General features: G+C 72.8%; 45 protein-coding genes (2 of these 45 cut by a window edge). 25 read left to right on the top strand and 20 right to left on the bottom strand.

All coding sequences use genetic code 11. The features are described from left to right. Both guaB and NMK44_RS16620 read left to right on the top strand, forming a co-directional pair. A protein-coding gene (gene guaB / locus NMK44_RS16625; protein WP_254743750.1) for an IMP dehydrogenase crosses the window boundary here: on the top strand, positions 1 to 532 show its 3' end. 971 nt of this gene lie to the left of the window's left edge; only the last 532 of its 1,503 coding nucleotides appear in the window; the start codon falls outside the window, past its left edge; its stop codon occupies positions 530 to 532. Between the two features lie 90 nt (positions 533 to 622). Then, positions 623 to 1,750 carry a GuaB3 family IMP dehydrogenase-related protein gene (locus tag NMK44_RS16620; protein WP_254743748.1) on the top strand — a complete coding sequence of 376 codons (1,128 nt, stop codon included), beginning with the start codon at positions 623 to 625 and terminating at the stop codon, positions 1,748 to 1,750. Between the two features lie 85 nt (positions 1,751 to 1,835). Here NMK44_RS16620 and NMK44_RS16615 read toward each other — a convergent pair whose 3' ends face one another. Then, positions 1,836 to 2,519: a hypothetical protein gene (locus NMK44_RS16615; protein ID WP_254743746.1), complete on the bottom strand. Its 684-nt coding sequence runs from the start codon at positions 2,517 to 2,519 to the stop codon at positions 1,836 to 1,838. 532 nt (positions 2,520 to 3,051) lie between these two features. Between NMK44_RS16615 and NMK44_RS16610 the strand changes: the two genes are divergently transcribed. The 3 genes from NMK44_RS16610 to NMK44_RS42055 all read left to right on the top strand — a co-directional run bounded on the left by NMK44_RS16610 (position 3,052) and on the right by NMK44_RS42055 (position 7,403). Continuing rightward, on the top strand, positions 3,052 to 4,209 hold the full coding sequence (locus NMK44_RS16610) for a rod shape-determining protein (protein WP_254743744.1): 1,158 nt from the start codon (positions 3,052 to 3,054) through the stop codon (positions 4,207 to 4,209). Positions 4,210 to 4,360: 151 nt separating this feature from the next. Beyond that, on the top strand, positions 4,361 to 6,634 hold the full coding sequence (locus tag NMK44_RS16605) for a DUF6049 family protein (RefSeq protein WP_254743742.1): 2,274 nt from the start codon (positions 4,361 to 4,363) through the stop codon (positions 6,632 to 6,634). 157 nt (positions 6,635 to 6,791) lie between these two features. Next, the gene (locus NMK44_RS42055) at positions 6,792 to 7,403 is read left to right on the top strand and encodes a TetR/AcrR family transcriptional regulator (protein ID WP_302888286.1); all 612 of its coding nucleotides are present in this window, start codon (positions 6,792 to 6,794) and stop codon (positions 7,401 to 7,403) included. An 86-nt stretch (positions 7,404 to 7,489) separates the two neighbouring features. Here the strand turns inward: NMK44_RS42055 and NMK44_RS16590 are convergent, their stop codons facing one another. Next, entirely contained in the window at positions 7,490 to 8,761 is a 1,272-nt protein-coding gene (locus NMK44_RS16590) for a nucleotide sugar dehydrogenase (protein WP_254743740.1), read from the bottom strand. A 200-nt stretch (positions 8,762 to 8,961) separates the two neighbouring features. On the opposite strand from NMK44_RS16590, the gene NMK44_RS16585 reads away from it, so the two are divergent. After that, a complete protein-coding gene (locus NMK44_RS16585; RefSeq protein ID WP_254743738.1) occupies positions 8,962 to 10,668 on the top strand; it encodes a glycerol-3-phosphate dehydrogenase/oxidase in 1,707 nt (568 codons plus the stop codon). 217 nt (positions 10,669 to 10,885) lie between these two features. On the opposite strand, the gene NMK44_RS16580 is transcribed toward NMK44_RS16585, so the two are convergent. Then, complete coding sequence (locus tag NMK44_RS16580; protein ID WP_302888285.1) at positions 10,886 to 12,070, bottom strand: serine hydrolase domain-containing protein; 1,185 nt, start codon at positions 12,068 to 12,070, stop codon at positions 10,886 to 10,888. Positions 12,071 to 12,231: 161 nt separating this feature from the next. Here NMK44_RS16580 and NMK44_RS16575 point away from each other — a divergent pair, with 161 nt between their 5' ends. Together NMK44_RS16575 and NMK44_RS16570 are read left to right on the top strand one after the other, a co-directional pair. Next, entirely contained in the window at positions 12,232 to 14,337 is a 2,106-nt protein-coding gene (locus NMK44_RS16575; RefSeq protein ID WP_254743735.1) for a serine/threonine-protein kinase, read from the top strand. Between the two features lie 145 nt (positions 14,338 to 14,482). After that, complete coding sequence (locus NMK44_RS16570; protein ID WP_254743733.1) at positions 14,483 to 17,005, top strand: serine/threonine kinase C-terminal domain-containing protein; 2,523 nt, start codon at positions 14,483 to 14,485, stop codon at positions 17,003 to 17,005. An 11-nt stretch (positions 17,006 to 17,016) separates the two neighbouring features. Here the strand turns inward: NMK44_RS16570 and NMK44_RS16565 are convergent, their stop codons facing one another. Next, on the bottom strand, positions 17,017 to 18,594 hold the full coding sequence (locus tag NMK44_RS16565) for an AMP-binding protein (RefSeq protein WP_254743731.1): 1,578 nt from the start codon (positions 18,592 to 18,594) through the stop codon (positions 17,017 to 17,019). 173 nt (positions 18,595 to 18,767) lie between these two features. On the opposite strand from NMK44_RS16565, the gene NMK44_RS16560 reads away from it, so the two are divergent. From NMK44_RS16560 to NMK44_RS16550, 3 genes are all read left to right on the top strand, one after another. Then, positions 18,768 to 19,931: an acyl-CoA dehydrogenase family protein gene (locus tag NMK44_RS16560; protein WP_254743729.1), complete on the top strand. Its 1,164-nt coding sequence runs from the start codon at positions 18,768 to 18,770 to the stop codon at positions 19,929 to 19,931. A gap of 7 nt (positions 19,932 to 19,938) precedes the next feature. Next, positions 19,939 to 21,048: an acyl-CoA dehydrogenase family protein gene (locus NMK44_RS16555; protein WP_254743727.1), complete on the top strand. Its 1,110-nt coding sequence runs from the start codon at positions 19,939 to 19,941 to the stop codon at positions 21,046 to 21,048. Positions 21,049 to 21,491: 443 nt separating this feature from the next. Beyond that, positions 21,492 to 22,061 (top strand): ATP-binding protein, encoded by a 570-nt coding sequence (locus NMK44_RS16550; protein ID WP_254743726.1) that lies wholly within the window; start codon positions 21,492 to 21,494, stop codon positions 22,059 to 22,061. Between the two features lie 318 nt (positions 22,062 to 22,379). On the opposite strand, the gene NMK44_RS16545 is transcribed toward NMK44_RS16550, so the two are convergent. Next, positions 22,380 to 23,306, bottom strand: a complete 927-nt coding sequence (locus NMK44_RS16545) for a cyclase family protein (RefSeq protein ID WP_254743724.1) — start codon at positions 23,304 to 23,306, stop codon at positions 22,380 to 22,382. 97 nt (positions 23,307 to 23,403) lie between these two features. On the opposite strand from NMK44_RS16545, the gene NMK44_RS16540 reads away from it, so the two are divergent. From NMK44_RS16540 to NMK44_RS16525, 4 genes are all read left to right on the top strand, one after another. Continuing rightward, complete coding sequence (locus tag NMK44_RS16540) at positions 23,404 to 24,354, top strand: SDR family oxidoreductase (protein ID WP_254743722.1); 951 nt, start codon at positions 23,404 to 23,406, stop codon at positions 24,352 to 24,354. A gap of 87 nt (positions 24,355 to 24,441) precedes the next feature. Further along, positions 24,442 to 25,641, top strand: a complete 1,200-nt coding sequence (locus tag NMK44_RS16535) for an acyl-CoA dehydrogenase family protein (RefSeq protein WP_254743720.1) — start codon at positions 24,442 to 24,444, stop codon at positions 25,639 to 25,641. Continuing rightward, complete coding sequence (locus NMK44_RS16530; RefSeq protein WP_254743718.1) at positions 25,638 to 27,116, top strand: aldehyde dehydrogenase family protein; 1,479 nt, start codon at positions 25,638 to 25,640, stop codon at positions 27,114 to 27,116. The genes NMK44_RS16535 and NMK44_RS16530 overlap by 4 nt, the downstream gene beginning before the upstream one ends. A 26-nt stretch (positions 27,117 to 27,142) precedes the next feature. Beyond that, positions 27,143 to 28,195: a Zn-dependent alcohol dehydrogenase gene (locus tag NMK44_RS16525; RefSeq protein ID WP_254743870.1), complete on the top strand. Its 1,053-nt coding sequence runs from the start codon at positions 27,143 to 27,145 to the stop codon at positions 28,193 to 28,195. On the opposite strand, the gene NMK44_RS16520 is transcribed toward NMK44_RS16525, so the two are convergent. After that, a complete protein-coding gene (locus tag NMK44_RS16520) occupies positions 28,185 to 29,234 on the bottom strand; it encodes a GlxA family transcriptional regulator (RefSeq protein ID WP_254743716.1) in 1,050 nt (349 codons plus the stop codon). The genes NMK44_RS16525 and NMK44_RS16520 overlap by 11 nt on opposite strands. Before the next feature lie 114 nt (positions 29,235 to 29,348). Between NMK44_RS16520 and NMK44_RS16515 the strand changes: the two genes are divergently transcribed. Then, positions 29,349 to 30,707 (top strand): MFS transporter, encoded by a 1,359-nt coding sequence (locus NMK44_RS16515; RefSeq protein ID WP_254743714.1) that lies wholly within the window; start codon positions 29,349 to 29,351, stop codon positions 30,705 to 30,707. 27 nt (positions 30,708 to 30,734) lie between these two features. On the opposite strand, the gene NMK44_RS16510 is transcribed toward NMK44_RS16515, so the two are convergent. The 4 genes from NMK44_RS16510 to NMK44_RS16495 form a co-directional block, all read right to left on the bottom strand. Next, positions 30,735 to 31,379, bottom strand: coding sequence for a flavin reductase family protein (locus NMK44_RS16510; protein WP_254743712.1), 645 nt, complete (start codon positions 31,377 to 31,379; stop codon positions 30,735 to 30,737). A gap of 121 nt (positions 31,380 to 31,500) precedes the next feature. Continuing rightward, positions 31,501 to 32,325 carry an enoyl-CoA hydratase/isomerase family protein gene (locus NMK44_RS16505; protein ID WP_254743868.1) on the bottom strand — a complete coding sequence of 275 codons (825 nt, stop codon included), beginning with the start codon at positions 32,323 to 32,325 and terminating at the stop codon, positions 31,501 to 31,503. A 169-nt stretch (positions 32,326 to 32,494) separates the two neighbouring features. Then, the gene (locus NMK44_RS16500; protein WP_254743710.1) at positions 32,495 to 34,744 is read right to left on the bottom strand and encodes an acetate--CoA ligase family protein; all 2,250 of its coding nucleotides are present in this window, start codon (positions 34,742 to 34,744) and stop codon (positions 32,495 to 32,497) included. Between the two features lie 212 nt (positions 34,745 to 34,956). Beyond that, positions 34,957 to 36,114, bottom strand: a complete 1,158-nt coding sequence (locus NMK44_RS16495; protein ID WP_254743708.1) for a flavin-containing monooxygenase — start codon at positions 36,112 to 36,114, stop codon at positions 34,957 to 34,959. A 179-nt stretch (positions 36,115 to 36,293) separates the two neighbouring features. On the opposite strand from NMK44_RS16495, the gene NMK44_RS16490 reads away from it, so the two are divergent. The 3 genes from NMK44_RS16490 to NMK44_RS16480 are packed head-to-tail and all read left to right on the top strand — an operon-like array spanning position 36,294 to position 37,778. Next, a complete protein-coding gene (locus NMK44_RS16490) occupies positions 36,294 to 36,746 on the top strand; it encodes a DoxX family protein (RefSeq protein ID WP_254743706.1) in 453 nt (150 codons plus the stop codon). Beyond that, positions 36,743 to 37,222 (top strand): Zn-ribbon domain-containing OB-fold protein, encoded by a 480-nt coding sequence (locus NMK44_RS16485; protein ID WP_254743704.1) that lies wholly within the window; start codon positions 36,743 to 36,745, stop codon positions 37,220 to 37,222. Before NMK44_RS16490 ends, NMK44_RS16485 begins: the two co-directional genes overlap by 4 nt. A gap of 4 nt (positions 37,223 to 37,226) precedes the next feature. Further along, the gene (locus NMK44_RS16480; protein WP_254743702.1) at positions 37,227 to 37,778 is read left to right on the top strand and encodes a GNAT family N-acetyltransferase; all 552 of its coding nucleotides are present in this window, start codon (positions 37,227 to 37,229) and stop codon (positions 37,776 to 37,778) included. Positions 37,779 to 37,806: 28 nt separating this feature from the next. Here NMK44_RS16480 and NMK44_RS16475 read toward each other — a convergent pair whose 3' ends face one another. Together NMK44_RS16475 and NMK44_RS16470 are read right to left on the bottom strand one after the other, a co-directional pair. Then, complete coding sequence (locus tag NMK44_RS16475; protein ID WP_254743700.1) at positions 37,807 to 38,601, bottom strand: pyridoxine/pyridoxamine 5'-phosphate oxidase; 795 nt, start codon at positions 38,599 to 38,601, stop codon at positions 37,807 to 37,809. Between the two features lie 106 nt (positions 38,602 to 38,707). Next, complete coding sequence (locus NMK44_RS16470; RefSeq protein WP_254743698.1) at positions 38,708 to 39,883, bottom strand: thiolase C-terminal domain-containing protein; 1,176 nt, start codon at positions 39,881 to 39,883, stop codon at positions 38,708 to 38,710. A gap of 177 nt (positions 39,884 to 40,060) precedes the next feature. On the opposite strand from NMK44_RS16470, the gene NMK44_RS16465 reads away from it, so the two are divergent. Next, complete coding sequence (locus NMK44_RS16465; protein WP_254743696.1) at positions 40,061 to 41,389, top strand: acyl-CoA dehydrogenase family protein; 1,329 nt, start codon at positions 40,061 to 40,063, stop codon at positions 41,387 to 41,389. Next, positions 41,389 to 41,880 carry a nitroreductase family deazaflavin-dependent oxidoreductase gene (locus NMK44_RS16460; protein WP_254743694.1) on the top strand — a complete coding sequence of 164 codons (492 nt, stop codon included), beginning with the start codon at positions 41,389 to 41,391 and terminating at the stop codon, positions 41,878 to 41,880. Before NMK44_RS16465 ends, NMK44_RS16460 begins: the two co-directional genes overlap by 1 nt. Before the next feature lie 255 nt (positions 41,881 to 42,135). On the opposite strand, the gene NMK44_RS16455 is transcribed toward NMK44_RS16460, so the two are convergent. Continuing rightward, complete coding sequence (locus NMK44_RS16455) at positions 42,136 to 42,783, bottom strand: TetR family transcriptional regulator (protein WP_254743692.1); 648 nt, start codon at positions 42,781 to 42,783, stop codon at positions 42,136 to 42,138. Positions 42,784 to 43,128: 345 nt separating this feature from the next. Between NMK44_RS16455 and NMK44_RS16450 the strand changes: the two genes are divergently transcribed. From NMK44_RS16450 to NMK44_RS16440, 3 genes are all read left to right on the top strand, one after another. Continuing rightward, positions 43,129 to 44,004 (top strand): VOC family protein, encoded by an 876-nt coding sequence (locus tag NMK44_RS16450; RefSeq protein WP_254743690.1) that lies wholly within the window; start codon positions 43,129 to 43,131, stop codon positions 44,002 to 44,004. Positions 44,005 to 44,201: 197 nt separating this feature from the next. Beyond that, on the top strand, positions 44,202 to 46,820 hold the full coding sequence (gene afsK / locus NMK44_RS16445; protein WP_254743688.1) for a protein serine/threonine kinase AfsK: 2,619 nt from the start codon (positions 44,202 to 44,204) through the stop codon (positions 46,818 to 46,820). Between the two features lie 175 nt (positions 46,821 to 46,995). After that, positions 46,996 to 47,577 (top strand): hypothetical protein, encoded by a 582-nt coding sequence (locus NMK44_RS16440; RefSeq protein ID WP_254743882.1) that lies wholly within the window; start codon positions 46,996 to 46,998, stop codon positions 47,575 to 47,577. Positions 47,578 to 47,610: 33 nt separating this feature from the next. Here the strand turns inward: NMK44_RS16440 and NMK44_RS16435 are convergent, their stop codons facing one another. The 3 genes from NMK44_RS16435 to NMK44_RS16425 are packed head-to-tail and all read right to left on the bottom strand — an operon-like array spanning position 47,611 to position 49,971. Beyond that, on the bottom strand, positions 47,611 to 48,378 hold the full coding sequence (locus NMK44_RS16435) for an enoyl-CoA hydratase/isomerase family protein (RefSeq protein ID WP_254743686.1): 768 nt from the start codon (positions 48,376 to 48,378) through the stop codon (positions 47,611 to 47,613). Further along, on the bottom strand, positions 48,375 to 48,815 hold the full coding sequence (locus NMK44_RS16430) for a Zn-ribbon domain-containing OB-fold protein (protein ID WP_254743684.1): 441 nt from the start codon (positions 48,813 to 48,815) through the stop codon (positions 48,375 to 48,377). The genes NMK44_RS16435 and NMK44_RS16430 overlap by 4 nt, the downstream gene beginning before the upstream one ends. 4 nt (positions 48,816 to 48,819) lie before the next feature. After that, positions 48,820 to 49,971: a lipid-transfer protein gene (locus tag NMK44_RS16425; RefSeq protein WP_254743682.1), complete on the bottom strand. Its 1,152-nt coding sequence runs from the start codon at positions 49,969 to 49,971 to the stop codon at positions 48,820 to 48,822. A gap of 137 nt (positions 49,972 to 50,108) precedes the next feature. Here NMK44_RS16425 and NMK44_RS16420 point away from each other — a divergent pair, with 137 nt between their 5' ends. Beyond that, positions 50,109 to 51,695 (top strand): FadD3 family acyl-CoA ligase, encoded by a 1,587-nt coding sequence (locus tag NMK44_RS16420; RefSeq protein WP_254743680.1) that lies wholly within the window; start codon positions 50,109 to 50,111, stop codon positions 51,693 to 51,695. Positions 51,696 to 51,854: 159 nt separating this feature from the next. Here the strand turns inward: NMK44_RS16420 and NMK44_RS16415 are convergent, their stop codons facing one another. The 4 genes from NMK44_RS16415 to NMK44_RS16400 form a co-directional block, all read right to left on the bottom strand. Next, positions 51,855 to 52,004 (bottom strand): hypothetical protein, encoded by a 150-nt coding sequence (locus NMK44_RS16415; protein ID WP_254743678.1) that lies wholly within the window; start codon positions 52,002 to 52,004, stop codon positions 51,855 to 51,857. Between the two features lie 257 nt (positions 52,005 to 52,261). Beyond that, positions 52,262 to 52,546 (bottom strand): hypothetical protein, encoded by a 285-nt coding sequence (locus tag NMK44_RS16410; protein WP_254743676.1) that lies wholly within the window; start codon positions 52,544 to 52,546, stop codon positions 52,262 to 52,264. A 207-nt stretch (positions 52,547 to 52,753) separates the two neighbouring features. After that, complete coding sequence (gene afsR, locus NMK44_RS16405; RefSeq protein ID WP_254743673.1) at positions 52,754 to 55,678, bottom strand: SARP-family global regulator AfsR; 2,925 nt, start codon at positions 55,676 to 55,678, stop codon at positions 52,754 to 52,756. Positions 55,679 to 55,807: 129 nt separating this feature from the next. After that, on the bottom strand, positions 55,808 to 57,671 hold the 3' portion of the coding sequence (locus NMK44_RS16400; RefSeq protein WP_302888283.1) for an ATP-binding protein. It continues 758 nt past the right edge of the window; only the last 1,864 of its 2,622 coding nucleotides appear in the window; its start codon lies beyond the right edge, outside the window; it ends in the stop codon at positions 55,808 to 55,810.

The raw sequence follows: 57,671 nt of genomic DNA, 5'->3' as shown, positions 1-57,671 counted from the left end.
GACCGCGATCTACGAGGCCGCGCGGGCGTGCCACGCGGCCGGTGTGCCGCTCATCGGTGACGGCGGGCTCCAGTTCTCCGGTGACATCGCCAAGGCCATCGCCGCCGGCGCGGACACGGTGATGCTGGGCAGCCTGCTGGCCGGGTGCGAGGAGTCGCCGGGCGAGATGGTCTTCATCAACGGCAAGCAGTTCAAGTCCTACCGGGGCATGGGCTCGCTGGGCGCGATGCAGTCGCGCGGCCAGGGCCGGTCGTACTCCAAGGACCGCTACTTCCAGGACAACGTGCTCTCCGAGGACAAGCTGGTGCCCGAGGGCATCGAGGGCCAGGTGCCCTACCGCGGTCCGCTGGGCTCCGTCGCCCATCAGCTCGTGGGCGGTCTGCGGGCGTCCATGGGCTATGTCGGCTCGGCCGATGTGGCGGAGCTGAAGGACAAGGGCCGCTTCGTGCGGATCACCGCGGCCGGTCTCAAGGAGAGCCACCCGCACGACATCCAGATGACCACCGAGGCGCCGAACTACTCCGGCCGTTGATGCCCGTACCCCGCGCGACCCCGGGCCACGGGGTCCGTGCGGGGGACAGGGATACTGGTACGGCAGATTCAGGCAGCGAAAGGCACCCACGTGACTGAGATCGAGATCGGGCGCGGCAAGCGCGGCCGCAGGGCGTATGCGTTCGACGACATCGCCGTCGTGCCGAGTCGTCGTACCCGGGACCCGAAGGAGGTCTCGATCGCCTGGCAGATCGACGCCTACCGCTTCGAGCTGCCGTTCCTGGCCGCGCCGATGGATTCGGTGGTCTCCCCGCAGACCGCGATCCGCATCGGTGAGCTGGGCGGTCTGGGCGTTCTCAACCTCGAGGGGCTGTGGACCCGCTACGAGGACCCCGAGCCGCTGCTGGCGGAGATCGCCGAGCTGGACGAGGACACCGCCACCCGCCGGCTGCAGGAGGTCTACGCCGAGCCGATCAAGGAAGAGCTGATCGGCCAGCGCCTCAAGGAGGTGCGTGACGCGGGCGTGGTGACCGCCGCCGCCCTGTCGCCGCAGCGCACCGCACAGTTCTCCAAGGCCGTGGTGGACGCCGGGGTCGACATCTTCGTGATCCGCGGGACCACGGTCTCCGCCGAGCATGTCTCGGGCGCCGCCGAGCCGCTGAACCTCAAGCAGTTCATCTATGAGCTCGATGTGCCGGTGATCGTGGGCGGTTGTGCCACCTACACCGCGGCGCTGCACCTGATGCGCACCGGTGCGGCCGGTGTGCTGGTCGGCTTCGGCGGCGGTGCCGCGCACACCACCCGTAATGTGCTGGGCATCCAGGTGCCGATGGCCACCGCGGTGGCCGATGTCGCCGCCGCCCGCCGGGACTACATGGACGAGTCCGGTGGCCGCTATGTGCATGTGATCGCCGACGGCGGTGTGGGCTGGTCCGGCGATCTGCCGAAGGCCATCGCCTGTGGTGCGGACGCGGTGATGATGGGTTCGCCGCTGGCCCGTGCCACCGACGCGCCCGGCCGCGGTCACCACTGGGGCATGGAGGCCGTCCATGACGAGGTGCCGCGCGGCAAGCGGATGAACCTGGGCGCGGTGGGCACCACCGAGGAGGTCCTGCTCGGCCCCTCGCACACCCCGGACGGTTCGATGAACTTCTTCGGCGCGCTGCGCCGGGCGATGGCCACCACCGGCTACTCGGAGCTCAAGGAGTTCCAGCGGGTCGAGGTCACCGTCGCGCCCTCGCAGCACGACAACCGCTGAGCGTTCCCAGAGGTTCCACAGCATGGGGAAGGCCCCGACCGCATCGCGGTCGGGGCCTTCCTTTGTGCGTGGTGTGCCGTGGGCGTCAGCGGTTGCTGAGGCGGAAGGCGGAACCGATGGCGGCGACCGGAGCGAGCGCCATGAAGATGTAGGTCACCGCGTCCGAGTCCTCCTTCCAGGCATCGAGGATGCTGCTGTCCGGGGCGGACGGCACCAGCGGCTCGGTGATGTGGTTGAAGAAGATCTCCAGCGCGGAGGTGTGCTCGATCCCGGCCGCCTCGAGCTGCGCGGCGGGCATCTTGTCCAGCAGGTCGGCCATGATCATGGAGTAGCCGAGGAGTTCACCCATGAAGACGGCGGCCAGCGCGAGCACCGCGCCGACGACCCACAGGCCCACGTTGCGGCCGCCGAACTTGGCGACGACGAAGCCGATCAGACCACCGAGCGCGACACCGGCGTAGGCGAACTGGGTCACCTCCACCTCCGCGCCGTCCGTGTCGGCCATCGCGCTCAGCAGGAACGCGTAGAGGAAGGCGCCCACGAGCGCGGCGACCACGGCGGCACCGACGGCCAGCAGCGCGTTGCCCTGGGGGCCCTGCGGCGCCGGCGGCGGGAAGCCGCCGCCGAACTGCGGCTGCGGAGCGCCGTACTGGGGCTGCTGCGGAGCGCCACCGTACTGCGGCTGCTGCGGCTGCTGCGGGTAGCCGTACCCGGCCGGCTGCTGGGGCTGCTGCGGCGGCTGCTGAGGCTGCTGCCAGTTCTGGCTCATGGAGATCCCCCGGGGATGAAGGTGGAAATCCGCGTTCCGGGGACAGCCTTGACCTGCGGTGTGGTGGGCTGGGAACGCGGACGAATAGTTCGCGCCATTAAACTAACAGCAGGGCATGACAACGGGACAAGTTGTGTCTGGGGTCCGTGACATGGCTGGGACCGGAAGGAGACACGGCGCCCGGCATATCTGGACAACCCGGGTGCTTCCCGGTGATCCTTTTCGCTACGAGATAACTTTCCGTACCTGTAACGGCGGAGAGTTCCGTGTCGTTCCGCACCGGGGCCTCTCGTAAATCGGCCACCCGACCGAAGTGGTCGACCGGGGTATCCGCCGTAGCCCGGAAACTCTCCCCCTCATCTGCGTCGCGATGCCGATCAGTTGCGCGACGAACGCGCGGACCGCGGCGCGCGGTACGCCGATTGTTTCCCCGGAGATCCGCGCTCCCCGCGGTCCGCGCAGACGCTCCCGGTGGGTCCACGGTGGGGAGTGCCGACAGGACAGAATCCGGCATAAGCAATAATGTCAACTTATGGCGCAGAACAAGTCGTTCACAGGACGAGACATGGGCATCGACCTGGGCACCGCGAACACGCTGGTGTACGTCCGGGGCAAGGGCATCGTGCTCAACGAGCCGTCGGTCGTGGCCGTCAACACGGTCGACGGCAATGTGCTGTCGGTCGGTTCGGCGGCGAAGGAGACCATGGGTCGGACCCCGACGAACATCGTCGCCGTCCGGCCGCTGCGTGATGGCGTGATCGCCGATTTCGAGATCGCGGAGCGGATGCTCAGGTACTTCATCAAGAAGGTCGCGGGCAGCCGTCGGCTGGCCCGACCCCGTGTGGTGGTCTGTGTGCCCTCCGGTATCACCGGCGTCGAGCGGCGCGCGGTGATGGAGGCCGCGACTCAGGCCGGTGCGCGTCAAGTGCACCTGGTCGAGGAGCCGATCGCGGCGGCGATCGGCGCCGGGCTGCCGGTGAGCGAGCCGACCGGCTGCATGGTGGTGGACGTCGGCGGCGGGACCACCGAGGTCGCGGTCGTCTCCCTGGGCGGCATCGTCACCGCCCGCTCGGTCCGGGTGGCGGGTGACGCCATGGACACCGCGATCACCGCGTATGTGAAGAAGCACTACGCGCTGGCGATCGGTGAACGGACCGCGGAGGAGATCAAGGTGAGCATCGGCTCGGCGGCGCCGGGCGGTACGCTCCCGGCGCCGCGCCCCGGGGGCGCCGTCCGGCAGTCCGAGCGGAACGTGGAGGTCGTCCTCCCGGGTGACAGCGGCGATCCCGAGGACACCCAGGCGCTGTTGCCGCCGGACCGCTGCACCATCCGCGGCCGTGACCAAGTCACCGGTCTCCCCAAGGTGCTGGAACTGACCGCGGAGGAGGTACGGCACGCACTCGGCGAACCGGTGGACAGCATCGTGGCGGCGGTCCGCTCCACGCTGGACGAGACCCCACCGGAGCTCGCGGGCGACATCATGGACCGCGGCATCGTGCTGACCGGCGGCGGTGCCATGCTGCGTGGGCTGGACGTCCGGCTGAGCCGTGAGTTGGACATCCCGGTGCTGGTGGCCGACGACCCGCTGGACTGCGTGGCCATCGGCACCGGCCGCTGTGTGGAGGACTTCGCCTCTCTGCGGACCGCCATGGAGGCGCGCCCCCGCCGCCTCGACACCGTCCGGGTCTGACGGCCCGTACGGGCCCCGTGGCCCGTACACCGCCGGGCCCGGCGCCCCGTCCCCCCGGTCCGCCTCGTCGCCGTCCGGCGTCCCGCCGCGTCCCGCAGGCCCCCGGCCGGGGTGTCCGGGCGTGCGGCGGTGCGGTGGCCGTGGTGGGCTGGTGGCACCGCGTCCCGAGCGGCGCGGGCGGACGGGAGGTGCGGGCGTCGAGGTGACGGCAGTCCTGCGCGGGGCACACGGACGGGCGGTCGGCGTGGCCGTCGCCGTCCTGGCCGCGCTGGTCACCGTCCTGTCCTCCGCCGTCGCACTGTCCACCGGACCCGAACGATCCCCCGGACCCGGACGGCCCGCCGGACCTGGACGACCCGACGGACCACGGTCCGTCAGCCGGGTGTCGTATCCGACCTCCGTCGAACTGGAGTCGCTGAACCCCTCGGTGGTGCGGCAGGGCGGGGAGCTGAGGATCAGCGGAACCGTCACCAACACCTCCGGCCGCCGGATCGGCGCCGGCCGCCTCGGTGTGCGGATCGGGGCGCACGGGGCGATCGACACCCGCGGCGGGCTCGCTGCCGTGGCCGGACGCACCGTCCTGGGCCGCGCCGACGGCCCGTCCGTACCGGACCGCACGGCCGGGGTCGCCGCCCTCGCGCCCGGCGCCGCGCACCGCTTCCAGATCACCGTGCCCGTACCGGACCTGGGCCTCGACGGGCCCGGGGCGTTCGCGCTCACCGTGGACCTCTCCCATGAGGACGGCACGGTCCTCGGGCTGACACGCGATTACCTCTGCGCCTATCCCGACGGCACCGGTCTGGAGCCGCTGCACACCACCGTCCTGTGGCCGATCACCGATGTCCCGCATATGGAGGCGCTGACCCAGCGCACCTCCGACCGGGCGCTGCCGGTGTTCCGCGACGACGCGCTGAGGTCGTCCCTCGGCCCCGGCGGACGGCTGCGGCGGCTGGTCGAGGCGGGCCGGGACCAGCCGGTGACCTGGGTGATCGACCCCGATCTCATCGTCCAGGCGCAGGCCATGGCCGACGGCTACCGGGTGGCCAGGACCCCCGGCGGCACCGATCCGCAGGACGCCACCGAGGGCGAGGGCGGCGACGCGGCCGCGGACTGGCTGGCCGCGCTGCGCAAGGCGGTCCACGGCCGGGACGTCATCGCGCTGCCGTACGCGGACCCGGATCTGGCCTCCCTCGCCCGCGGCGGTGACGAGTCGCTGGCCGGGCTGTTGCGGCGGTCGTCCCGGGCGGGCCGGACGGTCGTGGACCGGGCGCTGGACACCCGTGCCCGCGCCGATGTGGCCTGGCCCGCGGGCGGCGCCGTGGACGACGCGATCGCCGCGTACACCCGGCGGCTGGGCCTGGGCACGGTGCTGGCCTCCGGCGGCACGGTCGGCCCGTCCGCCGCGCTGGTCGCCGGGGGCGCGACGGACGACGGCGGCGTGGCGCTCGGCGGCGGGACCACCGCGCTCACCTATGACACCACCATCGCCGCGCTGCTCTCACAGGGCTCACAGGGCTCACAGGGCTCCCGCGGCGAGTCCGCGTCCGGAGCGGCCGCCGGGCTGCGGCTGCGGCAGCGGCTGCTCGCCGAGACGCTGACGGCCGTACGGGAACTGCCGTACGCCCGCCGCGACCTGGTGGTGGTGCCACCGCGCCGGATGCCCGCAGCGACCGCGGACGTCCTGCTCGGGGCGCTCGCCGACGGCCAGAAGGCGGGCTGGCTGGAGCCCACCCGGTTCGAGGTGGCCCTGCGCGAACCGGAGCCGGGCGAGGTGCGGGCTTACGACGGCTATCCGGTGGGCTTGCGCGCCTCGGAGCTGCCGCCCGCCCGGCTCGCGGCCGTCGCCCGGGACCGGCGGCGGCTGCGCGCGCTGGCGAAGGTGCTGTCGGACGCCCGGGCCACCACCGCCTCCGTACGGGCCGCGATGGCCCGTTCCCTGTCGACCGCCTGGCGCGGTGACGCATCGGGCGGCGACGCCTACCAGCGGGGCGTGGCGCGCTATCTGACCGCCTCGATGGGCTCGGTGCGGCTGGTGCCCAAGGCGAAGGTGGTGGTGGCCGGGGGTACGGCGGTCATCCCGGTCACCGTCGACAACGGACTTCAGCAGGACCTCACCGGGGTCGAACTGCGGGTGCTCTCCAGCCGTCCGGAGCGGCTGAACACCCTGGACCGCTCGGTGCGGGTCCGGGCGGACCGGGCGGTGAGCCGGACGGTGCGGGTCCGGGTGAGCGCGTACGCCAACGGACCGGTGCGGCTGACCGCCCGGCTCCACACCACCGCGGACGGCAGGCCCTGGGGCGAGCCGATGACATTCACCGCGGATGTGCGGTCGGTGCCGTCGGGGGCCATCGCGTTCGTCGGCGGCGGGGTGCTGCTGATCGTGCTGGCCGCGACGGTCCGGCTGCGGCGCGCGCGCAGGACGTGAGCCGACGGCCGCGTCCGGCCCCCTGGCGGTATGGGGCCGGGGCCGTACAGTGGGGCGGTTTCCGACACGCCGCATGCCGTCATCCGCGTCGTCCGGCGTGACTGCCGTGAACAGCAGCAATGAGCCGTGAAGGCCGTGAAGCCGTGGAGGTTGCCGCATGACCATCGAGGTCCGCAAGCGCACCGGCCGGAGACCCGGCGCGACGGAGAGTCGCGACACCATCCTGGGGGTGGCCCAGCGGATGTTCGCGGAGGGCGGTTTCGACGGTGCCTCGGTGCGGTCGATCGCCAGGGCCGCGGGGGTCGACGCCGCCCTGGTCCACCACTTCTTCGCCTCCAAGGAGGGTCTGTTCGCCGCCTGTATGCGGGACGCGATGCGCCCGGAGCTGCTGCTCGGGCCGGTCCTGGACGGCGGGGTGGAGGAGCTGGGGGAACGGCTGGTCCGGGCCTTCCTGCGGTTATGGGAGGAGGAACCCACCCGGGCCAAGCTGCTGTCGATCCTGCGCTCGGCGGTCTCGCACCCGGCGTCGGCGCGGACCGTGCGCGGATTCATCGCCCGTGAGGTGCTGGGCCGGGTGGCCGAGCGGGCGGGCGGACCGCGCCCGGAGGTACGGGCCGGACTGATCGGCTCCCAGCTCGTGGGGCTCGCGCTCACCCGCTATGTCCTGGAGATACAGCCGCTGGCCTCGCTGGACCGGGAGGTGGTGGTGGACACGGTCGGGGCCACGGTCCAGCGGTATCTGACGGAGGAGCTGCCGGGCGTGGCGTAGCCGGGCCGCCACGGACCGGGGGCGGGGCGCGCACCTCGGCGGGGCGGACGGTTCCGCCGTCCGCCCCCGGCCGTGGCGCCCCGCTGTCAGAGCCGGTGTGCGGTGCCCGCCGGGCTCGCCCCCCGGGTGTCCAGCAGCAGTTGGGCCTTCACCGCGAGCCCTTGCAGGTCGTACGCCCGGTGGTGTTGCAGCAGCACGGTGAGGTCCGCGTCGGCCGCCGTCTCGTACAGCCCGTCCGCGCGCTCCACCCGCTGCCCCCGCACCCGCCACTGCGGTACGTAGGGGTCGTGGTAGCTGATCTCGGCGCCCAGGTCCATCAGCCGGGACGCGATCTCCCGGGCGGGCGAACCCTCCTCGTCGGCGATATCGGGCTTGTAGCCGACGCCCAGCAGCAGGACCCGGGCGCCGCGCGCGGACTTGCCGTACTCGTTGAGCAGGGCCGTGCAGCGCTGGGTGACATAGCGCGGCATCCGCCCGTTGACCGCCTGCGCCAGCTCGACCATCCGCAGCGGGAGCCCGAGGCCGCGCTGCTGATAGGCCATGTGGTCGTGGTCGACGGCCACCCCGTGGCCGCCGACGCCCGGCCCGGGGCGGAACGCCTGGAAGCCGAAGGGTTTGGTCTCGGCGCAGCGCACCACGTCCCACAGGTCCACGCCCAGGTCGTGGCAGTACACCGCCATCTCGTTGACCAGGGCGATGTTGACGTGGCGGTAGTTGGTCTCCAGGACCTTCACGGTCTCCGCCTCGCGGGGGCCGCGGGCGCGCACCACCTTCTCGGTGAACCGGCCGTAGAAGGCGGCGGCGGCCTCGGTGCAGGCGGGGGTGAGGCCGCCGATCACCTTGGGGGTGTTGGCCGGGCCGTGGGCGCGGTTGCCGGGGTCGAGGCGGCAGGGGGAGTAGGCCAGGTGGAAGTCGCGTCCGGCCAGCAGTCCGGACCCCCGCTCCAGAACCGGACGCAGGAATTCCTCGGTGGTGCCGGGGTACACGGTGGATTCCAGCAGGACAGTGGTGTGCGGCCGCAGCCGTGCCGCGAGCGTACGGGCCGCTTCGGCGACCGCCGTCAGGTCCAGCTTGCGGTCCTCGCCCAGCGGGGTCGGGGCGCAGATCACCGCGGTACGGACCCGGCCCAGCTCGGCGGGGTCGGCGGTGACCTGGAAGCCACCGGCGGCCATCCGGCGCAGATCGGCGGTGGACAGCCGGCCGTCCCCGGCCCCGGAGGGCAGCCGGCCGGCCCGCAGATCGGCGATCAGACGCGGATCGGGGTCGTAGCCGACGGTGCGGATGGCGGCGGCGGTGGCGGCCTGGGCGAGGGGGAGACCGAGATGGCCGAGTCCGATGACGGCGAGATCTGCGGGCATGACTGCGAGCCGTCCTTCCCGAGGTGATTCCGGATGGCGCAAAGGCAGACTAAGCGGAAATATGACTCGTATTCAGTATTGGTGGGGGGTGTTGGCCCGGTGTTGCGGCAGTGGGTGGAGCAGCGCCATGGCACGGCGAGGAGAAAGCCAGGAAAATCTCTGCACGTGCGACGTGATGTCGATCACAACGGGAGGCAGCGGTGAGGACACCGGCACTGGGACCGGCCGAGCGCGGCGAGGCGTTGGCCCGGATGGCGGACCGTGAGCTGGATGTGCTGGTCGTGGGCAGCGGGGTGGTCGGCGCGGGTACCGCGCTGGACGCCGCGACCCGCGGTCTGGAGACCGGTCTGGTCGAGGCCCGCGACTGGGCCTCGGGCACCTCCAGCCGGTCCAGCAAACTGGTCCACGGGGGCTTGCGCTATCTGGAGATGCTGGACTTCGCCCTCGTCAGAGAGGCCCTGAAGGAGCGCGGACTGCTGCTGGAGCGGATCGCCCCGCATCTGGTGAAGCCGGTGCCGTTCCTCTACCCGCTCAAGCACCGGGGCTGGGAGCGGCTGTACGCGGGGGCGGGGGTCGCGCTCTACGACGCGATGTCGGTCTCCTCCGGACACGGCCGCGGACTGCCCGTCCACCGTCATCTGACCCGGACCAAGGCGCTGCGGGTGGCTCCCTGCCTGCGTAAGGACGCCCTGGTCGGGGCGTTGCAGTACTACGACGCCCAGGTGGACGACGCCCGCTTCGTCACCGCCCTGGTGCGGACGGCCGCCCGCTACGGCGCCCACGTCGCCAACCGGGCACGGGTGGTCGGCGTGCTGAGGGAGGGAGCGCGGGTGGTCGGCGCCCGGGTGCACGATCTGGAGCAGGGCGGTGAGTTCGAGGTGCGCGCCCGTCAGGTGGTGAACGCCAGCGGGGTGTGGACGGACGAGACCCAGGCGCTGATCGGTGAGCGCGGCCAGTTCCACGTCCGCGCGTCCAAGGGGATCCACCTCGTGGTGCCCCGGGACCGGATCCACTCCACCACTGGGCTGATCCTGCGCACCGAGAAGAGCGTGCTGTTCGTGATCCCCTGGGGCCGCCACTGGATCGTCGGCACCACCGACACCGACTGGGACCTGGACAAGGCCCATCCGGCCGCCTCCAGCGCCGATATCGACTACCTGCTGGAGCATGTCAACGAGGTGCTCGCGGTACCGCTCACCCGCGATGACGTGGAGGGCGTCTACGCCGGACTGCGCCCGCTGCTGGCCGGGGAGTCCGACGCGACCAGCAAGCTCTCGCGCGAGCACACGGTGGCCCATCCCGTACCGGGCATGGTGGTGGTCGCGGGCGGCAAGTACACCACCTACCGGGTGATGGCCAAGGACGCGGTGGACGAGGCGGTGCACGGTCTCGACCGCCGGGTCGGGCCGTGCGTGACCGAGGAGGTGCCGCTCGTCGGCGCCGTGGGCTACAAGGCGCTGTGGAACGCACGGGCCCGGATCGCCCGCCGCTCCGGGCTCCATGTGGCCCGGGTGGAGCATCTGCTCAACCGCTACGGCGCGCTGGCCGACGAGGTGCTGGAGCTGATCGCCCAGGACCCCTCCCTCGGCGAACCGCTCCAGGGCGCCGACGACTATCTGCGCGCCGAGGCCGTCTACGCCGCCTCCCACGAGGGCGCCCGCCACCTCGACGACGTACTCACCCGCCGCACCCGTATCTCCATCGAGACCTTCGACCGCGGTACGCGCACCGCGCGCGAGGTGGCCGAGCTGATGGCCGGGGTCCTGGGCTGGGGCCAGGAGCAGATCGACAAGGAGGTCGAGCACTACGAGAAGCGGGTGGAGGCCGAACGCGAGTCGCAGCGGCAGCCGGACGATCTGACGGCCGACGCCGCCCGGCTGGGCGCGCCGGACATCATCCCGCTCTGAGCACGGTGGTCTCACGGCCGGGCCGGGGTGCTGCCCGGCCGCGGCCCGCCGGCTAGGTCCTGTCCTGTCGGTCTTCGTGGATCAGGCCGCGGCGTCTGGTGCCGTGCATCGCAAGGCGGAGGGTCGTCCTTGTACTGGGCGTACTCGGATGAGCCCGACAACGCGGCGAGGTGCGGTGCCAGGCGTCGCGGGCCCACGAAGATCGGCAGGACAGGACCTAGGAGCGCGGGCAGAACGCGGCCTTGAGCAGGGCCGATTCATCGGCGGACGAGGGCCGGGCGCCACTGTTGAGACGGTAGGCGAGAGCGCGGCGCCCGTCCGCGGTGGAGACGGCCAGCGCAGAGGAACCGGGGATCTCCCCGTTGTGCCCCCAGAGGGTGATCCCGCAGGGCAGCCGCACCGGGAACAGCCCCATGCCGTACCGGCCGTGGGAGGCCGAGGTGTCCCGCAGCGTGCGCAGCCCGGCGCTGCCCACCACCCGGCGGCGCTGGACCCCGGCGACCAGCCGGTTCAGATCGTCGAGGGTGGAGACCATCTCGCCCGCGGCCCCGGCCGCCGAGGGGTTGAGGTCGGTGATGTCCCGTCGGGCGCCGTCCGTCCCGGAGTATGCGCGGCCGTGCGGGGCGGGAAGCGTGGTGCGGGTGCCGGGGAAGGATGTGGCGTCCAGGCCGAGCGGCCGCAGCACCAGCCGCCGTGCCTCCTCGGCGTAGGGGCGGCCGGTGACCTGCTGGATCACCATGCCCAGCAGGATGTAGTTGGTGTTGGAGTAGCGCCAGTCGGTCCCGGGCCGGAAGGACGGGCGGTGGGAGACGGCGATGCGGACCAGCGAGGCCGGGGTACGGGTGCGGCTCCCGGCGGCGGACAGCTCCCGGGCGAACCCGGGGTCGGCGGTGTAGTCGTACAGACCGCTGGTGTGGGTGAGCAGCTGACGGAGGGTGATGCGCCGCCCGTCGTTCCCCTGACCGGTCACCAGCCCGGGCAGATGGCTCGCGACGCTGTCGTCGAGCCGCAGCCGCCCCTGGGCGGCCAGCCGCAGCGTGGTCGCCGCGATGACGGTCTTGGTGAGGCTCCCCGCGCGGAAGTGGTCATTCCGGTGGATCCGCCGTCCGGAGCGGACATCGGCCACGCCCACCGCGGTGAACCGTGTCCCCCGTCCGTCCCGGACCAGCACCGCCGCGCCCGGCGCGGCCCCGTCGGCCATCAGGGCGCGGAGCGCCGTCCGTACCGCGGCGTCCCGGGACGCCCGCGCGCTCGCCGGTGTCTCCCCGCCCGCACCGCCGTTGCCGCAGCCGGACAGCGCGGCCGAAAGGGTGACGGCGAGCGCGGCCGTCACCGCGGCCGGCCGCACGGGGACGGTCGGCACACCGCTCCGCCTGTGCCATCGTAGGGCGGAGATGGGCATGACACGGGCCTTCCTTCTCTGCGTATACAGCGATGTTCGCAGGTGTCGCGGAGGGCGGCGCGCCGCGCCGTGGACCCCGGACTTCCGCGGGTCCGCGGATGAGAGACAATGGTCGCTCTCCCAGGGTGGGTTCAGGGTGGGTTGATTTGCAGAGGGGTCGCATGTCGGAGGCGGAGAAGACGCAGGGCTCGACCGGGCGCCTCCTCGCCGGTCGGTACCGGCTCGGGGAGATCCTCGGGCAGGGCGGCATGGGAACGGTCTGGCGCGCGAGCGACGAGACCCTCGGCCGTACGGTCGCGGTCAAGGAGCTGCGCTTCCCGTCCAGCGTCGACGAGGACGAGAAGAGACGGCTCATCACCCGCACGCTGCGCGAGGCGAAGGCGATCGCCAGGATCCGCAGCAACGGGGCCGTCACCGTCTATGACGTGGTCGACGAGGACGACCGCCCCTGGATCGTCATGGAGCTCATCGAGGGCAGCTCGCTCGCCGATGTGGTCCGCGACGACGGCCCGCTCACCCCGCGCCGCGCCGCCGAGGTCGGTCTCGCCGTCCTCGATGTGCTGCGCGCCGCCCACCAGGCGGGCATCCTGCACCGTGACGTCAAGCCGTCCAACGTGCTGATCTCGGACGACGGCCGGGTGGTGCTGACCGACTTCGGTATCGCCCAGGTCGAGGGCGACCCGTCGGTCACCTCCACCGGCATGCTCGTCGGCGCGCCCTCCTACATCTCGCCCGAACGCGCCCGCGGCCACAAGCCGGGCCCGCCCGCCGACCTGTGGTCGCTGGGCGGTCTGCTGTACGCCTCGGTGGAGGGCGTCCCGCCCTACGACAAGAGCACCGCCATAGCGACGCTCACCGCCGTGATGACCGAGCCGGTGGAGCCGCCGAAGAACGCGGGCCCGCTGGAGGAGGTCATCTACGGCCTGCTCGACAAGGACCCCGACCGCCGGCTGGACGACGCCGGTGCGCGAGCGCTCCTGGAGGACGCGCTGAGCGCCCCGGAGGGCTCCGCCACCCCGCCGCCCGCCGATGCCACCCGCACGATGACCCTGCCGCCCGCCCCGTCGGCGGAGGAGGAGGCCGCGGCCAAGGCCAAGGAGTCGGCCGTATCGGAGCGCAGGCGGGGCGCGCTGCGCTCGGTGCGCAACGCGGCGGCTGCCTCGGCGGCCAAGCGGTCGGAGAGCGGGCGGAAGTCCGGTTCGGGATCGGGGTCGTCGGGCGCCGGTGCCGGGGCCGCCGCGGGGTCGGCGAAGTCCGCGGAGGCTGCGTCGGATTCCGGTTCCGCGTCGGGTGACGCGGGGGCGGCCGGGTCCGCGGCGGCCAAGAAGGCGGCCGCCGGGAAGAAGACCGCGGCGAAACAGGCCGCCGCGAAGAAGAAGGCCGCGGCCGCTTCCGCGTCGTCGGGCCGGTCCCCGGTCAACCCGGAGCCGCCCGAGCCGCCGCGCGCCTCGCTCACCGATGTGGTGCCCAGGCGCACGCTGATCATCATCGCCGTGGCCGTGGTCCTGGCGATCCTCGCCGTCGTTCTGGTCATCACCCTCAACGGCGGTGACAGCGACAACGGTGCCAAGGGCACGTCCGGTGGCGACAAGACCGCTTCGGCCGGTGCCGGGGACGAGGCGAAGAGCCAGAAGGGCGATGCCGCCCGGACCGGCGGGTCGGATCAGAAGACCCCGGGGTCGGAGGCGTCCGGCAAGGGCTCGGACGAGGACGACCACTCCGGCAAGGGCGGCGGCAAGGGCTCGGACGACGAGGCCGGCGGCAAGGGCGAGGACTCCGGCGGCAAGGGGGGCGGCAAGGAGGACGGTTCACTCCCGGACGGCTACAAGATGTTCAGGAACCCCGACTTCCACTTCACCATGGCCATGCCGGACAACTGGCAGATGCACCCCGGGAGCTACGACCTGAGCCGCCGGTACTACGGCGGTTCCACCATTCCGCGTATCCAGGTCGACTTCACCGACGCGCCCCGGGACGACGCGGCGGCGGACTGGCGCGCGAGCGAGAAGGGTGCCCCGGGCCGGATGACCAACTACAAGGGTCTGGGCATCAAGGAGATCGACTGGCACGGCTATCCGACGGTCGCGGACTGGAAGTTCGAGTACGAGACCGGCGGCAAGCGGGTCCGGGCGATCAACCGCGGGTTCAAGGTGGACAGCACCCACGGCTTCGCCATCGTGGTCACATGCGAGGCGTCCAAGTGGGACGAGAAGGAGTGCAGGACCCTGCGCGACACCGCCTTCAAGACCTTCGACGTCACGGACTGAGCACTCCTGTCGGCGAAGCGCCGCGCGGGCACGTATCGTGAGAGGCCGTGGACCGTGCGCAGCCGTATGGACCGGCAAAATGACCGTACTTGACGGTTTCCGGCTGTGCTGATGAGTGCGTGACATCCGTGCTCGGGGAGGCGTCGTGGACGAGTACGCCGGTCGGGTGCTGGCCGACCGCTATCGCCTGCCCCTGCCACCCGCGGATGAGTACGAGTTCGTCGAGACCCGCGCCTTCGACACCTACAGCGGGCAGGAAGTCCATCTGCGGCAGATACCGCTTCCGGAGGTCGTCGACGCCGAAGTGGTCGACGACGGCAACCGGGGCTGGACGGGCGGGCGCCTGGCCGACGGGACGGCCGCGGGCGCCGATCCGGCCGTACGGCGCGCGATGGCCGCCGCGACGGCGGCCGCCCAACTCCCCGACCACCCACGGCTGGGACAGGTCTTCCACGTCTTCGCCGAGTCCGGCAGCCTGTGGATCGTCAGCGAACTGGTCGCGGGGCGTCCGCTCGCCGCGCTGCTCGCCGAGGGGACGCTCTCCCCGCACCGCGCCGCCGAGATCGCCAACGACATCCTGACCGCGCTGCGCGCCCTGCACGCCCATGGCTGGACCCATCGCAACATCACCACGCGCACGGTCCTGTTGTGCGACGACGGCCGCGCGATGCTGACCGGTCTGGCGGCCGGGGCCGCCGAGGAGGCGCTGTGCGGCTATGACCCGGTGCCGCCGCCCTCCGGCGCCGACGAGGACGACGCCCCGGACGGCGAACCGCCTCCGGCGATCCCCGCTCCGGCGGCGGCGATCCCCGCTCCGGCCGCGCCGTCGGATCCGGCGGCGGCGCAGCGCGGTGCCGGACCGCGCTACCGGGACCAGGGCACGGCCGGTGGCTTCCCCGGCCCGCGTACGCCCCCTGAGCGCAGCCCGGCGGGCGGCAACGGCGCAACGGGCGCTCCGGGCGGGCCCGGTGGGCCCACCGCGGTCGAGCGCGACCCGGGCATGCCCTGGCTGCCGGGGGCGCGTGAGGGCGAGCCGGAGAGCGGAGGGGCCGATCCGCAGGGCGCGGCCGCGCGTGCGGCACGGGCCAGTGCCATCGCGGCGTACGCGGCGGGAGCGCGGGCTGCGGCCCGCGCGGGTGGCGAGTCCCCGGACGTCTACGCGGACCCGTACGACGAGGCCGAATGCGACGAGGACGCGGAGGAGAGGGACCCGGGGCAGGACCTCGTCACCGACGGCGCGCCCTGGCCCGACGAGTGGGACGACGCCGGTCCGCGCACCGGCGAGGGCTCCTGGGACACCGACGGCGCTCCGGGCGGTACCGCCTCCGGCCGGGGCCCCGGCACCGCGCTGGCCGCCGAACGGGCCCGGCAGGCGCGGATCGTCGTGGTGGGCGCGGTCACCGAACGCTGGGCGCCCGAGCAGGCGGTGGCGGTCCACGAGAACTGGCGGCTCGCGGCCCCCGTCGGCCCGTCCGCGGACCTGTGGGCGCTCGGCGTCCTGCTCTACCGCGTCGTCCAGGGCCATGCCCCGTATCCGGAGGACCACGCCGCCGAACTGGTCCAGATGGTGTGCGCGGAGGCCCCGGCGTACGCGGAGGAGTGCGGTCCGCTGCGCCCCGTCGTGGAGTCGCTGCTGCGCCAGGACCCCACCGAGCGGCCGGACTTCGAGGAGCTGCGCGGCTGGCTGCGTTCGCTGATCCGCTCCGCGCCCGAACCGGATGTGGGCAGCCGTACCGTCACCGTGCCGTCGATCGGGCCGGGCGGCACGTCCGATCCCCGTCGGCTGCCGGTCGTGCGCCGGCGCGGCTGGCTGGTGCGCAGGGGGCGGGGCCGCCCCGCCCCGTCGGCCGCCGCGCACGGCCGCCACAAGCGCGCCAAGCAGCCGAGAGAGCCGAGACCGCCGAGAGCGGCCCGGCCGCCGCGTGACGAGCGTACGGCGGCCCAGCAGCCGGTGCGGAGCGCGGCCGAGGAACCGCGCGAGCCGCGCAAACTGGGCCGGGTGCTGTTGCTGCTGATACTGCTCGCGCTGGCGGCGGCGGTGCTCTACGCGACGATGTTCATGCCGCGTGACAAGGAGACCGGCGGCCAGGACCGTACGGGGTCGGCGGGCGCGCAGAGCACCGCGCCCAGCGCTCCCCACGATCCGGCGGGATCCGCGTCGTCCGGCGCCGAAGGGGACTCCCCGGAGCCGCAGTCCACCCAGCCGGCGGGGGTGGCGAAGGGCTTCGTGGTCCGCAAGGACCCCAAGGGCTTCAAGGTCGCGGTGGACGAGGACTGGACGCGGCGCGGTGAGAACGGGCGCGGCCAGGTCCGCTATCTCGGCGGTGACTTCGAGCTGCTGGTGGTGGCCGGACGGGACCGGGCGTCGGAGTTCGGCGGCGACCCGATGGCGTACCAGCAGAACCGCGAGGCGGAGCTCGCCGCCTTCCGCGGCTCCTCCTGGGCCTCGTCCTCGGGGCTACGGCGGATCGACGTCGGCCGTACGGCCATGGCGGAGGGCGAGTTCAGCTGGCGCGACAGCAGCGGGCGCGATGTGTACGCCCGGAACCTCGCGATGCTGATCGACGGCCGGTACCACGTGGTGCTGGTGATCGGTCCGTCCGATGAACGCCGCGCGGTCGCCCGCTACTTCGAGCAGGCGACGGCGACCTACAGCACCACGGGCTAGCCCGGCACCGCCTACGGCTTCGGGGCCGGGGTGTCGCCGAACCGCTCCCGCAGCCGGTACTTGAGCACCTTCCCGAGCGTCGGGTTGCGCGGCAGCGCGTCCACCAGCTCCAGCCGTTCCGGCAGCTTGTGGACGCTGAGCCCCGCGTCCCGCAGATGTGCGGTCACGGCCTCGAGCGTCAGCGGCGGGGCGCCCGCGGGCTGTTCGACGACGGCGCACACCAGCTCCCCGCGGGCCGGGTCCGGCAGTCCGATCACGGCGGCGTCGCCCACGTCCGGGTGCCGGTACAGCAGTTGCTCGACCTCCTTGGCCGAGATGTTCTCGCCCTTGCGGATGATGATGTCCTTGGCCCGCCCGGTGAGGACGAGATGGCCGCTGTCCGTGAGGTGGCCCAGGTCGCCGGTGCGGAGGAAGCCGTCCTCGTCGAAGGCGTCCCGGGTCTGGGACTCGTCCAGGTACCCGGCGCAGACCGCCGCGCCGCGCAGCCGTACCTCCCCGTCCACCACGCGGATCTCCATGTCCGCCGGAGGGCGTCCCTCGGTGGTCGCCAGCATGTCGTCGGTGTCGTCCGGTGACCCCATGGTGATCATGGGAGCTTCGGTCATGCCGTAGCCGTGGGTGAGGACGCAGCCCAGCTCACGGGTGACTTCGTAGTACAGCTCGGGCGGTTTGGGGGCGCCGCCGCCCGCGAGCAGCCGCAGGGTGGGGATGAGCGGGTGCGCCGGGTCCTTGCGCTGTTCGGCCAGGAACATCGCGTAGAAGGCGGTGCTGCCGCCCGCGGTCGTCACCCCGTGCCGCCGGTAGGCGGCGAGCGAGCCGGGCAGCGCGAAGTGTTCGAGCAGCACGGCCGGGAAGCCGTGGAGGAGCAGCATCACGGTGTAGTCGGGTCCGGCGACATGGGCGTACGGGAAGGCCATGGAGCCGATGTCGCCGGGGCCGAGCCGCAGCGCGTGGGCGAGACAGGCCCCGGCGGCGATGAGGCTGCGGTCGGTGTGCAGGACGCCCTTGGGGTCGGAGGTGGTGCCGGAGGTCCAGTAGATCCAGCGCACCGCGGTCCCGTCGGCCGGGGGCGGCGGCAGCGTGACGGCTTCCGGGTCGGCCTCGGGCAGGGTGTCGTACGCCTCCAGGACCAGCGGTGGTTCGGGCAGCGCGATGGCGAGGCGACGGGCCAGGGCCGTGTGGTCGAAACCGCGCCAGCGCCCGGGGACGGCGAGGAAGCGCGCCCCGGACTCGCGCAGCGCGAACCCCACTTCGCGCTCGCGGTAGGAGGGGATCAGCGGGGACTGCACGGCGCCGAGACGGGCCAGCGCCATGGTCAGGACGACCGTCTCGATCCGGGTGGGAAGCTGCCAGGCGACCCGTGTACCGGGGCGTACACCCAGCTCGTGGAGACCGGCCGCGGTGCGCTCCGCGCGGTGGCGCAGGGCGCGGAAGGTGAGCCGCCGGTCCTGGCGGGGGTCGTCTCCGGCCTGGATCAGGGCGGTGGCGTCGGGGGTGAGGGCGGCGCGCCGCTCCAGCAGCTCCCACAGCGTCGCCGATCGCCCGAGCTCCTGGGCGGTGCTTCCGAGTTCACGCGCGGTGTCGGTCATCCCGGCCTCCCGTGGCACGCACTCGCCAAAGCTGACGGTTAGTCAGATCGTGCCGGAAGCGTAGGGCTCCGGGCCTTGTCGGTCCAGAGGGTGCGGACTAGCCTTCCGGAGTCACGCTGATCTGACGTTCCATCAGATTCGCTTCATCGGATGCGAAGGGCGGGCGGTGGCCGATGGATCTCTCCTGCACCGAGGACGAGGAGGACTTCCGGCACCGGCTGCGCGCCTGGCTGCGCCGGGTCCTGCCCGCGCTGCCGCCCCGTCCGGACCCCGCCGACTGGCCCGCCCGCCGCGCCTATGACTGCGGCTGGCAGCGCATGCTCCACGACGCCGGGTACGCCGGACTGCACTGGCCGCGGGAGGCCGGGGGAAAGGGCGCCACCCCCACCCAGCACCTGATCTTCCTGGAGGAGACGGAGCGTGCGGGCGCGCCCTATGTGGGAGCCAACTTCGTGGGGCTGCTGCACGCGGGCCCCACCATCGCCGCCGAGGGCACGGCCGGGCAGCGGGCGCGCTGGCTGCCGCCCATCCTGCGCGGCGACGAGGTCTGGTGCCAGGGCTTCTCCGAACCGGAGGCCGGATCCGACCTGGCGGCGCTGCGCACCCGGGCGGTGCGGGACGGAGACGACTACGTCGTCAGCGGCAGCAAGATCTGGACCTCGCACGCGGAGGTCGCCGACTGGTGCGAACTGCTGGTGCGCACCGCGCCGGTGACCCCGGACACCCCCAGGCACCGGGGCATCTCCTGGCTCGCCCTGCCGATGGACGCCCCGGGGGTGACCGTACGGCCGCTGCGCACGCTCGCCGGGACCGCGGAATTCGCCGAAGTCTTCCTGGACGAGGTGCGGGTGCCGGTGGCCAACCGGGTGGGCGCGGAGAACGACGGCTGGCGGGTGACCATGGTGACCCTCTCCTTCGAACGCGGCACCGCCTTCGTGGGCGAGGTCGTCGCCTGCCGCCGGGTGCTGGAGTCCCTGGCGCGCACGGCGCGGGCCAACGGCCGCTGGGACGACCCGGTCCTGCGGCGGAGGCTGGGGCGGCTGGCGGCGGACTGCACGGCCCTGTGGCGGCTCACCCAGTGGAACGTGAGCGAGGCGCAGCGCACGGGCGGGGTGCCGGGCGTCGGCGGCTCGGTCTTCAAACTGCGCTTCTCCCAGGTACGGCAGGAGCTCTACGACGCGGCCGCCGAGGTGCTGGGGGCGGATGCGCTGGACGCGGGGCGGGAGTGGGTCGTGGACCGGCTCTCGTCGCTGTCGTACACGATCGCGGCCGGGACCTCGCAGATCCAGCGGAACATCGTCGCCGAGCGGATCCTCGGCCTGCCGAAGGGGCGGTGACCGGACCGTGGACTTCTCGCTCACCGAGGACCAGCGGGCGCTGCGGGCGGGGATGCGCGAGCTGATGGAACGGCGCTTTCCGCGGGCGCGGCTGCGGGCGGTGGTGGACGCGGAGGGCGGCGGGGGCGCCGCGGCCGGGGAGGGCGCGGGCACGGGTGCCGGTGCGGTCGACCGGGGGCTGTGGCGGGAGCTGGGGGCGGCCGGGTTCTTCGCGCTGCGGCTGCCGGAGGCGGCGGGCGGGGTGGGACTCGGACTGCCGGAGGCGGTGCTGGCCTTCGAGGAGGCGGGCCGGGCCCTGCTGCCGGGGCCGTTGGCCGCGACGCATCTGGCGGCGGGTCTTGCGGCCACCGGTGCGCCGGTCGCGGGTGTGCCGGTCGCAGGTGCGGCGGTCGCGGGTGCGGCCGAAGGGGAGGCCGTGGTGACGGCGCTCGATACGGCGGGCGCCGGGCACGGCGGCGCGGTGCTGGTCGAGCATCTGGCCTCGGCCGACGCGGTGCTGGTGCTCGGCGACGGGGACGCCGGGATCCGCACCGCGAAGGAGATCGGTTCGTCGGCCGAGGCCGTCCGGTCCGTGGACCCGGCCACCCCGCTGCACCGGGTGCCCGGTGGTGTGGCGCCGGCGGCGGCCGGGGAACGCTCATCCGGGGAGCAGGGGGCCGGCGCGGGGCGCGGGACCGCCGCCCGGCTGCGGCGCGAGGCGGCCCTGTTGACCGCCGCCCAGCAGCTGGGCAGCGCGGTGCGGACGGTGGAGACGGCGGTCGCCCATGCCCGGGAGCGGGTCCAGTTCGGCCGGGCGATCGGCGCGTTCCAGGCGGTCCAGCATCTGTGCGCGTCCATGCTGGTCCGCGCGGAAACAGCCAGAAGTGTGGTGTACGCGGCCGCGGTCACCGAAGACCCGGGGGACATCGCCGCCGCCGTATTGCTGGCAGATGAGGCTGCTGTCCGCAATGCCCGTGATTGTCTGCAAGTCCACGGCGGGATGGGTTTCACCTGGGAGGCTGATGTCCATCTGCATCTGAAGCGGGCGTGGGTGAGGGCCGAGCAGTGGCAGACCGCCGCGGCGGCCGAGGAAGAACTCGCCGCTGGTCTGATGTCGACCGGTGCACGATGTTTGTAGCCGAGCTCAGGGGATACGCCTGAATTGTTGGGATGTCGCAATCTTCGGGGAAGTCCCCTGGGCTTAGAGGTGACCGAGCGTTGATACCGGGTTGTTTCCTAGGCGTGACTCGTCACAGGGGGGAGTCGGGCCCGAGCTCGGGTACTCTCCGTTGGGTGCGAGCGCTTATGGGGTGCGAGAAACCCGGTGTTGCCCGTGGGGCGACTCCGGGCATGGCGATGTGCCCCGGTCGCGCGGGGTGTGCGGCGCTTCGGGCTCGATGTTCGAGTCCGCGTACTGCGCGTCGCACAGTATGCCCCACGCATACTCCTTGGCGCTGGAATATGACCGAAGCGCTTGTTGGGGTGACTGTACGTCAACCATGCTGTCTCGCAAGGGAGTCACGGTCCGTGACCTCTTGGAGGTACGAGGCGATGTGTCCGCCGGTTCGGATGGTGTGAGCGGTGCAGGTGCTTCAGATGCAGATGGAGGTCAAACCAGACCCCGCGGAGGTGAGCAGGGCCCGTCGATGGGCGCGCTCGCGTCTCGCCGGTTCCGGGATCGCGGCCGATGAGGCGCTGGCCGATACGTTGGTCCTGCTGATTTCCGAGCTGGTCACCAACGCGGTGGTGCATACGGGCTGTCCCGCGGTGCTGCGGATGCTCTTCCCCGCGCAGTCCGCCGCGGGCGGAGGGGCCGGGAGCGGCGGCGCTGGGAGCGCGGCCGGTGGCGGTGGAGCGTTCACCGGCAAGGGGCCCGGCTATGAGACGGTCCGGGTCGAGGTCGCGGACGCCAGTACCCGGGCGCCGCGGCAGCGCTGCGCCGATGAGGAGGCCACCAACGGCCGTGGTCTGGAGCTGGTCGACGGACTGGCCGACCGCTGGGGCTGGCAGCCGGAGGGCGCGGGCAAGCGCATCTGGTGCGAGATCGACCGCGGTCGGCGGGACGATCCCTGCCTGGCCGCCCACGGCACCGCTCACGCCCCCTCACATATGGGGCGGACTCGACAAAGTCCAGACCAGGTGTTGACGTGACGTGGTCGGTTGATCACTCTAGGATCAGCGATTCGTCGCGAGGGGACGTCGAGGGCGTTGGTGACTCTGTGGGCTGTGTGTCCAGGGAGTCGTTCCTCGGCGAGTGCGGGTCGCGGCCCGGCGGCTGAACAGGGCTCAGCGCCGGAGCCGGGTGGCGGTGCGCGGTGCCGTGCTCGGGGTGTGCATCGGCGCACCGCCGCCCGTTGACCCGCCTGCCCCCCTCGCGCCGTTCCGGCGGTGCGCTGCACGGCCGCGGCGGCCGCAGGGTCACGGCGGTCGCGATGGCCGCAGGGCCGTGGGTCGGTGATCGCGGAGCCGTCAGAGGACCGCCACGGGGGCGACCGGGGAGCCCGTTCCGCCGGTGAACGGCTCGGGTGTGGCCGACAGCAGAAACGCGAAGCGGCCCTCGTCGGCGCAGACCGCCGACAGTTCCTCCAGATTCCAGTTCTGGCCCTGCAGCATCCCCATCTCGACGAGGTCGAGGGCGTGCACGGGCAGCCACAGCTCCTCGATCTCCGGCGGGAAGATCTCGAAGGTGAGCGTGTCATTGGCGACCGCCGCCACATCCCGTGCGTGGAACCACTCCGGGGTGCGGATCGACAGTCCGGGTGAGGGGAACGCGTACGCCTCCCTGTCACCCGCCAGACAGCGCTGGATCTGACCGGTCCTGATGAGCACGATGTCGCCGGCGCGCACCCGCACCCCGGCCAGCTCCTCGGCGGCGTCAAGGTCTTCGGGGGTGACCGGGTGCCCCTCCGGCAGCCGGTCGGTGCCGCGGGCGCGGGCGACATCGAGCAGCACACCGCGGGAGACGATGTGGCGGGCGGTGTCGATCCCGCTGAACGCGGCGCGGGCATGGGCGGTGACGGAGTCGGCGGGGCGGCCGTTGTAGATCCTGCCGGAGTGCGAGACATGGGTGAGCCCGTCCCAGTGGGTGCCCGCCTGGAGCCCCATGGTCACGGCGTCGTCGCTGGTGGCGACGGTGCCCGGGCCGAACATCTCCCGGTTGACCGCGACCATGGTGTGCAGGGGGTTGATCCGCCCGGGGATCATCCCGGTCTGTACGCCGTCCTCGCGCAACGGCACCGCGAGGGGGACGCGGTGACCGGTCCGTATCGTCGCCGCGGCATTCCGGACCACCTCGTCGGTGACCAGGTTGAGGGTGCCGATCTCGTCAGCGGCCCCCCAGCGGCCCCAGTTGTTGACGCGCTTCGCGATCTCGTGGAACTCGGCCGGCAGCGACATGGCGTCTCCTCCGTGGTTTCCGTTCGAGGGCTTGTACTCGGGCCGCCTCTGCTCAAAAATCTAACGGACCGTCAGATACTCCGGGAGGGGACGCGACGTGGGCAACTTCTTGGACGGCAAGGTGATCGCCGTCACCGGGGCCGGGCGCGGCATCGGCCGGGCCGTGGCCCTCGCCTGCGCGGCCGAGGGAGCGAAGGTCGTCGTCAACGACTACGGGGTCTCGGTCGAGGGGGCCGAGCCCAGCAGCGAGGTCGCCGAGGCCGTGGTCAAGGAGATCGAGGCGATGGCGCCGAACGGCACGGGGACGGGCAAGGGCGCCGGCACGGGCGGTGAGGCGGTCGCCGTCGCCGACGACGTCTCGACGATGGCCGGTGGTCAGCGCATCGTGGACACCGCGCTCGCCCGGTTCGGCAGGCTCGACGGAGTCGTCTGTGTCGCCGGGATCCTGCGTGAGCGGATGCTCTTCAATATGACCGAGGAGGAGTGGGACCCGGTCGTCGCCACCCACCTCAAAGGCACCTTCACCGTCTTCCGGGCCGCCGCGGCCGTGATGCGCGGGCAGCGCTCCGGCACCCTGATCGGCTTCACCAGCGGCAACCACCAGGGAAGCGTCGCCCAGGCCAACTATGCCTCCGCCAAGGGCGGGATCATCTCCCTGGTCCGCAGCGCCGCGCTGGGACTGCACAAGTACGGGGTCACCGCCAACTGCGTGGCCCCGGTCGCCCGCACCCGGATGTCCGCCAACGTCCCGATGGAGCTGACGGAGATCGGCGAACCGGAGGACGTCGCGGCGCTCGTGGTCTATCTGCTGAGCGAGCGCGCCCGCGCCGAGCGGATCACCGGGCAGGTCTATACGGTCGCGGGCCCCAAGATCGCGGTCTGGGCCCAGCCCCGGGAGCTGCGCGCCGGATACACGGAGGGTGCCTGGACCCCCGAGAAGATCGCCGATTTCCTCCCGGGCACCGTCGGCACCGATCCGATGCCGATGCTGGCGCGGCTGGAGGAGATGGCCCGGGCGGCCGCGGACAACCAGCGCCCCAACGCCTGACCCCACCGAGGAGAAACCCCACCGGGGAGGACCCCGCCGGGAACCACTCCGCCGTCGGGAACGGCCACATCGGAGAGGGGAGAGGTCGTGGACTTCGCTTTCGGGGCGGAGGACGAGCGGTTCCGCGGTGAGGCGCGGACCTGGCTCGACGAACAGGTCACCGGCCGGTTCGCGGCCCTGCGCGGACTGGCGCCCGGACAGGCGGGCCGGGCGGCCGCCCACCGGGAGTGGGAGCGCGCGCTCGGTGCGGGCGGCTGGATCGGCCTCGGCTGGGACCGTACGCACGGGACCTACGGGAACCGGGCCGCCACCCTGACCCAACAGGTGGTCTGGGCCGAGGAGTACGCCCGGGCCGGTGCGCCCGCACGGCTCGGGCACATCGGTGAGAACCTCCTCGCGCCCACCCTGCTCGCCTACGGCGACAGCGCCCAGCGCTCACGGTTCCTGCCCGCCATCGCGCACGGCGAGGAGCTGTGGTGCCAGGGCTACAGCGAACCGGACGCGGGCTCGGACCTCGCCGGAGTGCGGACCCGCGCCGTCCGCGACCCGGGCGGGGGCGGCTACCGCATCACCGGGCAGAAGATCTGGACCTCCCTCGCCCAGGAGGCGGACTGGTGCTTCGTACTGGCGCGCACCGAGCCGGACTCACAGCGCCACCATGGACTCTCCTTTCTGCTGGTGCCGATGGACCAGCCGGGACGGATCGAGGTACGGCCGATCCGGCAGCTGACCGGGACCGCGGAGTTCAACGAGGTGTTCTTCGACGGGGCCGTGGCCCGCGCCGAACACCTCGTCGGCGGCGTGGGCCACGGCTGGCAGGTGGCCATGGGCCTGCTCGCGGTGGAGCGCGGGGTCTCCACCCTCGTCCAGCAGATCGGCTTCGCCCAGGAGCTGGGCCGGGTCGTGGAACAGGCCCTGGAGACCGGGGCCGCCCGCGAACCCGTACTGCGCGACCGGCTGGTGCTGCAGTGGGCCGAGCTGAAGGTGATGCGCTGGAACGCCCTGCGCACCCTCGGCGCCGCGCGGGACCCGGGCGCGCCCAGCGTCGCCAAGCTGCTGTGGGGCGGCTGGCACCAGCGCCTCGGCGAACTGGCCGTCGAGGTCAGGGGTGCGGCGGCCGCACTGGGCCCGATGTGCTGGACCGCGGAACACCCCTATGAACTCGACGCTTCCCAGCGTCTCTTCCTCTTCTCCCGCGCCGACACCATCTACGGCGGTTCGGACGAGATCCAGCGCAACATCATCGCCGAGCGGGTACTCCACCTCCCCAAGGAAGCACGCCGATGACCACAGACCGGCAGAGCGGGTACGGACACTGGATCGACGGCGCCTGGCGGGCGCCCGGCCAGGGCCACTACCCGGTGCTCAACCCCGCCACCGAGGAGACCGTCGGCCACGCCCCCGAGGCGGCCGAGGCCGACGTGGACGCCGCGGTCCGGGCCGCCCGCGCCGCGTACGACGGCTGGTCGCGCACCGCCCCACGGGAGCGCGCCGCCGTACTCGACCGCGTGGCCGCCCTGCTGGCCGAGCGCTCCGCGGACCTGGTGCCCCTGCTCCAGGCGGAGACCGGCGCGACGCTGCGCGTCACCTCGGCGCTGCAAGTGCCCCCGGCCGTCGACCGCTTCCGCCGCTACGCGCGCGGCGCCGTCGAACCGGTCACCCTGCCGCTGGCCCCGCTGCCCGTGGCCGCCACCCCGCTGGCGCCCGGCGGGCTCATCGGGGCGGCCGCGGTCCGCCGCCCCCTGGGTGTCATCGCCTGTATCACCTCCTACAACTTCCCTCTCGCGAATCTCGCGGGCAAGGTCGCCCCGGCCCTGGCCATGGGCAATACGGTCGTGGCCAAACCGGCCCCGCAGGATCCCCTGTGCTGTCTCGAACTCGGCCCGCTGCTGAAGGAGGCCGGGCTCCCGGACGGTGCCTTCAACGTCGTCACCGGCTCGCGCCCGGTGGTGGGCGAGGCGCTGGTCGCCCACCCCGGTGTCGACATGGTCAGCTTCACCGGATCCACCACCGTGGGGAAGAAGATCGCCGAATCCGCGGGGCGGTCGATGAAGCGCACCCTGATGGAACTCGGGGGCAAGGGCGCGGCCATCGTCCTGGGGGACGCCGACGAGCGAGTGATCGCGTCGGCGGTCGGGGCGGTCGGTTCGACCTTCTCCTTCCACAGTGGGCAGATCTGCACGGCGCCGACCCGCGTGCTCGTCCATCGATCGCTGTACGAGAAGGTCATCGCCGCACTCACACATTACGCAGAGTCACTCAAGATCGGTGACCCTGTGGATAACTCCACGGTCGTCGGCCCGTTGATCTCCGCGGCCCAGCGCGACCGGGTCGAGGCCCACCTCGCCGGAGCCCGTGAACAGGGCGCCCGTATCGTCACGGGCGGTGAACGCCCCGCCCTCAAGCCCGGTTTCTACGCCGCCCCCGCCCTCGTCGCCGACGCCGACCCCGCGATGACCATCGCCCGGGAGGAGGTGTTCGGCCCGGTCGTCGTGGCCCTGCCGTTCGACGACGAGGACGAGGCGGTGCGGATCGCGAACGGCACCGCCTATGGCCTCCACGACTACGTCTTCAGCGCGGACGCGGGCCGCGCCTGGTCCCTCGCCGCCCGGCTGCGCAGCGGGAACGTCGGCGTCAACACCGCACAGCGCCACCCCGAGACCCCCTTCGGCGGGTTCAAGGAGAGCGGAGTGGGCCGCGACGGCGGCTCGTTCGGCCTGCACGCGTACAGCGAACTCCAGTCGGTCGTCTGGGCCTCATGAGAGCGATACGAGGGAGTGTGATGAGGATGCGAGGCGTCGTCTTCGACGGCACGGAGCCGCGGGTCGTCGACGATCTGGAGGTCCGCGACCCCGGCCCCGGTGAGGTGCTGGTGCGCGTCGCCGCCGCCGGGCTCTGCCACAGCGATCTGTCGGTCATCGACGGCACCATCCCCTTTCCCGTCCCGGTCGTCCTCGGCCATGAGGGGGCCGGGGTGGTGGAGGCGGTGGGGCCCGGCGTCGGCCATGTGACCCCCGGCGACCATGTCGCGCTCTCCACCCTCGCCAACTGCGGGACCTGCCCGGACTGCGACCGTGGCCGCCCCACGATGTGCCGGGCGGCGATCGGCCGGCCGACCCGGCCGTTCTCCCGCCCCGGCGGGCAGCGCCTGTTCAACTTCGCCTCGAACTCGGCCTTCGCCGAATGCACCCTGGTCAAAGCCGTTCAGGCAGTGAAGATCCCCGAACAGATCCCGCTCACCTCGGCCGCCCTCATCGGCTGTGGCGTGCTCACCGGTGTCGGCGCCGTGCTCAACCGCGCCCGGGTGGACCGCGGGGAATCCGTCGTGGTCATCGGTGCCGGGGGGATCGGTCTCAATGTGCTCCAGGGGGCCCGGATCGCCGCGGCCTCCACCGTGGTGGCCGTCGACTCCAACCCGGCCAAGGAGCCCCTGGCCCGGCACTTCGGCGCGACCCACTTCGTCCCCTCCGCCGAGGCGGCCCGGGAGGTCCTGCCGGCCGGCGCGGACCACGTCTTCGAATGCGTCGGCTCCACCCAGCTCATCCGGCAGGCCGTCGACCTGCTCGACCGCCACGGCCAGGCGGTGCTGCTCGGCGTCCCGCCCGCCGACGCCGAGGCGGCCTTCCAGGTCTCCTCGCTCTACCTGGACAAGTCCATCCTCGGCTGTCGCTACGGATCCTCCCGCCCCCAGCGCGACATCGCCCTCTACGCCGACCTCTACCGGCGGGGCAGACTGCTGCTGGACGAACTGATCACCCGCAGTTATCCGGTGGAGGACTTCGCCAAGGCCGCCGACGACGCCCACCACGGGCGGGTGGCCCGGGCCGTGCTCACCTTCTGAGCCGCCCGTCACGGGAGTCATCAGCGGTCCCGTCACCGGGGACGGGTGCCGCGCCCCCGGTGCGGAAGGTGCGCCGGTAGACCGTCGGCGAGACCCCCAGCACCGTCTGGAGGTGCTGGCGCAGCGACGAGGGCGTGCCGAAGCCCGCGTCCCGCGCGATCCGGTCCACGGACAGATCGGTGTCCTCCAGCAGCTGCCGCGCACGTTCGACCCGCTGCGCCACGAGCCACTGGCCGGGACTGACCCCGGTCTCCTCACGGAAGCGCCGGGTGAAGGTCCGTACGCTCATCGCCTCCTGGGCGGCCAGCTCGCGCAGTGTGAGCGCACGGTCCAGACGGCCCAGCGCCCAGGCGCGTGCCGCCGTCGTGGTGGCCTGCTGGGGCTCGGGGAGCGGACGGCGGATGTACTGCGCCTGGCCGCCGTCGCGGTGCGGCGGCACCAGACTGCGCCGGGCGACGTCGTTGGCCACGGCCGTACCGTGGTCGCGCCGCACGATGTGCAGGCACAGATCCACACCGGAGGCGACACCGGCCGAGGTGAGCACGTCGCTGTCGTCCACGAAGAGCACGTCCGGGTCGACCGCGACGGCCGGGAAGAGCCGCTGGAAGTGGTCGGTGTTGTGCCAGTGGGTGGTGGCCGGACGGCCGTCGAGCAGACCGGCCGCAGCGAGCACGTACGAGCCCGTGCAGATGGACACCCAGCGGACACCGGGCCGGGCATGGGTGAGCGCCTCGGCGAGCGGTGCGGGCAGCCTGCCCTCCTCCATCACCGGGCCGAGCTCGAGTGAGGCGGGCACCACGATGGTGTCGGCCCCGGCCAGGGCCTCCGGTCCGCGTTCCACGGTGATCGGGAAGTCGGCGTCGGTCTGTACCGCACCGGGCTCGGGGGTGCAGGTCAGCACGTCGTAGAGGGGGTGGCCCTCGGGGGAGCGGGCCTTGCCGAAGATCCGGTAGGGGATGCCGAGTTCGAAGGGGATCACCCCGTGCAGGGCGAGCACCACCACGCGGTGGCGCCTTTCGGTCGTCTCCGGCCGGGACATCCGCCACCTCCTGAGCGAACGGTCACCTCACGGGCCATGGCCCTGGCCCGATCCTAGCGAATGCTGTCCCACGGGCCACTCGCTCGCCGCAGCCGCCCCGCCGATCCTGTTCGGGTGACGCAGACAACCGGACTCCCCCGAGCCTCAGAGCAGCATGAGCCGCGGCCCGCGGAGGCCCCGCGGCGGGCGCCCCGCGGACGGCTCCCGTTCCGCACTCCGCACCGGGCCTGGCTGGTCGCCGCCGTCACCTTCGTGACGATCATCGGGGCGGCCGGGTTCGCCTCGCTGCCGGGTCTGCTGATCGAGCCGCTCCACGAGGAGTACGGCTGGTCGCGCGGCACCATCGGCTTCGCGGTCTCCGTCAATCTCGCCCTCTATGGGCTCACCGCGCCGTTCGCGGCGGCCCTGATGGATCGCTTCGGCGTCCGTAAGGTCGTCGCCGCCGCCCTGCTCCTGATCGCCGCGGGCGGCGGGCTGACGGTCTTCATGACCGCCCCGTGGCAGCTCATCCTCTGCTGGGGCGTGCTGGTGGGCCTCGGCAGCGGCTCCATGGCGCTCGCGTTCGCCGCGACCGTGACCAACCGGTGGTTCGTCGCCCGGCGCGGACTGGTGACCGGCATCCTCACCGCGGGCGGGGCCTCCGGTCAGCTGGTCTTCCTGCCGCTGCTCTCCTGGATCGTCGAAAACCACCGATGGCGTCCCGCCGTCGTGACCGTCGTACTCGCCGCGCTCGCCATCGTGCCGTTCGTCTGGCTGCTCCTGCGCGACTACCCCTCCGACGTGGGACTCCCGGCCTACGGCGCCCAGGGGCCGCCCGCCCCGAGGCCCGAGCCGCGGCGGGGCGCGGCCCGCCGCGCGGTCACCGCGCTCGTCTCCGCGGCCCGCGGCGGCACTTTCTGGCTGCTCGCCGGGACCTTCGCGATCTGCGGGGCCTCGACCAACGGTCTGGTCAAGACCCACTTCGTCCCGGCGGCGCACGACCACGGGATGCCGGTGCCGACCGCCGCGACCCTGCTCGCCGTCATCGGGGTCTTCGACATCCTGGGGACGGTGGCGTCCGGCTGGTTCACCGACCGTTTCGACGCCCGGCGGCTGCTGGCCGTCTACTACGCGCTGCGCGGGGTCTCCCTGATGTTCCTGCCGATCCTGCTGGCCGACGCGGTGCATCCGCCGATGATCTTCTTCATCGTCTTCTACGGCCTCGACTGGGTCGCCACCGTGCCGCCGACCATGGCCCTGTGCCGGGAGCGGTACGGCGAGGACAGCGCGATCGTCTTCGGCTGGGTGCTGGCCTCCCACCAGGTGGGGGCGGGGCTGGTCGCCTTCCTGGGCGGCGCGGCGCGGGACGCGTTCGGCTCCTACGACCTCGTCTGGTACGGATCGGGGGCGCTGTGCGCGGTGGCGGCCCTGATGGCGCTGGTGATCCGGCGGTCCGGGCCGGTCGCCGCCCAGCCGGTGCTGTCCGCCGGCTGACGAAACGGCCCAGGCGTGCCCGGGGCGCTACGACGCCGGGGTGAACGCCCCGAACCCGCCCCGGTGGAACAGCAGCGGACCCGTCCGCGCCGCCGTGTCGTCCGTGCCCAGCGCGCCCACCCGGCCGACGACGACCAGGTGGTCGCCACCGGTGTGCACGGTGTGCACCGTGCAGTCGATCCACGCCGGAACGCCGGTGAGCCGGGGCGAACCGGTGGCCGGGGACGGTTCATGGGCGACGCCCGCGAACTTGTCCGGCCGGACGGACGAGCTCACCGCGAAGCCCCGGCACAGCTCGCCCTGGTCCGCGCCCAGCACGTTGACGCAGAAGACCCCGGCGCGGGCGATCCTCGGCCAGGTGGTGGAGGTGCGCGCGACCATGAAGGCGATCAGCGGTGGGACCAGGGACAGCGAGGTGAACGACTGGCAGGCGAAGCCCGTCGGACCATCCTCGTCGGTCGTCGTGATCACGGTGACACCGCTCGCGAAGTGTCCCAGCACCCGGCGGAATTCGGCCGGACCGAACGGAAGGCGCTCGTCCGCCCCGATACAGCGCAGTTCGGGCGGAGGCAGCGGATCCACCGTGCGGGGTGCGGACGTCGGTGAGCCGACCGCGCGCAGATAGCGGACGGCGGTGGCGGCCATACCGGCATGTCCCATCATGTGTTCCATTGAATCTGATGGAGCGTCAGATCGGAAGGGATGTGAAGCCGCCGCTCACCGGGACTGCCGCTCACCGGGACCGGCGGCGCCAGGACCGGCGGCGCCAGGACCGGCGGCGCCAGGGCACGGCTCAGCGGCCCCGGTAGTCGGGGGTGCGGCGTTCGGCGAACGCCCGGATGCCCTCGTGCGCGTCGTCCGTCGTCATGTTGATCTCCTGGGCGGTTGCCTCGGCGGCGAACGCGGTGGCCCGGCACGCGTCGAGCGAGGCGTTCACCAGAGCCTTGGTGAGGGCGATGGCGCGGGTGGGTCCGGCGGCCAGCCGCTCGGCCCAGGAACGGGCGGTGGCGGCCAGCTCGGCGTCCGGGACCACCCGGTTGACCAGACCGAGCCGTTCGGCCTCCGCGGCGGGCAGCCGGTCGCCGAAGAACAGCAGCTCCTTCGCCCGCTGCGGTCCGGTCAGCCGGGGCAGCAGATAGGCGCCGCCGCCGTCGGGGACCAGGCCACGGCGGACGAACACCTCGATGAACGTGGCCGATTCGGCCGCCAGCACCAGATCGCAGGCGAGCGCCAGATGGGCGCCGAGCCCCGCCGCCGTACCGTTCACGGCGGCGATGACCGGCTTCTCGCAGTCGAGCACCGCGGCGATCAGCCGCTGTGCCCCCGACCGGATCAGCCGGGCCACATCACCCGGGATCCGCTCGCCCCCCGGGCCGTTCGCCGACGGCCCGCGCAGATCGGCGCCCGCGCAGAAGCCCTTGCCGGTGGCGGTGAGCACGACCGCCCGGACCGCCGGGTCGCCCGAGGCGCCCTCGAACAGGGAGATCAGTCGTTCGCGCTGGTCAGGAGTGATGGCGTTCAGTGCGGCCGGACGGTTCAGGGTGATCCACGAGACGCCGTTGTCAGTGGTGTGCCGTACAACGGAGTCGAGGGAGTCTTCGGGGGAGGGAGACATCATGGGGAAGCTCCGGACATCGGTGTGCTCGGCGGGGTGGACGGGCGCGGTGGGGCGGACCGGCCCCACCGGGCCGTGCGGCCCCACCGGGCCGTGCGGCCCCACCGCACCGGGCGGCCCCACCGGATCGTGCGGGCGCACCGCGCCCACCGGACCGGCGGGACCGGGGGGTTCAGCGGCAGATCGCGAGCGCGTCCAGCGCCACCGCGCCCTGGCCGCGTTCCAGCACCATCAGCGGGTTCACCTCGAGTTCGGCGAGGTCGTCGCCGAGTTCCAGGGCCATGCGCTGGACCCGCAGCACCACCTCGACCAGGGCGTCCAGATCGGAGGGGGGAGCGCCGCGCACACCGTCGAGGAGGCCGCGGCCGCGCAGTTCACCGAGCATCGCGCGGGCGTGGTCCTCGCCGAACGGGGGGACGCGTACGGCGGTGTCCTTCAGGACCTCGACGAGCACACCCCCTACACCGACGGTCACGGTGGGGCCGAAGAGCGGATCGTGGCTGAGGCCGACGACCATCTCCACCCCGCGCTCGACCATCTGGCAGACCAGGACGCCGTCGAGGTCCACGCCTTCGAAGCGGGCGATGTCGGTCAGCTCGCGATAGGTGTCACGGACCTGGCTGGCGGAGGTCAGCCCCAGCCTCACCAGGCCGAGTTCGGTCTTGTGGGCGAGTTGCGGGGCGGACGCCTTCATCACGACCGGGTAGCCGACCAGACCGGCGGCGCGGACGGCGGCCGCGGCGCTGGTCACGAGCTGCTCGCGGGGCACCCGGATGCCGTAGGCGCGCAGCAGTTGCTTGGCCGCGTGCTCGCTCAGCTGCTCACCGGGCCGCATCAGCCCGCGCACCTTGCGCACCGCGGGGGAGGGGGTGCGCGGGGCGTCGTCGAAGGGGGAGCGGTAGCCGGTGGTGAAGCGGTGGTGGTCCAGATAGGCGCGTACGGCGGTGACGCAGTTGCCGAAGGTGCGGAAGGTCGCCACCCGGGAGGAGCCGAGCAGGGTGGTGCGATAGGCGTCCTCGGTGCCCACCGGGGAGCCCCAGATCACGCACACCAGTTTGTCGGTCTGCTCGGCCGCGGCCACCAGGTCCTGGGCGAGCCGGTCGCTCATGGGCGGGAAGGGGCCGGTGATCGGGCAGATCAGCACCCCCACGGACGGATCGGCGAGGATCGCGTCGATGATCTTCCGGCCGCGCCAGTCGCCGACCGGATGGCCGCCGTTGTCCACCGGGTTGGCCACATTGAGGTCGGCGGGTATCCACTGGTGGAGTTCGGTCTGCTTCTCGGCGGAGAGGGCGGGCAGGGGCAGCCCGGCCGCGGTGGCCAGATCGGCGAAGTGGGCCCCGGTGCCCCCGGAGATCGAATACACCACCACGCCCTCGGCGCGCGGGGGCCGGGCCCGGGCCAGTAACGCGGCGGTGTCCTGGAGTTCGTCCAGACCGTCCACCCGGATGACGCCGTACTGCCGCATGGCCGCGTCCACCACCGCGTCCGTGCCGGTGAGCTTGCCGGTGTGGGAGGCGGCGGTCCGGGCGCCGGTCTCGGTCCGGCCCACCTTCACGGCGACCACGGGCACCTTGGCGCGGGCGGCCCGGTCGGCGGCCAGCAGGAAGCCGCGGCCGTCCTTGAGCCCCTCCGCGTACAGGGCGATGGCGCCGACCTCGGGCCGGGTGGCGAACCAGGAGATGAAGTCGGCCGTCTCCAGATCCGCTTCGTTGCCGGTCGGGGCCCAGTGGCTGAGCCGGATGCCGAGTTCCTGGAGGGTGAAGACGGGGCGGCCCTGGTGGCCGGACTGGGTGATCAGGGCGATGGCGGGTCCGTCCAGGTCCTCGCGGAACTCCTCGAAGGCGTTGAGGTTGGTGTTCGGCCCCAGCAGTCGCACTCCGGCGTGGCGGGCCGCGGTGGCCAGCCGCTCCTGGGCGGCGGCGCCCTCGGGCCCGGTCTCGGCGAAACCGGAGGCGAAGACGACGGCGAACTTCACCTTGGCCCCGGCCAGTTCCTCGATGACCGGGAGCGGATCGCGGACCAGCAGGACGGCGAGGTCGACCGGTTCGGACAGATCGGCCACGGACGGGACGCAGGGAATGCCGAAGACGGACGGACGGGAGGGATGGACGGGGTGCAGCCGGGCGCCGACGCGTTCGGCCCAGGCCACGAGCTGCCGGGTGATCCCGGTATTGGGGCGGCCCTCGGCGTCGGACGCGCCGATGAGCGCCATCGACTCGGGGCGGAAGAACCGGTCCAGGTCGGGGACGGCGGCGTGCAGCGGGCGGCCGCTGACGTCCCGGTCCACCGCCTCCTCGGCGCTCCCGGCCCCCGCGGCGCCGGTGTGGACGTGGACGGTGGGGCCGGGAGCCGGTCCGCAGGCGACGGCTCGGGCGTGACGGGAGTTGGTGGTGAGGGTGCCGTGAGTCGATCCAAGCATCGGTGTCCGCCACTCCTGCTCGATGGCCAATAGTCACAGATCTGACGCCCAGTCAAATTACTGCCTAGTTCAGGCTACTGAAACGAGAGCCTGTCAGGAATGCTCGATGCGCGGAGAACACGCACCGTGACGGCCCGGCGTCGGCCGGGCCGCGCGGCGCGGCGGGCGGTCGGCCCCCGGTGCGGGGTGCTCGACACGGGGAACGGAGGTGGTCAGGAGGTGGTGCGGGCTATCGTCTTCGCGATCTTGCGGGCGTCGATGGCCAGTTCCCGCAGCATGCCGCTGATCGGATTGGTGTAACCGGTGAAGTGCAGTCCCGGGGTGGTCTTCAGGGTGCGCCGGCCGTGGCTGAGGGGGCGGCCCCGGGCATCGAGCACACCCAGATGGCCGACGAGCTCCTCCAGTCCGCGCCGGTAGCCGGTCGCCGCGACGACGACCTCCGGGCTGATCCGGCTGCCGTCCGCCAGCACCACCTTGTCCTGGTCGAAGGAGTCGACCGCCGCGACCACCTCCACCCGGCCCGTCCGCACCGCCTCGACGAGTCCCACGTCCTGCACCGGGATGGCCCCCTGCCGTACCCGGGTGTAGAGCCCGGTCTCCGGCCAGGGCAGTCCGCGTTCGGTGAGATCCGGCATGCTCACCCGGCACATCACCCGGGCCGCCCGGTCCACCAGCGGCCGCGGCAGCCGCCGCACCAGGATGCCGGTGCGCTGCGCGGGCCAGCCCGCCGTCGAGCGGCGCAGGATGTGCGGCGGGGTGCGGACCGCGAGCCGCACCCGTTCCGCGCCGCCCTCGACCAGGTCGGCCGCGATCTCCGCGCCGGTGTTGCCGACCCCGACCACCAGGATGTCCTTGCCTGCGTAGGGGCGGGCGTTGCGGTAGTGCCCGGCGTGCAGCAGTTCGCCGGTGTAGGTGTCACGGCCGGGCCAGTCCGGTAGTCGCGGGGTGTGGTTGAAGCCGGTGGCGACCACGACCACCGGCGAGGTCAGTACCCGTCCGCCGGTGGCCCGCAGCAGCCATTCCGTGTTGTCCGCCGTCCGCTCGATCCGGGAGACCTCGACCCCGGTGACGACCTCCAGCCGGTGGTGTTCGGCGTAGCGCTCCAGATACCGGACCATGTTGTCCCGGGTGACCCACCGTCCGAACGAGCGCGGCATCGCGAGTCCGGGGAGCGCGGACAGCCGGCGGGTGGTGTGCAGATGCAGCCGGTCGTAGTGGTTGCGCCAGGAGGTGGCGACCGTGTCGGACTTCTCCAGGACCACCGCGTGGATCCCGCGCTCGCGCAGCGTGGCGGCGGTGGCGAGGCCGCCGGGTCCGCCGCCGATCACATACACGGGTGAGGACTTCGGAGAGGAACTGTCGACTGCCATGCGGGCGAGCGTAGTCGGGAGTATTTGACGGGTTTCGGTCAAACCGATTCCGAATCGATTGCGGAAAGGTCACGGCCCGTACCGCACCCCCTACCCCTTGCGCACATCCCGTCCGTCCCATGAAACTGACGTGCCGTCAGAAACGGATGGCGATCAGCCGGGCAGGAGGTGGGCACACCATGCGGACGATCTGGCTCAGCGGCCCCGAATGGCTGGCCGTGCTGCGCATCGGACTCGGGCTGTGGTGGCTGGAGAGCTGGCGGCACAAGGACAAGGCGAGCTGGTTCCGGCGCGGCAGCGGAATCGCCTGGGCGAAGGGGGTCGCGGACGAGCATCGCTGGGCGTTCGTCCGGCGCGGGTTCGACACCGTCGTCGCGCCGCGGCCCAGGACCATGGCGTATGTGGTGGTCCACGCCGAACTGGCCCTCGGGCTCGGGCTGGTCCTCGGTCTGCTGACCCCGGTCGCCCTGATCGGCGGGCTGCTCCTCAACCTCCTCTACTTCCTGCTCATGATCCACGACTGGGCGGAACAGGGGCAGAACGCCATGATGATGCTGATCTCCCTGGTCGCGCTGGCCGCGATGAGCTGGCAGACCTGGTCGCTGGACGAGACCTGGGGGCTGTTCCGGTGAGCGCCGGGGCATCCACCGGATCCGGCGCCGGGCACACCGGCGGGGCCGCGCGCTTCGATGTGCCCGAGCCCGACGCCTTCACCCGCCCCTACTGGGACGCCGCGGCCGGGGGCCGGTTGCTGATCCGCCGCTGCGCGGCCTGCGGACGCGCCCACCACTACCCCCGCGAGTTCTGCCCGCACTGCTGGAGCGAGAACGTCGCCTGGGAGGAGGCGAGCGGTGCCGCGACCCTCTACACCTGGTCCGTGGTGCACCGGAACGACCTGCCCCCGTTCGGCGGGCGCGTCCCGTACACCGCCGCCGTCGTCGATCTCGCCGAAGGACCGCGGATGATGACCGAAGTGGTCGCCGGTCCCGCCTGCGCACCGCACCACGGGGCCGGGCTGCGCGTCGGGATGCCGCTGCGCGCCGCCTTCCGCGTCCCGCAGGACGGCTCGACACCGGCTGTTCCCGTCTTCCGCCCGCTGCTTGAATGACCGGGTGCTGAGACCGGTCGAGCTCCAGGCCCCCGGGCTGCGGCTGCGCCCGTGGGAGGACACCCCGGGGGACCGCCGTGCCGCCCTGCGCGGGCTGACCGACCCCGACTTCCGCCGCTGGAACACCCCGGTGGCCCTCGTCGACGACGAGGAGGACGTCCACCTCTGGACCCACGGCCGGGCCGACGGCTGGCGCCGCGGTGACATGGCGTCCTTCGCCGTCCTGGAGGGCGCCGAGATCCGCGGCCATGTCTCCGTCGGGCTGATCGACTACGGAGACCGCAGCGGCCGCGTCGGCTACTGGGTGCTGCCCGAGGCCCGCGACCGGGGGATCGCCTCCCATGCCCTCCGGGCCGTCACCGGCTGGGCCTTCCGGGAGCTCGGACTGCACCGGCTGGAACTCCGGCACGACATCGGCAACGAGGCGTCCTGCCGGGTCGGCCTCCGCTGCGGATACGCGGCCGAGGGCGTGATGCGCCAGGCGCGCTTCGACCGCGGCGGAACGCCCCGCGATGTCCATCTGCACGCCCGGCTGGCCGTCGACGAGCGGCGGTGACCCGGGGGGCGTGAGCGCCGGACGGGGCTCAGGGCCAGAGCAGCTCCCGGCGCCAGCCGCCGGACGCCTCCGGTGCGCGCCGGTAGCGCAGCCGTACGTGCCGCCGCCGCGCCTCCTCCTGGTAGAACTCCATCTCGTCCGGCTCCAGGGCGTACAGGGTCCAGCTCGGCGCCGGGGCGTCCGGCTCCCGTTCCGCCCGCTCGTACGCCGCCTCGAAGGCGCGCACCAGCTCCTCGCGCGCTGCCAGCACCTCGCTCTGGCGCCCGGCACCGGCCAGTGCGGCCGCGAGCGCGGCAGGGGACCGGCCGCGCAGATCCGCCGCGCTCTCCTCGGCCCCGGCCTCCTGTACCCGGCCGCCGATCCGCACCTGACGGCCGGTGTGCGGCCAGTGGAACGCGAGCGACGCGTACGGGCGCTCGGCCAGCTCCCGGCCCTTGCGGCTGGTGCGGTGGGTGCCGAAGTGCCAGCCGCGGGCGTCGGCGCCGCGCAGCATCACCACACGCTGGGACGGGCGACCGTCCGCACCGGCGGTGGCCAGCACCATGGTGTGCGGGGCCGGTTCGCCCGACGCCGCGGCCTCGCGCAGCCAGCGCCGGAACAGCGGGAGCGGGGTGTCCGGAGCCCGCTCCGGGGCGAAGACGGGCAGTTCGCCGCCGTGGCGTACGCGGAGCCCGCCCAGCAGCTCCCGGAACGAGGCATCGGTCTCACCCGGCTCCTCGGTCTCACCCGGCTCCTCGGGCACACCGGCTTCCTCCGGCAGACCGGGCTCACCGGCCGTACCCGCCCCGGGCGCCCCGGGGCGCCGCTCCTCGGCTCCGCTCATCGGACGTTCTCCGCCTCCCGCGCCCGCGCCTGCGCGCACGCTCGCTCGCCCCGCGATCCCGGCCATCCGATCATCCGGATCCGGCCGGGGCAAGCGCGGCGGGCCGTCAGCCGCGGCCGAGCACCACCGTGCCCGACGAGCAGAACCAGCCGCCCGTCCCGGACGCCACGGCCAGTTCCGGCAGCCGTCCGCCCGCTCCGCGGACCTGGCGGTCGCCCGCCTCACCGCGCAACTGCCGTACCGCCTCGACCAGCAGGAACAGCCCTCGCATCCCGGGGTGACAGGCCGAGAGGCCACCGCCGTCGGTGTTGGCGGGCAGCTCACCGCCGAGGGTCAGCCGCCCCTTGGCCGCGAACGCGCCGCCCTCGCCCTTGGCGCAGAAGCCGAGGTCCTCCAGGGTCACCAGGGTCATATAGGTGAACGCGTCGTAGAGCTGCGCCACATCGATCTCCGACGGCCGCACCCCCGCCCGCCGGAAGGCCGCGCGCCCCGAGACGGCCGCGGGGGAGACCGTGAAGTCGTCCCACTCCGACATCGTGGTGTGCGAGAGGGCGGTGCCGGAGCCGAGGACCCACACCGGCGGCGGCACGGTGTCCGGTACGTACTCCTCGCCCACCAGCAGTACCGCGCAGCCGCCGTCCGAGCGGATGCAGCAGTGCAGTTTGGTGAACGGGTCCGCGATCATCGGCCCGCTCAGGACGTCGTCGACGGTGATCGGATCACGGAACATCGCATCCGGATTGTGCGCGGCGTTGGCACGCGCCTGAACGGCGATGTCCGCGAGCTGCTCAAGAGTGGTTCCGTACTCATGCATATGGCGACGGGCGGCCATCGCGTACTTGGCGATGAGCGTATGGCCGTAGGGCACCTCGAACTGGAGGGGGCCCCGGGCGCCGAAGGAGAGGTTGGCGGTGCGGCGTCCCGCGCGGATGTCGGCGCGCGCGGTGGAGCCGTAGACCAGCAGGACGGCGCGGGCGTGCCCGGCGGCGATGGCGTCCGCCGCGTGGGCCGCCATCACCTCCCAGGTGGCGCCGCCGACGGCGGTCGAGTCGGTCCAGGTGGGACGGAGCCCCAGGTACTCGGCGACCTCCAGCGGGGCGAGCGTGCCAAGGCCGGCCGAGGCGAAGCCGTCCACGACCGAGCGGTCGAGCCCGGAGTCGGCGAGCGCCCGGCGCGCGGCCTGGGCGTGCAGCGCGTAGGGGGTGGCCTCCTCGACACGGCCGCAGTCGGAGAGGGAGACGCCGACGACGGCAACCTTGCGGGTGCGCTTCGTTGCGGACATGAATCTGACGGTACATCAGATTCGCGCGGACGCGGCAGGCCGGTACGGGCCATGCGGGGCGGTGGCCGGGCCTCATGGGCGGAGGCCGCTCGGGCCGAGGGGCTGGGAAAGTGTGCACCGGCTCCCTAATATGACGGCTCGTCAGAAATGGGCCGGTCGGAGACGGAGGGCTCGCCGATGGACGCCGCGTTCACCGAGGAACAGGACCAGATCCGCCGCACCGTGCGCGAATTGCTGCGGGAGCGGTGCGATACGGATGCGGTCAAGGCGGCGGTCCGCACCGCGCCCGGCCATGACACCGCGCTGTGGCGGCTGCTCGCCCGGCAGCTCGGCCTGTCCGGACTGGCGCTGCCCGAGGAGTACGGCGGCGCCGGTTGCGGAGCCGTTGAACAGGCCCTGGTCTGCGAGGAGGTGGGACGGGCCCTGCTTCCGTCGCCCCTGCTGGCCACCGCCGTGCTCGGGGCGCCGCTCATCGCCCGGCTCAGCGCCGGGGCCCAGCGCGCCGCGCTGCTGCCGGGGATCGCGGCCGGGGAGCTGACGGCGGCGCTCGCGGTACCGGGCGGTGCGCTGCCGGAGGCGCTCGGGCTGACCGGTGCGCCTGCGGAGACCGCCGGGGGAGCGCGGAACGGCTGGGCGGGCGGCGGGCGCGCGGGCGGGGTGCAGGCGCGCCACGACAGCGGGACGGGCTGGCGGCTGTACGGGCAGGTGGACCAGGTGCTCGACGGCCACAGCGCAGGAGTACTGCTGGTCGCCGCCCGCACCGGGGGCTATACGCGCGGCCGGACCCTGCTGTTCGTGGTCCCGGGCGACGCGGCCGGACTCACCCGCACCCGGCTGACCGCACTCGACGAGACACGGCCGCAGGCCCGGATCGAGCTGCGGAACGTGATGGCGGAGCCGCTCGGCGAGGACCCCGGCCGCGCCGCGGTCGGTACGGCGAACGGCGGCACGAACGGCGACGCGGACGGTGCGGCGGCGCGGGTGGCGGACGGGCTGGTCCACCTGGGCGCGACGGCCGCCGCCCACCTCGCGGCCGAGGCCGTGGGCGTGGCCGACGCGGCGCTGACGCGCACGGTCGCCTATGTACGGGAGCGGGAGCAGTTCGGCCGCCCGGTCGGCTCCTTCCAGGCGGTCAAACACCGGCTGGCGGATGTGTATGTGAAGGTCCAGGCGGCCCGTTCGGCGGCGTACTACGCGGCGTGGGCGACGGGCGGCACAACGGCCCCGGACGGACGGGAGGACCGCGAGGCCGCGGTCGCGGGCGGGCTGGCGCTCGCCCAGGCGCTGGAGGCGCAGCGGGCGGCGGCGGCCGAGGCCGTCCAGCTTCACGGCGGTCTCGGCTTCACCTGGGAGCACGACGCCCATCTCGCCTTCAAGCGGGCGGCCTCGGACGAGCTGCTCTTCGGTCCCGTCCACCGGTTGCGGGCACGTGCGGCGGAGCTGGGCGGGCTGTTCGGCGCCCGGCCGGCCGCGGTGGCCGCCCAGGCGGCGGCGGTGGCGGTCTGATGCCCGGTTACGGGGTGCGGCTGGTGCGGAAGGTGTCGTCCACCCGGGCCTTCGCCAGGGTGGCCCCCCATGTCATCCCGGCGTTCGACCGCGCGGTCCACCGGATCACCCGCGGCCGGGTGCTGCCGAGCGCGCTGATGCTGCCCGGGGTGATCCTCACGGCCCGGGGCGCGCGGACCGGGCAGCCGCGCCGTACGCCGCTGGCGTGCATGCCGGAGGAGGGCGGCGGCTGGATCCTGGTCGGCAGCAACTTCGGCCGTCCGGGGCATCCGGCGTGGACCGCGAACCTGCTGCGGCACCCGGATGCGGAGATCAGCTGGCGGGGCCGGGACATCGCGGTGCGGGCGCGGCTGCTGGAGGGGGCGGAGCGGGAGTCGGCGTGGTCGGCGGTGCTGGCCTTCTGGCCGCCGTACGCCGGGTACCAGGCGCGGGTGGAGCGCCGGATCCGCCTCTTCCGCCTGGAGCCGGTGCCGCGCGACGAGCGCGGGTGACACGGCGGATGCCGCAGGGCGGCTCCTCGCCCCCTGCCGCTTCGGAGCCCGGAGCCCGGAGAACGGCCGCGGGGGGGGGGGGGGGGCCGCGGGGGGGGCCGCGGGCGGGGCGGGCGGGGGGGGGGCGGGCGGGGGCGCCCCCCGGCCCCCCCCCCCGGGGGGGGCCCCCCCCCCCCCCCGGCCCGCCCCCCCGCGGCGTGACAGGACGTGCTGGCCCGCCGGTCGGCCGGACCGGCGCGCGGTGCATTCAGACGGCTATTTGGTCGGCTTCCGGCCGGTGATACCCAGGTGGACGACATAGGCCAGGTTCGGCTTCAGCTCGGCCTGCTTCACGCCCCAGCTCTGGAAGCCCTTCTGGTGCGCGGCGACGGCGGCCAGCATCGCGACGAGCGTGCCCGCGACCGCCGGGGCGCTGACGCTCTTGTCGATCCGGCCCTTGGCCTGGAGGTCCTTGACGGCGTCCGTCAGGGAGTTGGTCACGGCGTTGAGGATCTTCATACGGATCTTGTAGAACCGCTTGTCGCCCTCGGCCGCTCCCAGGTCGACCACCCGCAGGATGGCGTCGTGTTTGCGCCAGAACGAGAGGAAGCCGTCGACCAGGTCCTCCGCCGCCTGTGCGCCGGACTTCCCGGCCCAGGAGCGACCGGCGACCAGATCGGTCAGCCCCGCGCCCTCCTTGGCCATCTCCTCCGCGAGCTCGAGGACGGCGCCCTCGACGTCGGGGAAGTACTGGTAGAACGTCGCCGGCGAGGTCCCTGCCTTGCGTGCGACATCGATGACCTTGACATCTCGGTACGGGGATGAGCTGAGCATCTCGCTGAGGCAGTCGAGCAGCTTCTGCCGTGTCGCCTGCCCGCGGCGACCGGCCACCCGCCCGTCGACGGTGCGTACTTGTCCTGTCATGCCGTCAGCTTACCGAGGGGTGATCAGAGCGCGATTCGGCTGCGTGCAAATGGGGTTAGCGAGGGATGAGTGGGTTTGTCGGGCCTCCTCAGCAGGTCGGAATGGCTTATTCCGGTCGCTTTCCATCGGGAGAGCCCCCGGAGAGGCCACTCACCCACATGAGTGATTCGTGTTATCAACAGCCTGTGGATAACGAGGGTGGATGAGCTGCGCGGAACCCGGTGGCGGCGGTCCGGGATTGGCCGAAAGGTGAGAATTCCGGAGCGGGCGCCGGGAGCGATCCCCCGTTAGCGTGGCAAGTGGGGAAGAACGCTCCCCACAGGAGGACGCGGGAGGATCCGGGACATGGCCGCATTCGCCGAAGGTGTGCCCTGCTGGGCGGACGCGATGCTTCCCGACCTCGAGGCGGGCAAGCGGTTCTACGGCGGGCTGTTCGGCTGGACCTTCGACGAGCGGACCACGGACTACGGCTCGTACACCCGCGCCCTACTCGGCGGGAAGGACGTCGCCGGGCTCGTGCCCAAGCCCGACGGGCGGATGCCGACCGTCTGGAACATCTACTTCGCCACCCGGGACGCCGCCGCGACCGCCGCCCGGATCCGCGAGGCGGGCGGCCGGGTGATCGCCCCGCCGGTGTGGATCGACGACTCCTGTGTGATGGCCACCGCCGCGGACCCGGGCGGCGCGGTCTTCGGGCTGTGGCAGGCGGGCAGCCACCCCGGCTTCGCGCGGCGCGGCACCCCGGGCTCGTACGGCTGGACCGAGGTCCACACCCGGCAGCCCAGACCGGTCGACTCCTTCTACCGGGCGGTCTTCGGATACGGCATGGAGCCCGTCAGTGTGCGCGGGGCCCGTGACACCGGCCCCTGTGAGCCCCGGGACACCCACGCCCCGGCCTCCGCCCCCGCCCCCGATCTCGTCCTGTGGTCCCCGCGCGGTGAGCCCACCGGGGCCCGGCACGCGATCGGCGGACGGGTCGTGATCGGCGAGCGGTACCCGGCCGAACTGCCCGCGCATTTCCTCACGTACTTTGTGGTGGCGGACTGCGACCAGGCGCTGCGCACGGCCCACCGGCTGGGCGGGCGAGTTCTCAATGACCCCGAAGATACGCCGTACGGGCGTTTCGCGGTCCTTGCGGACAATCAGGGCGCGGTCTTCGCCGTGATCGACACCTCGGCGACCGGCCCCTCCGACGCGGGGAGCAGGGCGGGACCGGGCTGAGAGCGAGGTGGCGGCCGTGCCGTCGAACGGGGCGGTGCCCGGCTCCGTATCGCCCGATGACACGACGATTCGCCCCCGGGTTCGCAACCGCCGCCTTCGCCAGAGAGAATGCAGGATGCGTGCCGCCGGACGGTTTGTCGGTGAGACGCTGCACGGGGCTGTACTTTTCCAAGCCCCCACGGGGAGGTGGCAGGCAAGTGGTGGAGCAGCTGACGCAGCACGATCCGAGGCGGATCGGCCCTTTCGAGGTGCTCGGTCGGCTCGGCGCGGGCGGCATGGGGCTGGTCTATCTGGCCCGCTCGGCATCGGGCCGACGGGTCGCGATCAAGACGGTGCGGACCGAGCTCGCCGAGGACCAGCTCTTCCGCGTCCGGTTCACCCGCGAGGTGGAGGCGGCCCGCGCGGTCAGCGGCTTCTACACGGCGGCGGTGGTCGACGCCGATCCGCGGGCGGCGGTGCCCTGGCTGGCCACGGCCTACGTCCCCGCGCCCTCCCTGGAGGAGATCGTCAACGAGTGCGGGCCGATGCCCGCCCAGGCGGTGCGCTGGCTGGCGGCCGGAGTCGCCGAGGCGCTGCAGTCCATCCATGGCGCGGGGCTGGTCCACCGGGATCTGAAGCCGTCGAACGTCCTGGTCGTCGAGGACGGCCCGCGCGTGATCGACTTCGGTATCGCCTCCGGTGTCTCGAACACCCGGCTGACGATGACCAACGTCGCCGTCGGCACCCCGGCCTATATGTCGCCCGAGCAGGCGCGTGACTCGCGCAGTGTGACGGGCGCGAGCGACATCTTCTCGCTCGGCTCCACCCTGACCTTCGCGGCCACCGGACACGCCCCCTTCCACGGTGCCAACCCGGTGGAGACCGTGTTCATGCTGCTGCGCGAGGGCCCGGACCTGACCGGACTCCCCGATGAGCTGCGGCCGCTGATCGAGTCGTGCATGCAGATGGAGGCGGACCGCCGGCCCTCCCCGGCGGACCTCCAGTCGCAGCTCGCCCCGCACCTCTTCGCCTCCAACGCCGATGACAGCGGTACGGCCTCGGCCTGGCTGCCCGGCGGCGCCGTCGCGCTCATCGAGCGCAAGCGCAGCGGGCGCAACCAGGTGCGCGGCGGCTCCGCACGCCCCGCGGCCGGTGGCGGCCGGTCCGCCCCGGGCGGTGGCAGCGGTGGCGCCGGGCGCGCCGCGGCTCCGCTGCCGCCGGAGCGTCCGCCCACACCGCCGCCCTCCTACGCACAGTCCGCCGGAGCCGGAGCGGCGTCGCCCGGCGCGGGCGGCTGGGAGCCGGTGGGCGTCGGGGATCCGCGCGGCGGTCTGCGCGCCCCGGAGGCCGCGAGCCCGCCGAGCGCGCTGGGCTCCATCGGCCCCGGGCGGCACGCCGCCCCCGCCGGACCGCCCTCCGCCGTACCGTCCGCGCCCCTGCCCGCCGCGGCCGACGGCGCGGTGCGGCTGCCCGGTTCACAGGTGCCGATCGGGCCCGGCCTGCGGGCCGCCGACACCCGCGATCCGCAGGCGCGGCAGGACACCGGCCCCGCCACCGGCTGGGTGCGCCCGCCCGGTGGTATGACCACCGGCGGGGTGAACGGCGGGGAGGCCGCGGCCACCGGCGCCGTGCCGCCGCCGTCCCACGCGGCGTCCGCCGACGCGGCCGACGGGCCGGGCGGCGCGGGTGTCCCCGGGCGCTGGCGGCCCTGGCGGTTCCGGATGTCCAACGACGTCTGGGGCACCCCGGCCGTCGCCGACAATCTGCTCTATGTCACCTCCTTCGAGGTGCACGCGCTGGATGTGGGCACCGGGCGGCGGCAGTTCAAGACCCGTGACGTGGCCTGGGCGATGGCCGTGGCCAACGGCCGGATCCACGCCTCCGACGGCCCGACGCTCTACGCGCTGGACGCGGAGGACGGCGCCGAGCGCTGGCGGCTGTCCACCGACGGCTGGGTCTACTCGCTCAAGGTGGACCGCGGCACGGTCATCACCGGCACCCGTGGCGGCGGCGTCCAGGCGTGGGAGGCGGCCAACGGCGAGCTGCTGTGGGAGAAGCAGGGCCTCCAGACGGACTTCGAGACGCCCGAGTCCGGGCCGGTCATCCACGACGGCACGGTCTATGTGTGGGCGGACGCGCGGCTGCGCGCCCTGGAGGCGCGCACCGGCGCGGAGCGCTGGTCCTACCCGATCGGTGACGCGGCGTCCTGCGGCGGGGTGCCGATGCGGCTGCTGTCGGCGCCCGACGGCGTCGTCTATGTCACCGCCGGAACCCGGGTGCTGGCCATCGACATCGCGCGCGGCGAGGTGCGGTGGCGCTTCGAGGCGCCCGCCGTCTTCCTGTGCGCGCCCGCGTACGCACCGGGGCCCGCGGTGACCGGCGGCGGTATCTACATCGCCGACTACCTGGGCACGGTCTACGCGCTGGACGCGGCGAACGGACGCGACCGCTGGCGGATCGCCACCGAGTCGCGCCAGTCCATCGAACCGGTGCTGGTCGCCGACGGTTCGGTGCATCTGGGCAGCGGCAGCGCGCTGTACACGCTCGACGCGGTCACCGGCACCCCCAAGTGGCGGTTCGCCGCGGGCGGCGAGGTCATCGGCTCCCCGGTCGTCGCGGACGGGCGCGTCCACTTCGGCTCGGCCGACCACTGTCTCTACACGGTGGACGCGGCGGGCGGACAGCTCCGCTGGAAGCTGGCCACCGGCGGTGAGATCACCGGGTCCCCGGTGGCCGCCGGGGGTGTGGTGTACGCGTGCAGCAAGGACCGCTGTGTCTACGCGCTCGACGCGGTGAAGGGCACCGGGCAGTCCCGGCCCCCGGCCAACCGCCCCTGAGGAACGGTCTCGTCCGCCCGGAACCGCGGTGACGGACGAGATCGTCTCCGACTGCCAGGAGCCGGGCCGGGCCCCGATGTGACTTTGGGGTAGGAAGTGCCGTTGCTAGGGTGGCGTGCACTTGTCAACTGGCGTCCGGTTGGCTTGTTTGTGCCGTTCAACGGGGGAGAATTCCATGCAACGCCGTTCTGTACGCCTGCTCGCCGTCACCCTCATCGGGCTGATGGCGCTCACCGGATGCGGGAAGAAGGGCAGGGGCAGCAGCAGCCACGGCGGCGGCGGGCTGGGCGGCTTCAGCTCCGGTGGCAGCGGCGGTGACTCCCCGGCGTCCGACCCCAGCGGTCTGCCCAGCGGTGTGCCCACCGACCTGCCCTCGGGGATCTCGTCGGGCGGATCGTCGTACTCCCCGGGCTACCCGACCCCGTCCAGCTCGTACAGCTACTCCCCGCCGGCCACCTACAACCCGGACGCCTCGACCGAGACCAGCGGCTCCAACTGCCGCTACGACCAGTCCACCGGGCAGTTCAAGTACGACGTGAAGGTCACCAACACCGACCCCAGCCGCAGCTTCCGCTACTCGGTCAGCGTGAGCTGGAACGAGTACGTGGGCGACGGGCTGCTCGGCTACGACAGCACCTATGTGACCGTGCTGCCGGGCCAGAGCGAGACCTTCACCGCCAGCGACAGCTACACCATCACCAAGCGGACCGAGTACCAGTGCCAGGTCAGCTCGGCCAGCAAGTCCCCGGCAAGCTGACCGGGTGGACCGGCCACCGGTCCGACCGCCGCGTCAGCGGAGCCGGAAGCCGGGCGTACGGGCCGCGAACCGCGCGGCCTGGCGCTCCGGCGGCAGGTTCCCCAGCGCGATCAACTGCGGCGCGTGGGTGAGTGCCTGGTGCAGCGCGGCCTCCTTGGCCGTCCACAGCGCCCGTACCGTCCCCTGCACCGCCTCCGTCGGGTACGACGCCAGGACGGAGGCGGCGCGCACGGCCGCCGCCGTGACCTCCCCTGCCGGGACCACCTCGCTCACCAGGCCCGTCTCATACGCCCGCCGGGCCGAGACCCGCTCCGCGGTGCCCATCAGCGCCATCCGGGCGACCTCGCCGAACGGCATCCGCTGGGCCATGAGGACGGCCTCGTAGGCGCTGACCATGCCATAGCTGGTGTGCGGGTCGAAGAAGGCCGCGGTCTCGTCGGCGACGATGAACTCGGCCTCGCCCAGCAGGTAGAACGCCCCGCCGCAGGCCATTCCGGCCACCGCTGCGACCACCGGCTTCCACAGGTCGTTCGCCTTCGGGCCGACCGTGCGCAGCGGATCGTCCAGGGCGTAGGGCGACGGCGGCTGCGGTATCTCGGCCGAGCGGTCGATCCCGGTACAGAAGGCCCGGTCGCCCGCGCCGGTGAGCACCACGGCGCGGACCGATGCGTCGAAGCGGAAGCGGCGCCAGACGGCGATCAGTTCACCGGCGGTCTCCAGGTCGATGGCGTTGTGCCGGGCGGGGCGGTCGAGGGTGACCACCGCGACACCGTCCTCCCCGGTGCTGACGCGTACCGTCATGGCCGCTCCAACAGCCAGCGCACCACGGCCAGTCCGTCCGCGGGCCGGTGGAAGGCCGCCCTGACCGGGGCGCCGATCCGGAGCCGCCCGGGGTCCACCGAGTCCAGCGGGGCGTCGGCGGATGCGACGACATTGCCCACCAGCCGGATCCGCGGATGGTCGGCCAGCTCCACCAGCACCACGTTGTAGGGGGCCTGGGCGGCGTAGCCGGGCAGCAGCGGCGGATGGGGCAGGACGTAGGACCAGATCCGGCCACGGCCGCTGGTCCGCTTCCACCGGTGCTCGAAGGACTGGCAGGACGGGCAGCAGGGCCGTGGCGGGAACCGCGGCGCGGCACAGCCGGCACAGGTCTGGACGCGCAGTTCGCCGCGCGCCGCGTAGTCGAAGAAGGGTGCGCCGTCCTCGTCCGGGACGGGCTGGAGCAGCTCGGCCGACATACGCTCAACTCCTCAGCAGCAGGGCGGATGTGGGAACCCCCTCACCCGCCGTGACCAGGCAGGTGGTGGCGCCGGGGACCTGGGCGGTGCTGGTGCCGCGCAACTGGCTGACCCCCTCGGTGATCAGGTTGAAACCGTGGACGTACGCCTCGCTGAGCCCGCCGCCGCCGGTGTTGAGCGGCAGCCGTCCGCCGATCTCCAGCGCGCCGCCCTCGGTGAACGCGGCGCCCTCGCCCCGCCCGCAGAAGCCGTATCCCTCCAGCGACAGCGGGATCAGGGCGGTGAAGGCGTCGTAGATCTGGGCCACGTCCACGTCCTGCGGTCCGAAGTCGGCGCTCTTCCACAGTTGGCGGGCGGCGGTCCAGGAAGGGCCGGAGAGCGGATCGTCGTTCCAGTAGTTGACCATCCCATGGTGCTGGGCGGGCAGCCCCTGTGCGACGGAGTGGACGTAGACGGGGCGCCGCCGGCAGTCGCGCGCCCGTTCGGCGGAGACCACCACACAGGCCAGTGCGCCATCCGTCTCCAGACAGTTGTCGAACAGGCACAGCGGTTCGCTGATCCAGCGCGCGGTCATGTACATCTCGCGGGTCAGCGGGCGTTCGTACATCATCGCGGCCGGGTTCTGGTTGGCCCGGTTGCGGCAGGCCAGGGCGACGTTGAAGAGGTGGTCGCGGGTGGCGCCGTACTCGTGCATATAGCGCCGGGCCAGCATCCCGATCTCATCGGCGGGGCGCAGCAGCCCGTACGGCCGGGTCCACTGGCCCGGAGTCGGGAGCTGGGCCCGGGTGTTGGTCCACGGCCGCGGTCCGCTGCCGCGTTTGCGGGAGCGCCAGGCCACCCCGACCTCGGCCTGTCCGGTGGCGATGGCGGCGGCCAGATGGGCGACGGTGGCACAGGAACCGCCGCCGCCGTAACCGGCCTTGGCGAAGAAGGTCACCTCCCCGGCGCCGATCGCCTTGGCGACCTCGACCTCGTCGGTCTCCTCCATGGTGTACGAGGCGAAGGCGTCCACCTCGGACGGGGCGATCCCGGCGTCGTCCAGCGCGGCGAGGATCGCCCGGCAGGCCAGGGTCTTCTCGGACTCGGGGAGCCGTTTGGCGAAGGCCGTCCGGCCGATCCCGGCTATCGCCGTCGCGTCTTTCAGGGTCGCCGCCATCGCCACCTCCGTGGTCGCGGTTCCCCGGTGCCCGCGGTCACCGGTGCTGACAGCGGGGAAGGGTACCGCTAATCTGACGGACAGTCAGCTATCGGTCTGCTGGTGAGATCCGGGCGCGGCCCGGCGGGAGGCGGCTCATGGCGGAGGACACCATCCCGGCGCTGGTGCGGACGGCGGCCGGGCGGTACGGCACGGACGAGGCCGTGGTCGAGGGGCGCTCCCGGATCTCCTACGCGGAGCTGGGCACGCGGATCGAACGGGCCGCCGCGGCCTGCCTCGCCTCGGGCGTGGCACCCGGCGACCGGATCGCGGTCTGGGCACCCAACACCACCGACTGGATCGTGGCGGCGCTGGGCGCGGTCACCGCGGGCGGGGTGCTGGTCCCGGTCAACACCCGCTTCAAGGGCGCCGAGGCCGCGTACGTACTGCGCCGCACCCGCGCCACCCATCTGTTCGTCACCGGCACCTTCCTGGGCACCTCCTATGTGGCATCGCTGCGCAGGGCGGCCGGTCAGGGGCCGGGCAGCGGTCCGCTCCCGGGCCTCCCGGAGCTGCGGGAGGTGATCGTCCTCGCCGATGACGCCCCGGACGACTTCCGCACCTGGAAGGAGTTCCTGGCCGCCGGTGCCGGCGTGCCGGACTCGGCGGTACGGGACCGGGCGGACGCGGTACGCCCCGACGACCCCTCCGACATCACTTTCACCTCGGGCACCACCGGCGAACCCAAGGGTGTGGTGATCACCCACGCCCAGACCGTACGGGTCTACCGCCACTGGAGCGAGATCGCCGGGCTGGTGCCGGGCGACCGCTACCTCATCGTCAACCCGTTCTTCCACACCTTCGGCTACAAGGCCGGGATCATCGCCTGTCTGCTGCGCGGCGCCACGATGGTGCCGCAGCCGGTGTTCGGCGTGGAGACCGCCCTCGCCAACATCGCGGCCGAACGCATCAGCGTGCTGCCCGGACCGCCCACCCTCCACCAGTCGCTCCTGGACCATCCGGCGCGCGCGGCCCATGACCTGTCCGCGCTGCGCCTGGTGGTGACCGGCGCCTCCGTCGTCCCGCGGGAACTGGTGGACCGGCTCCGAGGTGAGCTGGGCATCGCCACCGTACTGACCGCTTACGGGCTGTCGGAGGCGTCCGGCACGGTCAGCATGTGCCGTCGCGGCGATCCCCCGGAGACCGTCTCGGGCACCTCCGGACGTGCCATCCCCGACACCGAGATCAAGGTGGTCGGGCCGAACGGTGCCGCGCTGCCGCCGGACACCCCGGGCGAGGTCCTGGTCCGCGGCTACCACGTGATGCGGGGCTACTTCGAGGACGAGAAGGCCACCGCCCGCGCGATCACCCCGGACGGCTGGCTGCGGACCGGTGACATCGGGGTGCTGGACGCCGGGGGCAGCCTCCGGATCACCGACCGGATCAAGGACGTGTTCATCGTCGGCGGCTTCAACGCCTATCCCGCCGAGATCGAGCGGCTGATCGCCCGCCACCCGGACGTGGCCGACGTGGCCGTGATCGGCATCCCGGACCCCCGGCTGGGCGAGGTGGCCAAGGCATACGCCGTCCGCCGCCCCGGGGCCACGCTGACCGCGGACGATCTGATCGCCTGGTCGCGGCGGGAGATGGCGAACTACAAGGTGCCCCGACAGGTGGAGTTCCTGACCGCCCTGCCGCGCAACGCCGGCGGGAAGGTGCTCAAGACTGCGCTGCGGGCGCGCTGAGACGGGGCGCGCCGGGAAGGACCGCAGGCGGTCGCGTACGGGGCTCCTCTCACGGCCGGCTGTTTCCGGCGCTTCGGGAGCCCTTCGCGGACCGTGGCATCGGTGTCGGTGCCAGGGCCGAGCCGGCCGGGAGAGGGAGCGGTGCGGACGCGGGGTGCGTCAGCGGGGGTCGGGGGCCGGTGAGTGGCCTTCGCCCTGGGCGCTCAGGGTCGCACTGCCGGTGGACGAATCCGCCACGACCACGGGGGTGTGGCTGTCATTCGCGACCGCGAAGGAGGCAGACTGGCCGGTGCCGGCCGCGATGCCCATCGCAAGAACCATGGTAGCTATGCCTTTTGTGGTACGAGACATTCCAGTTTCCTCCGGTACGGGGGGTGGTGGATGCTTTTGTAATGCAAAGTGGCCGTAGAAGGACTGATGGGTTCAGTCATCTGGCCAAAAGTGGGCGAAACTTGGCGCGATGTGCCTCGCCCACGGCATAGAGAGGAGCCGGTGCCGATGACGTCCCCTCCGCGTCATCGACACCGGCTCCTCGTGTCACCTCATGGGTGGCTTCGGGTCCCGGTCTACTCGGGTGCCGACGGGGTGTGACCTTCGCCCTCCGCGGCCTTCTTCGGCGGCGGAGGGGTGTGGCCCTCGCCCTTGGGTGACAGCTGTGGCGGCGCGGGAGTGTGGCCCTCGCCCTGGGTCGACAGCTGTGGCGGCGCGGGAGTGTGGCCCTCCCCTTGCGTCGAGAGCTGCGGTGGGGCAGGGGTGTGACCCTCGCCCATGGTGGAGAGAGAGGTGGGGACCGGGTCGGCCTCCAGCGGCCGGAAGGCGTCGGACTCGGGCTTCTTGTCTGCATTCGTCACGGTGAACTCCATCGGATGCTGGTCGTTGGGCGCCGTCGGGCCCGCCCGGCGACTCCCCCGTGGGTCGCCGGACGGGCCCCGCAAGGGCCGCCCACACTACGGTGTGACCTCACAACCGACCCGTCTGCCCCCCGCGGGGACGGATCGACCGTTAAAGAGAATTGCGGACGGCGATAAACGATTGATGAACGGGGGCGCCGTAGCAGGTCAGAGGGTAGCGGCGGGGGTCAGCAGGCTTTGGACATCCTGCGCCTCCGGAGTTCCCAACCGCTCGTGGATGGACAGGGCTTCGCGCCAGCACGCCTCCGCCCGTCCGTCCTGGCCGAGCTCCAGCAGGGCCTTGCCGAGCAGCGTCAGCACCACGGCCCGCCGCCAGTCGCCGCCGATCCCCCGTAGTGCCAGGGCCTGTTCGGCATGGGTGGCGGCCTTGGCGGGGCTGGGGACGGCCAGATGAGCCTCCGCCAGACGCTGGTGGGCCATTCCCTCCCACAAGGGCTGGCGGTGCTCGTGGAAGAGGTCCCGGGCCTCATTGAGCTGCTCCAGTGCCGGAGTGAGCAGTCCGGCTCCGGTCAGGGCGATCCCCAGTGCGTACTTGCCATTGGCGACGCGCAGGGTGCGTCCCTGGCTCTCGTAGATCTCCACGCCCTTCCGGGCCAGTTCGATCGCGCTGTCGATACGGTCCATCTCCACATAGGCGCGGGAGAGGTTGCACAGCGCGCTGGCCTCGCCGGGCCGGTCGTCCACGGCCCGGTACGCCTCGATGGCCTCGAGGAAGTGGTGCTCCGCGTCGTCCCAGCGGGTACGGCTCAGGTGTGCCAGGATGCCGCGTTCGGTGCGGGCGCGCCCCACGATGACGAAGTCCCGTGCCGCGGTCCCCAGATCCAGCGCACGCTCGGCCTCCGCGTCCGCCTCGTCGAGCCGCCCGGCCAGTTGGTGCACCTTGGCCAGGCACACCCGCGCGCGGCCCTCGGCCCGGGTGTCGCCCGCCCCGCGTGCGGTCCGGCTGATGACCTGGGCCAGTGCCTCGTAACGCGGCGCGTTGGCACCGGACTCGGCGAGGTCGATGGCGGCCAGCAGCACATCCGCGGCCCGGCGCAGCGTCTCCCCGCGTGCCGCCTGCTGGGCGCACATCAGCAGGCAGTCGGCCTCGGTGAACAACCAGTCGAGAGCGGCGTCCTGGTGCGGGAAGTCCAGTCCCGGGTGGGTGGTGGGCGACAGGTGGTCCACCAGCCGGTCGCCCGGCCGCTCCATGGCGTGCACGCGGGCGGCGGTGGCCAGGTAGAAGTCCAGCAGCCGGGACAGCGCGGCCTCGCGGTCAGCCGCCGACTGGTGACGCTCCGCGCAGTCACGCGCGTAGAGCCGCACCAGATCGTGGTACCGGTAGCGGCCCGGTGCGGCCGACTCGAGCAATGAGGCGTCGACGAGCGATTCGAGCAGTTCCTCGGCGTCGAAGGGGTCCAGATCCAGGGCGACCGCCGCGGCGGCCAGCGAGATGTCCGGTCCCTCCGCCAGCCCCAGCAGCCGGAACGCCTTCGCCTGTTCGGGTTCGAGCTGGCCGTAGCCGAGTTCGAAGGTCGCCCGCACCGCCAGGTCGCCGACCCGCAGTTCGTCCAGGCGGCGGCGTTCGTTGGCGAGCTTGAGTGCCAGCGTCGAGACCGTCCACATACGGCGGGAGGCCAGCCGGGAGGCGGCGATCCGGATGGCGAGCGGCAGGAAGCCGCAGGCCGCCACCACGTCCATGGCCGCCTTGCGCTCGCTCCGCACGCGCTCCTCGCCGACGATGCGGGTGAAGAGCACCAGGGCCTCGTCGGGGCTCATCACATCGAGGTCGACGAGGTGCGCACTCTCCAGGTCCACCATCCGGGCGCGGCTGGTGATGAGGGCGGCACAGCCTTCGGTACCGGGGAGGAGCGGGCGTACCTGGGCGGCGTCGCGGGCGTTGTCGAGCAGGGTGAGGACGCGGCGGCCGTCGAGGGTGGAGCGGTAGAGCGCGGAGCGCTCCTCGACGCCGTCGGGGACGGCGGACTCCGGGAGGCCCAGGGAGCGCAGGAAGGATCCCAGGACGGCCTCGGGTTCGGCGGGCACCGGACCCGCTCCCTGCAGATCCACGTACAACTGGCCGTCCGGGAAGTGGTGCCGGGCGGCGTGGGCCACATGCACGGCCAGCGTCGTCTTGCCGACTCCGCCGATGCCCGCGACCGCTGACACGGCCATGACATGCCCCTCGGCGGATGCGAGTTGATCGCTGAGTTCGGTGACGAATGCCGCCCGGCCGGTGAAGTCGGCGACCGTCGCGGGCAGCTGGGCCGGGCGGACGAAGGTGGGGCCCGCCGCCACACGACTGTCCGGGGGCGCCGCCAGCTCCGCATCCGCCTGGAGGATGCGCTGGTGCAGCTCGGACAGCTCCGGGCAGGGATCCACCCCGAGGTCCTCGGCGAGCAGCCGCCGGGTGTCGTTGTAGACGGCCAGCGCCTCGGCCTGCCGTCCGCTGCGGTAGAGCGCCAGCATCAGCAGCTCGCGCAGCCGCTCCCGCAGCGGATGAGCCGCGGTCATCGCCGTGAGCTCGGAGACGACATCGGTGTGGTGGCCGAGCTCCAGGTCCAGGTCGAGCCGGGTCTCGGTGAGGACCAGCTGCCATTCCGACAGCCGTGCCCGCTGCACCTCCGCGTACGGTCCGGGGAGGTTCGCCAGGGACTCGCCGTCCCACAGGTCGAGTGCCTTCGTGATGAGTTCACGGGCCTGCAGCCGGTCACCGGAGTTCCGCGACTTCTCGGCATCCGTCACGAGCCGTTCGGCCATCTCGACGTCCAGGGCCCCCGCCCCCGCCCGCACCGCGTAACCGCCCGACTCGCTCACCAGGACGTCCGAGTGCGGTGCGAATGCCTTGCGGAGCCGGGAGGCGTAGGTGCGCAGCGCCGCGATGGCAGCGTCCGGCGGTTCCTCACCCCAGAGGGCGTCCACCAGCTCGGGGGCGGTGGCCGTGCGTCCGCTCCGCAGCAGCAGAGCGGCGAGCAGTGCCCTCTGCTGGGGAGATCCCGTACTGATCTGCTGCTCGCCCCGCCATGCGCGTACCGGTCCGAGCACGGTGAAGCGCAAGGGCTGGTCCTGCGCTCGCTCCTTCTCGCCGGCCATGGTCTCCCCCTGCCTCTGCCTCCCAGTTGCAGGGGCCAGTTTGCCTTGCCAGCGGCCCCTACGTCAGTAGGGGCCGGACGTCTCCACAGGGCCAACACGGATAACGATGCGGCGTCGGCCGACGGATTGTCAGGTTGGTGGACGCCTTTCGGTCAGAGAGTCTCCCGGTAGGGACCTTCTGGATTGGCCGGGAAATGAATCCTGGTCCGGCAAGGGTATCCAGGGCGTACCGGCGAGCAGTTGGCGCACCTCGGTGGGTTCCGGGGAGTCCAGCCGCTCCCGGAGCTCGCGCGCCTCCCACCAGCACTCCCGTGCGCGTGTTTCGTGTCCCAGGGCCATCAGGGCCTTTGTTCGTACGGTGAGGAAGGAGAACCTGCGCCACTCGCCTCCCAGGCCCCCGAGGGCCAGTGCCCGCTCGACATGTGCCAGTGCTTTGCCGGGGCGGTCGGCAGCAAGGTGGATTTCGGCCAGCCGGAAATGGGTCATCCCTTCCCATAGTGTCTGGCGGGCATCCCGGAACAGTCCGAGGGCCTGAGTGAGCTGGACGATCGCCTCGTCCAGCCGATGGGCGCGGGTGAGGGCGATCCCCAGTGTGTACATTCCATTCGCCAGCCGGAGGGGCGCACCGAGCCGCCGGTAGATCGCGAGACCCTGCTCGGCCAGGGTGACCCCGGACTCGGTGCGGCCGAGCGTCACATGCAGCCGTGAGAGGTTGGACAGTGCGCTCGCCTCGCCCGCCTCGTTGCTGTCGGCGCGGAACGCGGCCAGTGCCTGTTCCAGAAAGCCTTCGGCGTCCTCGTGGCGGCCCTGGCCGCTGACCACGATCCCGAGCTGGTTCGCGGCACGGCTCGCGACGACCGGGTCCTCGGCGGCGAGTGTCAGAGCGCGCCGCAGTTCCCGTGCGGCTTGGTCGAAGCGGCCGGTGAAGCTGTACAGATGCCCCAGGGCCGAGCGGGCGCGCGCTTCGGTGTGACTGTCCCCCGCGGTGCGCGCCGCTTCGCTGACGGCCAGGGCGGCACCTTCGTACTGACGCGGGCGTGCTCCCGATTCGGCGAGGTCGAGGGCGGCCATCAGCAGGTCGGCGGCGCGGCGGCGGGTGTCCGGCCCGGTGCACTGTGACACGCAGTTGATCAGCCCGTCGGCCTCGCTGAACAGCCAGTCCAGTCCGGCTCGTGAGGAGGGGAAGCTCAGGGGGGAGGCGCTGGTGGGCTCGAAGTGCTCCACGGTGCGGTCGCCCGGCCGCTCCAAGGCGTACACCCGGGCGGCGGTGGCCAGGTAGAAGTCCAGCAGGCGGGAGAGCGCGGCGTCCAGCTCGCCCGGCGGCTGGGCTCCGCGCTCCGCGCACGCCCGTGCGTAGAGCCGGACCAGGTCGTGGAACCGGTACCGGCCCGGTGCGGTGGCCTCCAGGAGCGAGATGTCCTCCAGCGAGGAGAGGAGGCGGCCGGTGTCCTCATGGGGCAGTCCGAGCACCGCCGCGGCGGAGGCGAGCGAGACATTGGGCCCTTCGGCGAGGCCGAGCAGCCGGAACGCCCGGGCCTGCGGGGGCTCCAGCTGTCCGTAACCGAGCTCGAAGGTGGCCTTGACGGCCAGGTCCCCGGCGCGCAGCTCATCCAGCCTCCGCCGCTCGTCGGCGAGCTTGCGGGCCAGGACGGAGACGGTCCAGGTGCGGCGGGCCGCGAGCCGGGAGGCGGCGATGCGGATCGCGAGCGGCAGATGGCCGCAGGCGCTCACCACCGCCATGGCCGCCTTCCGCTCCACCTCCGCCCGCTCTTCCCCCACGATGCGCGCGAAGAGTGCGTAGGCCTCGTCCGGTCCCATCACATCCAGGGCCACCCCGTGAGAACCGGCAAGGCCGGTCATCCGGGTGCGGCTGGTGACCAGGGTGACGCAGCCGTTCCCGCCGGGCAGCAACCTGTGGACCTGCGCCGCGTCGCGGGCGTTGTCCAGGAGGACCAGGACACGGCGGCCGGTGAGCACGGACCGGTAGAGCGCC

Source organism: Streptomyces cucumeris (genome assembly GCF_024295805.1).
GTDB classification, from domain to species: Bacteria; Actinomycetota; Actinomycetes; order Streptomycetales; family Streptomycetaceae; genus Streptomyces; species Streptomyces cucumeris.
This window is presented reverse-complemented; position numbering and strand designations above follow the sequence as displayed.

Bases quoted from the DNA above. Each gene is read 5' to 3' on its own strand.
- NMK44_RS16615 (WP_254743746.1), bottom strand. From the start codon at position 2,519: ATGAGCCAGAACTGGCAGCAGCCTCAGCAGCCGCCGCAGCAGCCCCAG.
- NMK44_RS16610 (WP_254743744.1), top strand. From the start codon at position 3,052: ATGGCGCAGAACAAGTCGTTCACAGGACGAGACATGGGCATCGACCTG.
- NMK44_RS42055 (WP_302888286.1), top strand. From the start codon at position 6,792: ATGACCATCGAGGTCCGCAAGCGCACCGGCCGGAGACCCGGCGCGACG.
- NMK44_RS16590 (WP_254743740.1), bottom strand. From the start codon at position 8,761: ATGCCCGCAGATCTCGCCGTCATCGGACTCGGCCATCTCGGTCTCCCC.
- NMK44_RS16580 (WP_302888285.1), bottom strand. From the start codon at position 12,070: ATGCCCATCTCCGCCCTACGATGGCACAGGCGGAGCGGTGTGCCGACC.
- NMK44_RS16575 (WP_254743735.1), top strand. From the start codon at position 12,232: ATGTCGGAGGCGGAGAAGACGCAGGGCTCGACCGGGCGCCTCCTCGCC.
- NMK44_RS16565 (WP_254743731.1), bottom strand. From the start codon at position 18,594: ATGACCGACACCGCGCGTGAACTCGGAAGCACCGCCCAGGAGCTCGGG.
- NMK44_RS16560 (WP_254743729.1), top strand. From the start codon at position 18,768: ATGGATCTCTCCTGCACCGAGGACGAGGAGGACTTCCGGCACCGGCTG.
- NMK44_RS16545 (WP_254743724.1), bottom strand. From the start codon at position 23,306: ATGTCGCTGCCGGCCGAGTTCCACGAGATCGCGAAGCGCGTCAACAAC.
- NMK44_RS16530 (WP_254743718.1), top strand. From the start codon at position 25,638: ATGACCACAGACCGGCAGAGCGGGTACGGACACTGGATCGACGGCGCC.
- NMK44_RS16525 (WP_254743870.1), top strand. From the start codon at position 27,143: ATGCGAGGCGTCGTCTTCGACGGCACGGAGCCGCGGGTCGTCGACGAT.
- NMK44_RS16520 (WP_254743716.1), bottom strand. From the start codon at position 29,234: ATGTCCCGGCCGGAGACGACCGAAAGGCGCCACCGCGTGGTGGTGCTC.
- NMK44_RS16510 (WP_254743712.1), bottom strand. From the start codon at position 31,379: ATGGAACACATGATGGGACATGCCGGTATGGCCGCCACCGCCGTCCGC.
- NMK44_RS16505 (WP_254743868.1), bottom strand. From the start codon at position 32,325: ATGATGTCTCCCTCCCCCGAAGACTCCCTCGACTCCGTTGTACGGCAC.
- NMK44_RS16500 (WP_254743710.1), bottom strand. From the start codon at position 34,744: ATGCTTGGATCGACTCACGGCACCCTCACCACCAACTCCCGTCACGCC.
- NMK44_RS16495 (WP_254743708.1), bottom strand. From the start codon at position 36,114: ATGGCAGTCGACAGTTCCTCTCCGAAGTCCTCACCCGTGTATGTGATC.
- NMK44_RS16490 (WP_254743706.1), top strand. From the start codon at position 36,294: ATGCGGACGATCTGGCTCAGCGGCCCCGAATGGCTGGCCGTGCTGCGC.
- NMK44_RS16475 (WP_254743700.1), bottom strand. From the start codon at position 38,601: ATGAGCGGAGCCGAGGAGCGGCGCCCCGGGGCGCCCGGGGCGGGTACG.
- NMK44_RS16470 (WP_254743698.1), bottom strand. From the start codon at position 39,883: ATGTCCGCAACGAAGCGCACCCGCAAGGTTGCCGTCGTCGGCGTCTCC.
- NMK44_RS16465 (WP_254743696.1), top strand. From the start codon at position 40,061: ATGGACGCCGCGTTCACCGAGGAACAGGACCAGATCCGCCGCACCGTG.
- NMK44_RS16460 (WP_254743694.1), top strand. From the start codon at position 41,389: ATGCCCGGTTACGGGGTGCGGCTGGTGCGGAAGGTGTCGTCCACCCGG.
- NMK44_RS16455 (WP_254743692.1), bottom strand. From the start codon at position 42,783: ATGACAGGACAAGTACGCACCGTCGACGGGCGGGTGGCCGGTCGCCGC.
- NMK44_RS16450 (WP_254743690.1), top strand. From the start codon at position 43,129: ATGGCCGCATTCGCCGAAGGTGTGCCCTGCTGGGCGGACGCGATGCTT.
- NMK44_RS16440 (WP_254743882.1), top strand. From the start codon at position 46,996: ATGCAACGCCGTTCTGTACGCCTGCTCGCCGTCACCCTCATCGGGCTG.
- NMK44_RS16435 (WP_254743686.1), bottom strand. From the start codon at position 48,378: ATGACGGTACGCGTCAGCACCGGGGAGGACGGTGTCGCGGTGGTCACC.
- NMK44_RS16430 (WP_254743684.1), bottom strand. From the start codon at position 48,815: ATGTCGGCCGAGCTGCTCCAGCCCGTCCCGGACGAGGACGGCGCACCC.
- NMK44_RS16425 (WP_254743682.1), bottom strand. From the start codon at position 49,971: ATGGCGGCGACCCTGAAAGACGCGACGGCGATAGCCGGGATCGGCCGG.
- NMK44_RS16420 (WP_254743680.1), top strand. From the start codon at position 50,109: ATGGCGGAGGACACCATCCCGGCGCTGGTGCGGACGGCGGCCGGGCGG.
- NMK44_RS16415 (WP_254743678.1), bottom strand. From the start codon at position 52,004: ATGGGCATCGCGGCCGGCACCGGCCAGTCTGCCTCCTTCGCGGTCGCG.
- afsR (WP_254743673.1), bottom strand. From the start codon at position 55,678: ATGGCCGGCGAGAAGGAGCGAGCGCAGGACCAGCCCTTGCGCTTCACC.